Source organism: Cohnella kolymensis (genome assembly GCF_000829465.1).
GTDB classification, from domain to species: domain Bacteria; phylum Bacillota; class Bacilli; order Paenibacillales; family Paenibacillaceae; genus Cohnella; species Cohnella kolymensis.
Genome location: NZ_JXAL01000012.1, coordinates 1 through 57,671 on the forward strand (window position 1 = coordinate 1; position 57,671 = coordinate 57,671).

The 57,671-nt window shown below is 49.5% G+C and carries 50 protein-coding genes, 1 tRNA gene, 1 rRNA gene and 6 pseudogenes (1 of these 58 running past the window's edge); 46 read left to right on the top strand and 12 right to left on the bottom strand.

Annotation, left to right across the window (positions count from 1 at the left end):
* Both SD71_RS08310 and gyrA read right to left on the bottom strand, forming a co-directional pair.
* Positions 1 to 150: ribosomal RNA gene (locus SD71_RS08310) — 16S ribosomal RNA — on the bottom strand; the annotation flags it as partial.
* 393 nt (positions 151 to 543) lie between these two features.
* Positions 544 to 3,039 carry a DNA gyrase subunit A gene (gene gyrA, locus SD71_RS08320; RefSeq protein ID WP_041061988.1) on the bottom strand — a complete coding sequence of 832 codons (2,496 nt, stop codon included), beginning with the start codon at positions 3,037 to 3,039 and terminating at the stop codon, positions 544 to 546.
* Positions 3,040 to 3,191: 152 nt separating this feature from the next.
* On the opposite strand from gyrA, the gene SD71_RS08325 reads away from it, so the two are divergent.
* Positions 3,192 to 3,977 carry a YheC/YheD family protein gene (locus tag SD71_RS08325; RefSeq protein ID WP_082034129.1) on the top strand — a complete coding sequence of 262 codons (786 nt, stop codon included), beginning with the start codon at positions 3,192 to 3,194 and terminating at the stop codon, positions 3,975 to 3,977.
* Positions 3,978 to 4,047: 70 nt separating this feature from the next.
* Here SD71_RS08325 and gyrB read toward each other — a convergent pair whose 3' ends face one another.
* The 6 genes from gyrB to dnaA all read right to left on the bottom strand — a co-directional run bounded on the left by gyrB (position 4,048) and on the right by dnaA (position 10,303).
* Entirely contained in the window at positions 4,048 to 5,964 is a 1,917-nt protein-coding gene (gene gyrB, locus SD71_RS08330) for a DNA topoisomerase (ATP-hydrolyzing) subunit B (protein WP_041061989.1), read from the bottom strand.
* A gap of 34 nt (positions 5,965 to 5,998) precedes the next feature.
* Positions 5,999 to 6,244: an extracellular matrix regulator RemB gene (gene remB, locus SD71_RS08335; RefSeq protein WP_041061990.1), complete on the bottom strand. Its 246-nt coding sequence runs from the start codon at positions 6,242 to 6,244 to the stop codon at positions 5,999 to 6,001.
* A gap of 16 nt (positions 6,245 to 6,260) precedes the next feature.
* On the bottom strand, positions 6,261 to 7,379 hold the full coding sequence (gene recF, locus SD71_RS08340) for a DNA replication/repair protein RecF (protein ID WP_041061991.1): 1,119 nt from the start codon (positions 7,377 to 7,379) through the stop codon (positions 6,261 to 6,263).
* 48 nt (positions 7,380 to 7,427) lie between these two features.
* Complete coding sequence (gene yaaA, locus SD71_RS08345; protein ID WP_041061992.1) at positions 7,428 to 7,649, bottom strand: S4 domain-containing protein YaaA; 222 nt, start codon at positions 7,647 to 7,649, stop codon at positions 7,428 to 7,430.
* Between the two features lie 12 nt (positions 7,650 to 7,661).
* Positions 7,662 to 8,801, bottom strand: a complete 1,140-nt coding sequence (dnaN, locus tag SD71_RS08350) for a DNA polymerase III subunit beta (protein WP_041061993.1) — start codon at positions 8,799 to 8,801, stop codon at positions 7,662 to 7,664.
* A 149-nt stretch (positions 8,802 to 8,950) separates the two neighbouring features.
* Complete coding sequence (gene dnaA, locus SD71_RS08355; RefSeq protein WP_041061994.1) at positions 8,951 to 10,303, bottom strand: chromosomal replication initiator protein DnaA; 1,353 nt, start codon at positions 10,301 to 10,303, stop codon at positions 8,951 to 8,953.
* A gap of 471 nt (positions 10,304 to 10,774) precedes the next feature.
* On the opposite strand from dnaA, the gene rpmH reads away from it, so the two are divergent.
* The 12 genes and pseudogenes from rpmH to SD71_RS08415 all read left to right on the top strand — a co-directional run bounded on the left by rpmH (position 10,775) and on the right by SD71_RS08415 (position 21,638).
* Positions 10,775 to 10,909, top strand: a complete 135-nt coding sequence (gene rpmH, locus SD71_RS08360) for a 50S ribosomal protein L34 (RefSeq protein ID WP_041061995.1) — start codon at positions 10,775 to 10,777, stop codon at positions 10,907 to 10,909.
* Between the two features lie 69 nt (positions 10,910 to 10,978).
* On the top strand, positions 10,979 to 11,404 hold the full coding sequence (rnpA, locus tag SD71_RS08365) for a ribonuclease P protein component (protein WP_082034135.1): 426 nt from the start codon (positions 10,979 to 10,981) through the stop codon (positions 11,402 to 11,404).
* 131 nt (positions 11,405 to 11,535) lie between these two features.
* Positions 11,536 to 12,357 carry a YidC/Oxa1 family membrane protein insertase gene (locus SD71_RS08370; protein WP_041061996.1) on the top strand — a complete coding sequence of 274 codons (822 nt, stop codon included), beginning with the start codon at positions 11,536 to 11,538 and terminating at the stop codon, positions 12,355 to 12,357.
* Positions 12,308 to 12,925 carry an RNA-binding cell elongation regulator Jag/EloR gene (gene jag, locus SD71_RS08375; RefSeq protein ID WP_041061997.1) on the top strand — a complete coding sequence of 206 codons (618 nt, stop codon included), beginning with the start codon at positions 12,308 to 12,310 and terminating at the stop codon, positions 12,923 to 12,925. The genes SD71_RS08370 and jag overlap by 50 nt, the downstream gene beginning before the upstream one ends.
* 90 nt (positions 12,926 to 13,015) lie before the next feature.
* Entirely contained in the window at positions 13,016 to 14,392 is a 1,377-nt protein-coding gene (gene mnmE, locus SD71_RS08380; RefSeq protein ID WP_041061998.1) for a tRNA uridine-5-carboxymethylaminomethyl(34) synthesis GTPase MnmE, read from the top strand.
* Between the two features lie 32 nt (positions 14,393 to 14,424).
* Positions 14,425 to 16,321, top strand: a pseudogene (mnmG, locus tag SD71_RS08385) (tRNA uridine-5-carboxymethylaminomethyl(34) synthesis enzyme MnmG).
* 2 nt (positions 16,322 to 16,323) lie between these two features.
* On the top strand, positions 16,324 to 17,049 hold the full coding sequence (gene rsmG / locus SD71_RS08390) for a 16S rRNA (guanine(527)-N(7))-methyltransferase RsmG (RefSeq protein ID WP_041061999.1): 726 nt from the start codon (positions 16,324 to 16,326) through the stop codon (positions 17,047 to 17,049).
* 279 nt (positions 17,050 to 17,328) lie between these two features.
* A complete protein-coding gene (noc, locus tag SD71_RS08395) occupies positions 17,329 to 18,144 on the top strand; it encodes a nucleoid occlusion protein (protein ID WP_041062000.1) in 816 nt (271 codons plus the stop codon).
* Positions 18,145 to 18,251: 107 nt separating this feature from the next.
* Entirely contained in the window at positions 18,252 to 19,025 is a 774-nt protein-coding gene (locus SD71_RS08400) for a ParA family protein (protein ID WP_041062001.1), read from the top strand.
* Positions 19,006 to 19,853 (top strand): annotated as a pseudogene (locus tag SD71_RS08405) (ParB/RepB/Spo0J family partition protein). The gene SD71_RS08400 and the pseudogene SD71_RS08405 overlap by 20 nt, the downstream one beginning before the upstream one ends.
* Positions 19,854 to 19,949: 96 nt before the next feature.
* Complete coding sequence (locus SD71_RS08410) at positions 19,950 to 21,125, top strand: aminotransferase class V-fold PLP-dependent enzyme (RefSeq protein ID WP_041062002.1); 1,176 nt, start codon at positions 19,950 to 19,952, stop codon at positions 21,123 to 21,125.
* Between the two features lie 21 nt (positions 21,126 to 21,146).
* Complete coding sequence (locus SD71_RS08415) at positions 21,147 to 21,638, top strand: DUF4446 family protein (protein WP_052476083.1); 492 nt, start codon at positions 21,147 to 21,149, stop codon at positions 21,636 to 21,638.
* On the opposite strand, the gene yyaC is transcribed toward SD71_RS08415, so the two are convergent.
* The gene (gene yyaC / locus SD71_RS08420) at positions 21,613 to 22,233 is read right to left on the bottom strand and encodes a spore protease YyaC (RefSeq protein WP_041062003.1); all 621 of its coding nucleotides are present in this window, start codon (positions 22,231 to 22,233) and stop codon (positions 21,613 to 21,615) included. The two genes, SD71_RS08415 and yyaC, sit on opposite strands and share 26 nt — an antisense overlap.
* Before the next feature lie 75 nt (positions 22,234 to 22,308).
* On the opposite strand from yyaC, the gene SD71_RS08425 reads away from it, so the two are divergent.
* The 24 genes and pseudogenes from SD71_RS08425 (at position 22,309) to SD71_RS08540 (ending at position 47,412) form a co-directional block, all read left to right on the top strand.
* On the top strand, positions 22,309 to 22,590 hold the full coding sequence (locus tag SD71_RS08425; protein ID WP_052476084.1) for a DUF3343 domain-containing protein: 282 nt from the start codon (positions 22,309 to 22,311) through the stop codon (positions 22,588 to 22,590).
* Positions 22,591 to 22,604: 14 nt separating this feature from the next.
* The gene (locus SD71_RS08430; RefSeq protein WP_052476085.1) at positions 22,605 to 23,465 is read left to right on the top strand and encodes a mechanosensitive ion channel family protein; all 861 of its coding nucleotides are present in this window, start codon (positions 22,605 to 22,607) and stop codon (positions 23,463 to 23,465) included.
* A gap of 39 nt (positions 23,466 to 23,504) precedes the next feature.
* Complete coding sequence (locus SD71_RS08435) at positions 23,505 to 23,723, top strand: DUF951 domain-containing protein (RefSeq protein WP_041062005.1); 219 nt, start codon at positions 23,505 to 23,507, stop codon at positions 23,721 to 23,723.
* A 100-nt stretch (positions 23,724 to 23,823) separates the two neighbouring features.
* Positions 23,824 to 23,914, top strand: a tRNA-Ser gene (locus tag SD71_RS08440).
* 543 nt (positions 23,915 to 24,457) lie between these two features.
* Positions 24,458 to 24,745, top strand: coding sequence for a 30S ribosomal protein S6 (gene rpsF, locus SD71_RS08445; protein WP_041062006.1), 288 nt, complete (start codon positions 24,458 to 24,460; stop codon positions 24,743 to 24,745).
* 66 nt (positions 24,746 to 24,811) lie between these two features.
* Positions 24,812 to 25,284, top strand: a pseudogene (gene ssb / locus SD71_RS08450) (single-stranded DNA-binding protein).
* A 20-nt stretch (positions 25,285 to 25,304) separates the two neighbouring features.
* Entirely contained in the window at positions 25,305 to 25,643 is a 339-nt protein-coding gene (gene rpsR, locus SD71_RS08455) for a 30S ribosomal protein S18 (protein WP_041062007.1), read from the top strand.
* A 202-nt stretch (positions 25,644 to 25,845) separates the two neighbouring features.
* Complete coding sequence (locus tag SD71_RS08460) at positions 25,846 to 26,871, top strand: LCP family protein (protein ID WP_041062008.1); 1,026 nt, start codon at positions 25,846 to 25,848, stop codon at positions 26,869 to 26,871.
* A gap of 111 nt (positions 26,872 to 26,982) precedes the next feature.
* The gene (locus tag SD71_RS08465) at positions 26,983 to 27,423 is read left to right on the top strand and encodes a CBS domain-containing protein (protein ID WP_041062009.1); all 441 of its coding nucleotides are present in this window, start codon (positions 26,983 to 26,985) and stop codon (positions 27,421 to 27,423) included.
* Positions 27,424 to 27,485: 62 nt separating this feature from the next.
* On the top strand, positions 27,486 to 29,447 hold the full coding sequence (locus tag SD71_RS08470; RefSeq protein WP_041062010.1) for an amidohydrolase family protein: 1,962 nt from the start codon (positions 27,486 to 27,488) through the stop codon (positions 29,445 to 29,447).
* A 222-nt stretch (positions 29,448 to 29,669) separates the two neighbouring features.
* On the top strand, positions 29,670 to 29,972 hold the full coding sequence (locus SD71_RS08475; RefSeq protein ID WP_041062011.1) for a MazG-like family protein: 303 nt from the start codon (positions 29,670 to 29,672) through the stop codon (positions 29,970 to 29,972).
* A 5-nt stretch (positions 29,973 to 29,977) separates the two neighbouring features.
* Positions 29,978 to 30,874 carry a DUF2232 domain-containing protein gene (locus SD71_RS08480; protein WP_041062012.1) on the top strand — a complete coding sequence of 299 codons (897 nt, stop codon included), beginning with the start codon at positions 29,978 to 29,980 and terminating at the stop codon, positions 30,872 to 30,874.
* A 21-nt stretch (positions 30,875 to 30,895) separates the two neighbouring features.
* A complete protein-coding gene (locus tag SD71_RS08485; RefSeq protein ID WP_041062013.1) occupies positions 30,896 to 32,860 on the top strand; it encodes a DHH family phosphoesterase in 1,965 nt (654 codons plus the stop codon).
* Positions 32,857 to 33,300 (top strand): 50S ribosomal protein L9, encoded by a 444-nt coding sequence (gene rplI, locus SD71_RS08490; RefSeq protein WP_041062014.1) that lies wholly within the window; start codon positions 32,857 to 32,859, stop codon positions 33,298 to 33,300. The genes SD71_RS08485 and rplI overlap by 4 nt, the downstream gene beginning before the upstream one ends.
* Before the next feature lie 3 nt (positions 33,301 to 33,303).
* Positions 33,304 to 34,676: pseudogene (dnaB, locus tag SD71_RS08495) on the top strand (replicative DNA helicase).
* Between the two features lie 171 nt (positions 34,677 to 34,847).
* The gene (locus SD71_RS08500; protein WP_041062015.1) at positions 34,848 to 36,134 is read left to right on the top strand and encodes an adenylosuccinate synthase; all 1,287 of its coding nucleotides are present in this window, start codon (positions 34,848 to 34,850) and stop codon (positions 36,132 to 36,134) included.
* Between the two features lie 199 nt (positions 36,135 to 36,333).
* The gene (locus tag SD71_RS08505; RefSeq protein WP_041062016.1) at positions 36,334 to 39,369 is read left to right on the top strand and encodes an efflux RND transporter permease subunit; all 3,036 of its coding nucleotides are present in this window, start codon (positions 36,334 to 36,336) and stop codon (positions 39,367 to 39,369) included.
* Between the two features lie 146 nt (positions 39,370 to 39,515).
* Positions 39,516 to 40,172 carry a hypothetical protein gene (locus tag SD71_RS08510; protein WP_152619389.1) on the top strand — a complete coding sequence of 219 codons (657 nt, stop codon included), beginning with the start codon at positions 39,516 to 39,518 and terminating at the stop codon, positions 40,170 to 40,172.
* A 176-nt stretch (positions 40,173 to 40,348) separates the two neighbouring features.
* Entirely contained in the window at positions 40,349 to 41,773 is a 1,425-nt protein-coding gene (locus SD71_RS22110) for a M23 family metallopeptidase (protein ID WP_052476086.1), read from the top strand.
* Between the two features lie 123 nt (positions 41,774 to 41,896).
* Positions 41,897 to 42,637: a response regulator YycF gene (gene yycF, locus SD71_RS08520; RefSeq protein WP_041062049.1), complete on the top strand. Its 741-nt coding sequence runs from the start codon at positions 41,897 to 41,899 to the stop codon at positions 42,635 to 42,637.
* Positions 42,634 to 44,457 carry a cell wall metabolism sensor histidine kinase WalK gene (gene walK / locus SD71_RS08525; protein WP_041062018.1) on the top strand — a complete coding sequence of 608 codons (1,824 nt, stop codon included), beginning with the start codon at positions 42,634 to 42,636 and terminating at the stop codon, positions 44,455 to 44,457. Before yycF ends, walK begins: the two co-directional genes overlap by 4 nt.
* Positions 44,454 to 45,779 (top strand): YycH family regulatory protein, encoded by a 1,326-nt coding sequence (locus SD71_RS08530; RefSeq protein WP_041062019.1) that lies wholly within the window; start codon positions 44,454 to 44,456, stop codon positions 45,777 to 45,779. The genes walK and SD71_RS08530 overlap by 4 nt, the downstream gene beginning before the upstream one ends.
* 18 nt (positions 45,780 to 45,797) lie before the next feature.
* Complete coding sequence (yycI, locus tag SD71_RS08535) at positions 45,798 to 46,556, top strand: two-component system regulatory protein YycI (protein WP_041062020.1); 759 nt, start codon at positions 45,798 to 45,800, stop codon at positions 46,554 to 46,556.
* Positions 46,557 to 46,608: 52 nt separating this feature from the next.
* A complete protein-coding gene (locus tag SD71_RS08540; RefSeq protein ID WP_041062021.1) occupies positions 46,609 to 47,412 on the top strand; it encodes an MBL fold metallo-hydrolase in 804 nt (267 codons plus the stop codon).
* 15 nt (positions 47,413 to 47,427) lie between these two features.
* On the opposite strand, the gene SD71_RS24180 is transcribed toward SD71_RS08540, so the two are convergent.
* A complete protein-coding gene (locus SD71_RS24180; protein ID WP_041062022.1) occupies positions 47,428 to 47,628 on the bottom strand; it encodes a hypothetical protein in 201 nt (66 codons plus the stop codon).
* A 170-nt stretch (positions 47,629 to 47,798) separates the two neighbouring features.
* On the opposite strand from SD71_RS24180, the gene SD71_RS08550 reads away from it, so the two are divergent.
* The 8 genes and pseudogenes from SD71_RS08550 to SD71_RS08590 all read left to right on the top strand — a co-directional run.
* Positions 47,799 to 49,082 (top strand): S1C family serine protease, encoded by a 1,284-nt coding sequence (locus tag SD71_RS08550; RefSeq protein ID WP_041062050.1) that lies wholly within the window; start codon positions 47,799 to 47,801, stop codon positions 49,080 to 49,082.
* 14 nt (positions 49,083 to 49,096) lie between these two features.
* Complete coding sequence (locus tag SD71_RS22980) at positions 49,097 to 49,264, top strand: CxxH/CxxC protein (protein ID WP_082034132.1); 168 nt, start codon at positions 49,097 to 49,099, stop codon at positions 49,262 to 49,264.
* A gap of 155 nt (positions 49,265 to 49,419) precedes the next feature.
* The gene (locus tag SD71_RS08555; protein ID WP_041062023.1) at positions 49,420 to 49,695 is read left to right on the top strand and encodes a hypothetical protein; all 276 of its coding nucleotides are present in this window, start codon (positions 49,420 to 49,422) and stop codon (positions 49,693 to 49,695) included.
* Positions 49,696 to 50,649: 954 nt separating this feature from the next.
* Positions 50,650 to 51,434 (top strand): annotated as a pseudogene (locus SD71_RS08570) (arylamine N-acetyltransferase).
* Positions 51,418 to 51,972, top strand: coding sequence for a GNAT family N-acetyltransferase (locus SD71_RS08575; RefSeq protein WP_235427040.1), 555 nt, complete (start codon positions 51,418 to 51,420; stop codon positions 51,970 to 51,972). The pseudogene SD71_RS08570 and the gene SD71_RS08575 overlap by 17 nt, the downstream one beginning before the upstream one ends.
* An 82-nt stretch (positions 51,973 to 52,054) precedes the next feature.
* Positions 52,055 to 52,777, top strand: coding sequence for a multinuclear nonheme iron-dependent oxidase (locus SD71_RS08580; protein ID WP_161793361.1), 723 nt, complete (start codon positions 52,055 to 52,057; stop codon positions 52,775 to 52,777).
* Positions 52,778 to 52,837: 60 nt separating this feature from the next.
* The gene (locus SD71_RS08585; RefSeq protein ID WP_235427041.1) at positions 52,838 to 53,356 is read left to right on the top strand and encodes a DinB family protein; all 519 of its coding nucleotides are present in this window, start codon (positions 52,838 to 52,840) and stop codon (positions 53,354 to 53,356) included.
* A 24-nt stretch (positions 53,357 to 53,380) separates the two neighbouring features.
* Positions 53,381 to 53,730, top strand: a pseudogene (locus SD71_RS08590) (GNAT family N-acetyltransferase); the annotation flags it as partial.
* 26 nt (positions 53,731 to 53,756) lie between these two features.
* Here SD71_RS08590 and SD71_RS08595 read toward each other — a convergent pair.
* Together SD71_RS08595 and SD71_RS08600 are read right to left on the bottom strand one after the other, a co-directional pair.
* Entirely contained in the window at positions 53,757 to 55,196 is a 1,440-nt protein-coding gene (locus SD71_RS08595; RefSeq protein WP_041062027.1) for a magnesium transporter CorA family protein, read from the bottom strand.
* Position 55,197: 1 nt separating this feature from the next.
* Positions 55,198 to 55,917 carry a TrkA C-terminal domain-containing protein gene (locus SD71_RS08600; protein WP_041062028.1) on the bottom strand — a complete coding sequence of 240 codons (720 nt, stop codon included), beginning with the start codon at positions 55,915 to 55,917 and terminating at the stop codon, positions 55,198 to 55,200.
* Between the two features lie 498 nt (positions 55,918 to 56,415).
* On the opposite strand from SD71_RS08600, the gene SD71_RS08605 reads away from it, so the two are divergent.
* Positions 56,416 to 57,671, top strand: the 5' portion of a protein-coding gene (locus SD71_RS08605; RefSeq protein WP_041062029.1) for an ABC transporter ATP-binding protein. Its footprint extends 496 nt past the window's final position; only the first 1,256 of its 1,752 coding nucleotides appear in the window; it begins with the start codon at positions 56,416 to 56,418; its stop codon lies off the right edge, out of view.

Here is a 57,671-nt window from a genome sequence, read left to right on the forward strand (position 1 = left end):
TCCCGATCTTGTGGGCAGGTTGCCTACGTGTTACTCACCCGTCCGCCGCTAAGCATCAGAGAAGCAAGCTTCTCATCAACTCCGCTCGACTTGCATGTATTAGGCACGCCGCCAGCGTTCGTCCTGAGCCAGGATCAAACTCTCCATAATAGAGAGCCATGAAGGCTCAAAATGCTGACTTAAAAAAGTAAATCGTTGTCTATCGTCCCAAAGGACGACAGGAACCGTATTACGCTCGATGTTCAGTTTTCAAAGAACAATGTTACTGCTTTTTATTACCGTGCCGCTCAAGAGGCGACTTGAATAATATATCACAGCCGGCAAGTCAGATGCAACAACCAATTTCTTCCTAAAGCCTTATCAATTGTCGATTTCTGCTGCTCCGCATTCAACTTCATTGACCGCGCCGAACAATAATTTATCACAGAACGGAAATCCGCGTCAATGCCAAATAAATACATAATAAAACGGCCAGACGAAGGCGTCGTCGCCCTGCGTCTGCCGTACATAAGCAGCTTCACAACAGTGAACGATATATCATACTCAGGCTTCGGTTTCACCCGCTGAATCTTCGGATACAACACCTTCATCGTCCGTTTCCAGGTCGTCCTCATCTTCATTCTTAGGAGCTCTGGCTACGGTAGCTACGAAGTCGTCTTCTCTTATGTTGATCAGCTTAACACCTTGGGTAATCCGTCCCATCGTGTTAATACCCGACATGCTTGTACGAATCAGTGTGCCGGACGATGTCATGATCATCAGGTCCTCATCATTGTTAACGACCTTCAAGCTCACTATCTCACCGTTCTTGTCGGTGACATTGAGTGTTTTGATTCCTTTGCCGCCGCGTGTTTGAATTCTGTATTCCGACAGCGGGGTACGTTTGCCGTAACCTTTGGTGGTGACAATAAGCACCGTCTCCTCCGGCTGTACGACATCCATATCGATGACCTTGTCTTTGTCATCCAACTGGATACCTTTGACCCCTGTGGCAGAACGGCCCATCGAACGGACATCCTGCTCGGAGAAACGAATGGACATGCCTTCGCTGGTTCCCATAATGATTTCACGATCGCCGTCGGTCAGCTTGACACCGATCAAATCATCGTCTTCACGCAGCGAGATCGCGATCAAGCCGACTTTTCGAATGTTGGAGTAGTCATCCAGCGGTGTCTTCTTTACTATCCCTTTGCGGGTTGCAAAGAAGAGGAACTTATTCGGCTCGAATGATTCGACCGGAATCACCGCCTGGATCGTTTCACCTTGTTCGATCTGAATCAGGTTAATGATCGGCGTGCCTCGCGCAGTCCGGCTTAAATCCGGAATTTCGTAAGCTTTCAACCGGAACACCCGCCCTTTGTTCGTAAAGAACAGGAGGAAGTGGTGCGTATTCGAGACGAACAGATTTTCAACGAAGTCGTCTTCTTTCGTTCCCATTCCCATAATTCCTCGTCCGCCTCTGCGCTGATTGCGGTAGGTGGATACAGGAAGCCTTTTGATGTAACCGGAATGGCTCATCGTGATCACGACTTCGTCTCGCGGAATGAGATCTTCATCCATGATCTCCGAGTCGCTGGCCGTGATTTCCGTACGCCGCTCATCGCCGAACCGCTCCTTGATTTCCTGGAGCTCATCGTGAATGATGTCTCTCACAAGCCCCTCGTCTGCAAGAATGGCTTTATATTCGGCGATTTTTTGTACGAGCTCGTTGTATTCCTGCTCGATCCGGTCGCGCTCCAACCCGGTCAGGCGTTGGAGACGCATTTCCAGAATAGCCTGAGCTTGATCGTGGGACAGACCGAAGCGTGTGATCAGCCCTTCACGGGCCTCTTCTGCCGTTTGTGAAGAGCGGATCAACGCGATGACTTCATCCAGATGATCTAACGCTACCCGCAAGCCTTCCAGAATGTGCGCGCGCGCTTCCGCCTTCTTCAGTTCAAATTCAGTGCGGCGCCGAATCACTTCGACTTGGTGCTGGATATAATGATGCAGCACGTCACGCAAATTCAGAGTTCTAGGCTCTTTATTCACTATAGCCAGCATGTTGATGCCGAAAGTAGACTGCATCTGCGTATGCTTGTACAAGTTATTCAGTACGACGGTAGGCGTCACGTCACGGCGAAGCTCAATGACAACCCGCATACCGTTGCGGTCCGATTCGTCCCGCAGATCGGTAATACCGTCGATCTTCTTATCCCGTACAAGCTCCGCGATTTTCTCCACAAGACGTGCTTTAATAACCTGATACGGCAGCTCATGGACGATTATTCGCGCTTTGCCGTTTACTTCTTCAATTTCCGCGCGAGCCCTCATCGTTACGGAACCGCGTCCCGTGTTATAGGCCTGGCGAATGCCCTCCCGCCCGAGAATAAACCCGGATGTAGGAAAATCCGGTCCTTTGATGTATTCCATCAAATCGTTCGGGGTCAGATCCGGATCGCGGATTAATGCTTGGGTTCCGTCAATGACTTCAGTCAGATTGTGAGGCGGAATGTTGGTGGCCATCCCTACTGCAATACCGGTGTTCCCGTTCACCAGCAAATTGGGATATCGCGCCGGAAGCACGGCAGGCTCATGTTCCTCACCGTCATAGTTCGGATTGAAATCGATTGTCTCTTTGTTGATATCGCGCAGCATTTCCATTGCGATCTTCGACAACCGCGCCTCGGTATAACGCATAGCCGCCGCGGAATCCCCGTCGATCGAGCCGAAGTTCCCGTGCCCGTCCACCATCATATATCGCAGCGAAAAGTCTTGAGCCATACGTACCATGGATTCGTATACCGCCGAGTCTCCATGCGGATGATATTTACCGATGACTTCTCCGACGATCCTCGCCGATTTCTTATAAGGTTTATCAGGGGCCATACCGAGCTCGGACATCGCAAACAGAATACGGCGGTGAACCGGTTTCAGTCCGTCGCGAACGTCCGGCAATGCCCGGCTGACAATAATGCTCATTGCGTAATCCATGAACGATTCCCGCATCTCGACCCCGATATCACGGTCTCTATATTGGGAGCGTTGTTCTTCAGCCATGCAGATCCTCCTTATTAATGCGATGGACACAAAGTTGATTTATACATACTGAGAAAAACGCCCTTTGACAATGCTCACGCCAGGGCGTTTTCCGTCATAAATTAACAAATACAATAATTCCATTATAGCACAATGTTGAGGGGAAAGGTTGAATGACACCAATGCCGATCCAACGCGTCCGCAGCAAACTGGCGAAAACCAAGCCGCTTGTCGGCGATCCCGTTTTACACGAGTTCGTTCCCGACACCCGAGCCTTCAACCGCGGAAATGTACAACAAATGCTGGATAAATACGAGATGATTTATGTAAAACCGGTACGCGGCACTTTCGGAAAAGGCGTCATACGAGTCAAAAAGAAAGGCCGAGCATCACGGCCATACCGGTTTCAATCCGGACTCCGCAAATATCGGTTCGGGTCATTCGATTATATGTACCGTAAACTGCTGGCCCTTAAGCAACGGAAGGCATACCTTACGCAGCAAGGCATTCATCTGCTGAAGCATGGCGGGCGTCGTTTCGATCTGAGGATCATGGTTCAGAAAAACCCGCGCTCCTTCTGGGAAACCACAGGTATTATCGGACGCCTCGCCCATCCCGGCAAGGTTGTCACCAACTATCACAGCGGCGGAACGCCTCTTCCGATTGATAAACTGCTGAGTAACCATATGTCTAGCGAAGAGATTCTTGACTTCCAAAAACAGCTTCAAACGTTGGGCGTAAACGTAGCAAAAGTTTTGGAGAAACGATTCCCCCGGCTGAAAGAAATTGGAGTAGATGCCGCGATTGACCAGAATAAGAAGCTATGGATCCTCGAGGTCAATACACTGCCTGATCCGTTCTTATTCCGCAAGCTCAGGAATCCTGACATTTTCCGGCGTATGTATGCTTATGCCGTCTCTTATGGCCGCTTCCCGATCAAAAGAAGAAGAAAAATGTAATTGCAGGGGGTACCTCCTGGAAGAGATACCCCCTGTATTGTACTTGCCCTTAAACTCATGTCGCGAACAATTAGACATCCAAGTTCTTGACGAATTTCGCATATTGATTGATGAAATCCCGGCGCGGCTCCACGTTATCGCCCATCAGCGCGTCGAAGATCAAATCGGCTTTCATGGCGTCTTCGATCCGCACCTGCAGCATCGTCCGGCTGTCCGGGTCCATCGTAGTGTCCCATAGCTGCTCGGCGTTCATTTCTCCCAAACCTTTGTACCGTTGAACATTCACTTTGGCGCCTTCGCCGAATTCCGCGATGATCGCATCCCGTTCCTGCTCGCTCTGTGCATAACGCACGACTTTGTTCCTCTCCACTTTGAAAAGAGGCGGCTGCGCGATATAAACATAGCCTTCTTCAACGAGTTTTCGCATATAGCGGTAGAAGAAGGTAAGAAGCAGCGTGCGGATATGCGCACCGTCGACGTCGGCATCCGTCATGATAACAATCTTGTGATAGCGGGCTTTCGTAATATCGAAATCATCCGCTATTCCTGTTCCGAGAGCAGTGATAATCGCACGAATTTCCGTATTGGACAGAATCCGATCCAAACGCGCTTTCTCAACGTTCAGGATTTTACCTCTCAGCGGCAGAATGGCCTGGAAATGACGATCTCGACCTTGTTTGGCGGACCCGCCTGCAGAGTCACCCTCAACGATGTAGATCTCGCAAATGGATGCATCCTTCGACGAACAGTCCGCGAGTTTCCCCGGCAGTGCGCTGACTTCAAGCGCGCTTTTACGCCGGGTAAGCTCGCGCGCCTTGCGAGCCGCTTCTCTAGCCCGTGCCGCTTGCAATGATTTCTCCATTACTTTGCGTGCAACTGTCGGATTTTCATCCATGAACTGCAGCAATTTTTCACTGAACAAGGATTCCACGATTCCGCGTACTTCGCTGTTTCCGAGTTTCGTTTTGGTTTGCCCTTCGAACTGAGGCTCGGGTATCTTAACAGAAATGATCGCCGTTAAGCCTTCCCTGACATCATCACCGGTCAGATTCGATTCGCTTTCTTTAACAAAGCCCATTTTGCGGGCGTAATCGTTAATAATTCTTGTCAAGGCACTCTTAAAACCTGATTCATGAGTGCCTCCTTCGTGTGTATTAATATTATTGGCAAAAGAATATAGATTTTCCGAATAGCCGTCGTTGTACTGCATAGCGATTTCACAATGAATGTGATCTCTTGATCCCTCGACGTAAATCGGCTGTTCATGCATGACCTCGCGTGTGCGGTTCAAATACCGAACGAACTCAATGATTCCGCCCTCATATTTGAACGTTTCACTCATGCCCGATCTCTCGTCAGAGAGATTGATTTGAATCCCTTTGTTCAGAAAGGCAAGCTCACGAATGCGGCCAACGAGCGTATCGTAATCAAAAACGGTCGTTTCCGTAAAAATTTCCGGATCCGGCTTAAACCGCACCTGCGTACCGGTCTCTTCCGTCTCTCCTACAATTCTCAAATCTTGTTGTGGTACTCCGCGGTGATACTCCTGCTCATGAATCTTGCCTTCGCGTTTAACGCGGACAATCACCTGTTCAGACAGCGCGTTAACGACGGATACACCGACACCGTGCAGACCGCCCGAAACTTTATAACCTTCGCCGCCGAATTTACCACCCGCGTGGAGCACGGTCATGACAACTTCAAGCGTCGATTTTTTCATTTTCACGTTCTCACCGACCGGAATTCCCCGGCCGTTATCTATAACTGTCACACTGTTGTCTTCATGAATGATCACATCAATCCGGTCGCAATACCCTGCCAGCGCCTCGTCGATACTATTATCGACAACTTCCCATACAAGATGGTGCAAGCCTTTTCCGCTGGTGGAACCGATATACATACCCGGACGTTTGCGTACCGCTTCCAAACCTTCCAACACCTGAATCTGACTTTCATCATACGTATGCTGCTGTGAATTTACGGACAAACTTTCCACCGCCTTCTATACATTGCCGCTGCTTTTAACCGTCCAGATAATGCGCTCTTTTCTTGAGCGTGGAGGAAGAAATAGGAGAATAGTAAACCTTCTGTTCGGTGACGACAATCGACTTCGGTTCCTCTTCGCCGATCGTCTCGACTTCCTTGTTCTTCTGTGCCTGCGCGACGAACTGTCGCGACAATTTGGAGGATTGCTCTATGGAAATATCAAAGATGGCTACGAGCTGCGATGTGCGGATGATCTTCTCCCCGCCGAGATGAATATACATGGAATTCCTCCCTGCGTTAACGCAGCAATTGCCCGTTTCTCACATGAAAAACGGATGCATCCTTTAACCGGCTCATATTTACGCTTTCCAACCCTGTTGTCGTAATAAAAGTCTGCACGCGGCTCTGGAACGTTTCGATCAATTGAGTTTGCCGAGTCTGGTCCAATTCCGAAAGCACATCGTCGAGAAGCAGCAGCGGATACTCTCCAATCTCCTCGTGCATCAATTCCAATTCAGCCAGTTTCAAAGAGAGGGCAGCTGTGCGTTGTTGGCCTTGAGATCCGAAAGATTGAACGTCCTTGCCGTTAATGGCAAAAGCCAAATCGTCCCGATGAGGTCCGGTCAAAGTTATGCCCCTGCGGAATTCCTGTTCTTTACCCTGTGATAACTTTAACATAAATTGCTCTAATAAAGAAGGATGATGTTGGCTGTCGCTTCCAGGCGCAATTCCGAACGATGGGCGATACTCCACCGTTAAATGCTCGTTTCCGGCGGTAATGCCGGCATGGATTTTTTCAGCCCATTTTTGCAGCTGTAATATAAAGTTTTGCCTTCTTTGCATCATTTTAACACCGTAAGATGCCAGTTGTTCGTTCCAAACTTCCAACATCTCCGGGGATGCTTTCTTTACATCCGTGGATTTCAAATAATTGTTCCGCTGCTGCAATATTTTCTGATACTGCTGCATGTCATACAAATAGCCCGGGTGCACCTGGCCGATCTCCATGTCCATGAACCGGCGGCGGATGCCGGGAGCCCCTTTGACGATATCCAGATCTTCCGGAGCAAACAGCACGACATTAAGCGTACCGACAAAGCCGCTTAGTTTCCGTTGTTCCAATCCGTTAATCTTTGCTTTTTTACCCTGCGGCGAAATTTGCAGATCGAGCGACACATTGCCGTATTTTCTCTCCATATGCGCGCGGATGACGGCAGCCTGGTGATTCCATCCGATCAGTTCCCGGTCCTTGGAGGTTCGGTGCGACTTCGTCAAGGAGAGCACGTGAATCGCTTCAAGCAGGTTCGTTTTGCCTTGGGCATTAGGTCCGATAAAGATATTAACGCCGGCTTCGGTGGTCATCTTTAAAGAATCGTAATTCCGGTATCCTTGAAGCTCCAACGTCGTTAACTGCATCTAAAATCCCTTTCCAGGCAAGCGGTCTTCCTCACCCTTGACCATTGATCAAGGTTTGCGCGCAGCCACAATGAATTCTCCGCAGCCTTCCACTTCAATGCGATCGCCGATCACCAGCTTCCGGCCTCTGCGGTTCTCGGATTGACCGTTCACTTGAACGCTTTTTTCCTGCAGATAAAATTTCACTTCTCCCCCGGTGCTGATACAATCCGCCAATTTAAGCAGCTGGCCGAGGGTGATGTATTCCGTCGAAATGTCGATGTTCTTCATCCTTTTTACGCCTCAATTCGTTGTTCGATAAGGGAGTATCAGATGCAGACTGTTCTCGTTATCTCGCGGTTTAATAATGATCGGACTCATTGCGCCGGTAAAACCGATGAACAATTCTTCGCTGTCGAGAACTTTCAGTACATCAAGCATATATTTCGAGTTAAATGCAATTTTGAGCGGTTCTCCCCGCAGCTCCGTTACGGCTAACTGTTCCGTTACTTTGCCCAATTCCGAAGAGCTGGATGAAATTTCGATGCCTCCGTCCTCCGTGGTCATCAGACGGACAATGTTCGTCTTCTCTTCACGGGAAAGCAAATAAGCGCGATCGATCGCATCGCTAAGCTGTTTGGTATTAAGAATGAGTTCTGTTTTGAAGGTTTGCGGAATAATCTTTGAAGTGTCGGGGTACGTCCCATCCAACATGCGGGAATAGAAAAGCACATTTCCGAGTTTGAACAATACTTGATTGTCGGCAACGACAATATCAACCATCACATTTTGATCCGGTACGATTTTGGCTAATTCGTTTAGTGTTTTGCCGGAAATGACGATGTTTGAGAAACGCACATCGTACATTTCGATAGCAGCCGTGCGGCTTGCCAAACGGTGGCGGTCCGTGGCGACGAACTTATATACACCTTCTTGCAGATTCCATAAAACACCTGTCAATATCGGGGTTGATTCGTTCGTCGTTACCGCGAATACGGTTTGTCTGATCATATCTTTAAGCAAATCTCCAGGTATCGATACAACTTGATCTTCCTGTACGGTCGGAAGAACGGGAAATTCCTCAGGATCGAGCCCGACGAGCTGAATCTCGGTTGCGCCGGAAGTGATCATCGTTTGAAAACGATCCCCAACCTCGAGATGCACTTCTTCGTGCGGCAATTTTTTCACGATCTCAACGAAAAATTTAGCCGGCAATACAACGCTTCCCGTTTTTTCGACAGTACCGATTGTTTTATCCGGAGTTTCCATGGGTATAAAGCTTTGGATGGAAATATCTGTATCGCTTGCCGTTAAAGTTAATCCCGTATTGGTCGCTTCCAGCTTAATACCGCTGAGAATCGGGATAGTCGTTCGGGATGCAACGGCTTTGGACACATGCTGGATGGCCTCGTTCAATTCGTTGCGCAAGATCGTCAATTTCACTCGGTTCACCTCATCAATTTTTGTATATTGTATCATGTTTTAATTATTAAAGTCGTAGTAGGGGCGGTGAATATGTGGATAAGGCGAAAAAAGTCGAAAAGAACGCCTATCCACATTGTGTATGCTTTGTGCATAGGCGCCTTTGTTTTTTAAGATAGATTTTTGATTTTCTCCGTCAGACTGTTGATAATTTTGTAGAGTTCTTGATCGATCTTCAATTGCTGCGTAATCTTGTCATGCGCATGGATGACGGTCGTATGATCTCGTCCCCCGAATGCATCTCCGATCTTAGGAAGCGAATAATCCGTTAATTCACGAGATAAATACATGGCGATTTGCCTTGGGAAAGCGATGGCTTTCGTCCGTTTGCGCGCTTTGAAATCCTCGAGCTTCAACCCGTAATACTCCCCGACCCGCTGTTGAATGTCCTGCATTGTAAGTACGCGATTGCGACCGCTTGGCAGAATATCCTTCAATGCCTCTGCCGCCAAATGCGAGGATATATCTTGGTTCGTAAGCGAAGAATAGGCGACGATGCGAATGAGCGCACCTTCTAACTCACGGATATTCGAATCAATCATATTGGCAATATACATCATCGCTTCATTCGGAATATCGAGATTCTCGGCCCTCGCCTTTTTGCGGAGGATTGCAATTCTGGTTTCCAAGTCGGGCGGTTGTATATCCGTAATGAGACCCCATTCGAACCGGGAACGGAGCCTCTCCTCTAATGTAGGAATCTCTTTAGGCGGACGGTCACTGGAAATGACGATTTGCTTATGTTCTTCATGCAAAGCATTAAATGTATGGAAAAATTCCTCTTGCGTTCCTTCTTTACCGGCTAGGAATTGAATATCGTCAATGAGCAGGACATCGATGTTGCGGTATTTGTTGCGAAAGCTTTCGCCCCTGTTATCGCGGATCGCGTTAATGAACTCATTGGTGAATTTCTCGGATGATAAATACAGAACCTTCATATGAGGATTATGTTCCAGAATATAATGGCCGATCGCGTGCATGAGATGGGTTTTGCCTAATCCGACGCCTCCATATAGAAAGAAAGGATTATAGGCTTTGGCCGGCGCCTCCGCGACGGCAAGCGACGCAGCGTGCGCAAACCGGTTGCCTGCGCCGATGACGAACGTATCGAATGTATATTTCGGGTTCAGCATATGCATAATGGTATCTTCTGACGCCGGCTCACGAACGGCAGGCTTCTGCGGGAACGGCGCCGGAGGTTCTGCCGAACGAACCTCTTCGATGGCGAATCTCACATCCACAGGACGGCCCACATATTCTGAAAGCGTAGAAGTAACCAGCTTCGTATAACGTGTCTCCAGCCATTCTGCGGCGAAAGTCGTGGGTGCCGTTACGACTACCACGTTGTCGCTTAAGAAAGAAGCTTTGGTCGATTTGAACCAGGTGTCAAAGCTTGGCTTGCTGAGTTTTGTTTGGATTACCGACAACACCTGCTGCCAGATGTCGCTATTTCGGTTGTCCACGAGAACTTCACTCCTTTTAACCCATTCCGAGGACGGCAATGAAGCGGACAAGTCGAAAATAAAAGAAATGACGAGTTATCCACATAATTCCCTGAATTCTTTAACAGAATGTCCAGATAAAACGGGGTTTGTTCACAAAGTTATACACAGGATGTTAATAAGTCGAGGAGAAAAGGAAGAAATCCACTGGGAAAGTCACGACTAATCATAGCAAACAAACCCCTGAAATTCAACGACTTTAGCTGTGTTATCCACAATTACAATAACTTGTGGATGAAAGCTGTGCACAGCACTATATATTGTTGATAAGATGTGCGGATGTTCGACAACGTTCTACCATCTATTAATAATCGACAAAAACTTATTCACATGTGTATAATCGATATCGGAGTGAGCGCGTTGAGATTGACTTTATTCCTCTGTCGTGGTTTAATAGATGAACGTGAGTTTGCAAGTGAGGGGGTTGAAATCATGGGTCCGACATTTAAGCCGAATGTGAGCAAGCGCAAGAAGGTACACGGTTTCCGCAGCCGGATGAGCTCGAAGAACGGTCGTAAAGTTCTTCAAGCTCGCCGCCAAAAGGGACGTAAAGTACTGACGGCATAATTGCGAAAGACCACTTTAAAGGTGGTCTTTTTTCTTTAATAATTTCCGGACAAAATGGAGCGGTTAATCGTGCATAGAAAGCTTCGCCTTCGGAAAAGAGAAGATTTTAACGTCGTTTACCGGCATGGCCGTTCCTTCGCCAACTCGCAGTTTGTGGTGTACTGGCGAAGACGATCGGGGCAGCAGGGATCTTTTCGTTTGGGTATATCCGCCAGCAGCAAGCTGGGGGGAGCCGTTGTACGCAACCGGCTTCGCCGAATGATTAAAGAGATCGTCCGGTTGAACGCCGGTAAATTGATGGAAGATACGGATTTAATCTTGATTGTGAGAAAACCTGCGCTGTCTCTTCCATATAAGCAGATGGAAAGCAGTATCCTGCATGTGCTCAGGAAAGCAGGTTTACTTAAAGTCGCGGCTCCCTCAGCACAGGGACAAAAGAAGCCGGCAGGCCATGGTATGCGGACAAGCGGCAACAAACAAAAACAAGGCAAATGAGGCGCTGACGGATGGACAATCCCGCGCTTTTCTTTGCCTTTCTTCTTATGGTATAGTGTACCTGTGGTATTCTGTTAAAAACAGGGTTTCTCTGCACATCTGATGAGGGTTTTAGAGAGGAGTTTTTTGGTTTGCTGCGTAATCGCAAATGGTGGGTCGTATTGGGAGCGCTAGCCGTCCTGTCGATACTGGCAGGCTGTACGCCTCAAGGCCAAGCGACATCTACAGAAGAATTGGCGGCATCCGGCAACTGGTGGTATCGCAATGTGGTCTACTGGTTTGCACTGATGCTTGATAAGTTTGCCGATTTTTTCGGCGGAGAGTACGGATTATCGATATTATTGCTGACGGTCATCGTTCGGACTCTCATTTTACCGCTGATGATCAAACAGTATAAGAACACGAAAGCAATGCAAGCATTGCAGCCCGAGATGAAGAAGATCCGGGACAAGCATAAAGATGATCCTCGCAAACAACAAGAAGAAATGATGAAGCTCTACCAGGCGAACCAGGTTAATCCTTTGGCAGGCTGTTTACCTCTGCTGATCCAGATGCCGATATTCATAGCGCTGTATAACGCTATTGTTATGAATAAAGAGATCGGTCAGCATACATTTCTCTGGTTACAGCTCGGTGAGAGAGATCCGTACTATATTTTACCTATAGTAGCAGCTATAACGACTTACATTCAGTCCAAGATGATGGCCAAGCAGCAGCCTCAAATGGGTCCAATGAAAGCTTTGATGCTTATTTTCCCTGTGATGATCTTTGTCATGGCGATCAACTTCCCGGCTGCGCTGCCGCTTTATTGGATATACAGCAACATCTACACCATTGTGCAGAACTATTTCATGTATGCTCGTTCTCCCAAGCCTGTCGGCGATGTTAAGGAGGCCCTGCCAAATGAAAAAGCTGGTGGTCAGAGGAAAAAGAATAGAAGAAGCGGTTCATAATGGCCTTGCCCAACTAGGCGTCTCTGAAGACCGGGTGAAAGTGACGGTTTTGGAGCAACCTAGTAAAGGATTGTTCGGACTCATCGGAGTGAAAGAAGCCAAAGTGGAGCTGGAACTGCTCTCGGATGGAATCGATGAGGCGATCCGGTTTCTGCAAGAAGTTTCGACGGCGATGGAGCTCACCGTTTCTGTCGAACGGTTGGATGAGAACGATGCGGTACGGCTTAACATAACCGGCTCTGACTTAGGCATTCTGATCGGCCGGCGCGGACAGACTTTAGATTCTCTTCAATACCTGGTTAACATCGTGGCGAATCGTCACTCGAACCGGCATCTTCGGATCGTGCTGGACGCAGAGCAGTTCCGGGAACGGCGCCGGCAGACACTCGAGGCTCTCTCGGAGCGCATCGCAACGCGGGTCATGCGGTCACGGAAGGAAATTATGCTGGAGCCGATGACGTCACAAGAAAGAAAGATCATTCACGCTCGGCTGCAAGCTCATCCGAATGTGAAGACTTACAGTCAGGGCGACGAACCGAATCGCAGAATCGTAATTGCACTAAGGTAACAATAGAGGAATACGCAATGGCTTCCGCTTTTTTGGCGGGTCATTGCGTTTTTTGCTTCATGATTCAGTGAGTACAAATGAGGGATAGGCATGGTTGAAGATACGATAGCGGCGATCGCCACAGCTTTGGGTGAAAGCAGCATAGCGGTCGTTCGGGTAAGTGGGGAACAAGCTGTTGATACTGTCGCCAAAGTGTTCAAGTCTAAACAAGATCTCAGACAAGCTTCGACGCATACTGTCCATTACGGCTGGATCATAGATCCGGAGTCAGGGGCAGTGCTGGATGAAGTATTGGTTACCGTGATGAAAGCCCCGCGTTCGTTCACAGCTGAAGATGTTGTCGAGATTAGTACACACGGAGGCATTGTCGCTGTGAAGTCGGTGTTGGAAGTAGTTCTGAGGCACGGGGCTCGTATGGCGGAGCCTGGTGAGTTTACTAAACGCGCCTTCCTGAATGGAAGAATTGATTTAGCCCAGGCTGAAGCGGTCATCGACCTGATCCGGTCCAAATCCGATCGAGCCTTTCAGGTTGCGCGAAGACAGTCGGAAGGCGCATTATCAAAGCAGATTATTCCGATGCGGCAGCAGCTCATTGAGCTGTTAGCTCACGTTGAAGTAAATATAGACTATCCTGAACATGATGTTGCGGATGTGACTGCAGGCGTTATCCGTGAAAATTGCGGCGCGGTGTTGAATCAGGTGAAGGAGCTTCTAAAAAGAGCCGATGAAGGTAAAATACTGAGGGAAGGTATTGTCACGGTCATTGTCGGCCGGCCCAATGCAGGCAAGTCTTCGCTGCTCAACGCATTGGCCCGTGAAAATAAGGCGATCGTAACGGACATACCGGGCACGACACGTGATATTGTAGAAGAATCGATATCTTTGTCCGGCATTCCTCTTCGGTTATTGGATACCGCAGGTATTAGGGAAACGAGCGATACGGTTGAACGAATCGGAGTAGAGAGATCGCATGGGGCATTGAACGAAGCGGATTTGATTTTACTGGTGTTGAATAACAACGAGCCGCTTCATGAAGATGAACGTAAGCTGCTTAATCAGCTCAAAGACCGGTCAACGATTGTTGTCGTCAATAAAATCGATTTGCCAAGGCAATTGGATATAACAGAGGTGCAAAAGGATTATCCGCCGGATCGGATCGTCTATTTGTCAGCCAAGGAAGGGAAAGGCATCGAGGAGCTGGAAAATGCCGTTTCGAGTATGTTTTTGAGCGGCGATGTAGAATCCGGCGATTTGACGTATGTCAGCAACGCGCGGCATATTGCCCTTCTTCACCAGGCTAAAGCTTCACTGGAGGATGCGATAACTGCATCTTCAGCACAGATTCCGATTGATCTGATTCAAATCGACATTGCCGCCACTTGGGATACATTAGGCGGAATTTTAGGAGATGCCGCCGGTGACTCTCTGCTAGATCAAATTTTTTCTCAGTTCTGTTTGGGCAAATAACATAAAAAAGTAAAGCGAGGAGGGGACAAACCATGAGCTATCGTGCAGGAGATTATGATGTTATCGTCATCGGAGCCGGCCACGCGGGCGTTGAAGCGGCCCTTGCAGCTGCCCGAATGGGCTGTGAAACGCTTCTTCTGACAATTAATTTGGATATGGTAGCCTTTATGCCTTGTAACCCGTCGGTAGGCGGGCCGCTAAAGGCCATGTGGTGCGCGAGATTGATGCATTAGGCGGTGAAATGGGCCGCAATATCGATAAAACGTTCATCCAAATGCGTATGCTGAATACGGGTAAAGGCCCTGCCGTTCATGCGCTGAGAGCGCAAGCGGATAAATTCCTGTATCAGCAAACGATGAAAGAAACGATTGAAAAACAAGAAAGACTGACCCTGCGTCAAGGTTTGGTGGAAGACCTCATTGTGGTGGACGGAGTTTGCCAAGGGGTGATTACCAAAACAGGCGCCGAATACGGTGCAAAAACAGTAGTCATGACAACAGGTACCTATTTGCGCGGAAAAGTCATTATGGGTGAATTGATGTACGAAAGCGGACCGAACAATCAGCAGCCTTCCGTGAAATTGTCGGAAGCCCTAACACGCCTTGGCTTCCAATTGGCCCGCTTTAAGACGGGAACGCCTCCGAGAGTGCATGAAGATACGATCGATTTCAGCAAAACGGAGATTCAGCCGGGTGACGATAAGCCTAAATACTTTTCCTATGAAACCGAATATATGGCCCATTCGGAGCAGCAGCTGCCTTGCTGGCTGACCTACACATCCGAAGAGACGCATCAGATTATTAATGATAATTTGCACCGTGCTCCGATGTTTTCCGGATTGATCGAGGGAACAGGACCACGCTATTGCCCATCGATCGAGGATAAAATCGTACGTTTCGCCGACAAGCCGAAGCACCAGATTTTCCTGGAGCCCGAAGGACGCAATACGAAAGAGTATTATGTGCAAGGTCTTTCGACCAGTATGCCGGAAGACGTTCAACTGAGCATCTTGCGGTCGATTCCCGGCTTGGAGAAAGTCGAAATGATGAGAACCGGCTATGCCATCGAGTATGATGCAGTCGTTCCCACCCAGCTGTGGCCTTCACTCGAGACCAAAGTCGTACCGAATTTATTCACGGCCGGTCAAATCAACGGCACCTCGGGTTATGAAGAAGCGGCAGGACAAGGCATTATGGCCGGCATTAACGCGGCAAGAAAGGCGCAGGGCAGGGAACCCGTCCTTATCGATCGCTCGAAAGGGTATATTGGCGTCATGATCGATGATCTGGTGACTAAAGGAACGAACGAACCGTATCGTCTGCTCACATCCCGAGCCGAGTATCGTCTGCTGCTGCGGCACGACAATGCGGATTTGCGTCTTACTCCTACAGGTTATGAAATTGGCTTGATCAGTGAAGCGCGGTACCACAAGTTTATTGAAAAGAAAGAGCGTGTGGAAGCGGAAATCGCCCGCCTCAAGGAAACAAAATTCCGTCCTGACGAAGCCGTTCAAACTATGCTGCTGCCGCCGGATCCGCTCCGCTGCAAAACACAGTCGACGGGATTACGCTTCTGCGGCGTCCGGAGCTGAGTTACAGCCATCTTGAGAGCTTGTTCCCTTCTCCTGTCGAGCTGACGGAAGATATGAAGGAACAGGTTGAAATTCAAACTAAATATACGGGTTATATCGAAAAGCAGCTGTTACAAGTGCAACGTTTGGAAAAGATGGAGAAGAAGAAGATCCCCGAAAATATCGACTACGATATCGTTCATGGACTTGCTATGGAAGCGAAACAAAAGCTGGCGAAAATCCGTCCTCTGTCGATCGGTCAAGCCTCCCGCATCTCGGGCGTGACACCGGCGGACCTGTCGATCTTGTTGGTGCATCTTGAGCACTATAATCGGGTGACAGCAGCGGCCCGGGGGTAAGAATGGACATCGTTCAACAGCATTTCATCGAACATTTGCAAGATCTGGGCGTTTCATTGTCGAAGCAGCAGCTCGAGCAATTCGAGACCTATTATGCGCTTCTTGTCGAATGGAACGAGAAGATGAATTTAACCGGTATTACGGAAAGAGAAGCGGTGTACGAAAAACACTTCTATGATTCTCTGACCCTTGTCAAAGCTGTCAGCTTTAATGAGCATTCTTCGCTGGCAGACATCGGTTCAGGTGCGGGATTTCCCTCCGTTCCGTTGGCCATCGTATTTCCACATTTGCAAGTGACCATCATTGATGCGTTGGCCAAACGGATCGGTTTTCTTAAAGAGGTCTCTTCACAGCTCGGTTTAAGTCAAGTTAACTGTTTACACAGCCGGGCGGAGGACGCGGCCAGGATGAAAGAGCATCGCGATCATTATGATGTGGTCACGGCGCGAGCTGTTGCCCGGCTGGCTGTGCTGAACGAGTTTTGTCTCCCGTTTGTGCGTACCGGCGGTTTGTTCATTGCGATGAAGGGCTCCGACATTGAGGTTGAATTGGAGGAAAGCCGCTACAGCGCGAAGAAACTGAACGGTAAAATAGACGATGTTCGGCGATTAACGCTGCCCGCTGAAGGGGCGGAACGGCATTTGATTATTGTATCAAAGGTTAGTTCGACGCCACCCTTATATCCGCGCAAGCCGGGGATCCCATTAAAATCGCCGCTGTTAAAATAATCGGTCACTCAATCTAATGTTCCACGTGAAACATTTACCTTGAGCAGGTTGTGTTTCACGTGGAACATTTTCTTGTCTATAGGCATTAACATGTGGAATTTGGATATATGAAAGTTTTTAAAATAGCAGGAAAACAGTAAGTTTACGGCGAATATATTAATCTATTAGAATGTGTGCCGCATATACGCTTTCGGGCGTGAACTGGCGGCGCTTTTTCGTCGCTTGAGAGGGGTAAGAAAGCTTTGACCCTATCCTACTTAATGTGGTGATTATTAAGAAATGAAAGAACCGTTTTCACGACTGCTTGGACTTTCGGACCGGAGCAATCAAGAAGAAGTTAAACAAATTCCGGTCAAGGATATTGTGCCCAGCCCTTATCAGCCACGTTCTGTTTTTGATGATGATCGTATTGATGAACTCTGCCAAACGATCAAAACACACGGGATCATACAACCGATTGTCGTTAGAATGCGGAGCGGCAAATACGAGATTATCGCAGGGGAACGCCGTTGGCGCGCCGTTACTAAGCTCGGACTGGAAACGATACCTGGAATCATAAGAGACATCAACGATTCCCAAGCCGCTTCCGTCGCGCTTATTGAGAATCTTCAGAGGGAGGGACTTACCGCTCTTGAAGAAGCGATTGCTTATCAGAAGCTGATTGATCTGCATCAGTTGACGCAGGAAAGCTTGGCGCAGCGACTCGGTAAAAGCCAATCCACAATCGCCAATAAAATCCGCCTGATTCAGCTTGGCGAGCAGGTGAAGATGGCTTTACTGGAACGTAAAATTACGGAGCGCCATGGAAGAGCATTGCTTTCGTTGCCTAATGAAGAGATGCAGAACAAACTGCTCGAAGAGATCATCGAGAAAGAATTAAACGTGAAACAGACGGAAGTGAGAGTCGCATTTTACTTGGAGGCCGTAAAGCCCCGCAAGCAGAAAAGAATCTCTTTTACAAAAGATGTTCGTCTCGCATTGAATACGATACGTCAATCCGTTGATATGGTAACGGGTTCCGGCATCCCGATCAAAGCAAGTGAAAAGGATTGCGAAGATCATTACGAAATCATTATTCAAATACCTAAACGTTAACGAATGGTTCGCGGTCCAGATGTTTGCCGGAGAGATGTAACGGTAAACGGAACGAGTTGGTCCGCATTTTCTTTCCCCTAAAGGCGATAAATATTGAGGTGAATAGGTTGTCTAAAATCATTGCGGTTGCCAATCAAAAAGGTGGTGTCGGAAAGACGACGACAGCGGTCAATTTGGGCGCTTGTCTCGCTTCTCTGGGCAAAAAAGTGTTGATTGTCGATATCGATCCGCAAGGAAACACAACAAGCGGCATCGGCATTAACAAAGGCGACGTTAATTACTGTATTTACGATGTATTGATTAATGAGGTGCATCCCAAGCAGGCTATTACTGAGACGGGCATTGCCAATCTTAAAATTCTTCCGGCTACCATTCAACTGGCAGGTGCTGAAATAGAATTGGTTCCGACGATGTCACGCGAAATTCGCTTGAAGAAAGCGCTGGGACTCGTACGCAAAGAGTATGACTACGTTCTGATCGACTGCCCGCCATCTTTGGGCATCCTGACGATTAACTCTTTGACGGCGGCCGATTCGGTTTTGATCCCGATTCAATGCGAGTTTTATGCGCTTGAGGGATTAAGTCAGCTCCTTAATTCCATCAGACTCGTGCAGAAGCATTTGAACACCTCGCTGCAGATTGAAGGCGTTCTGCTGACCATGTTCGACGCTCGGACGAATCTTGGAATCCAAGTGATCGAAGAGGTTAAGAAATATTTTCAACAAAAGGTTTATCAGACGATTATTCCGCGTAACGTCCGGTTGAGCGAAGCGCCTTCTCACGGGCAGTCCATTATTACTTACGATCCGAAGTCAAAAGGTGCAGAGGTGTATCTCGAACTGGCGAAGGAAGTGATTAGCTATGAGCAAGCGGCTAGGTAAAGGGTTAGATGCACTCATAACTTCTTTATCTATTAAGGAAGACGATAAAATTGTTGAAATACCGTTGTCGCAGCTGCGGCCGAATCCCTATCAGCCTCGCAAATCATTTGACGAGGATGCAATCAAGGATTTGGCGGAATCGATCCGTGAGCACGGCGTAATCCAACCGATTATCGTCCGTCAGGCGTTAAAGGGATATGAAATCATTGCCGGTGAACGACGGTTCCGCGCTTCACAGCTGCTGGGCACAGCGACAATCCCTGCAGTAGTGAGAATGTATAACGATCAACAAGTGATGGAAATCGCGCTGATCGAGAATGTGCAAAGGGAAGATCTGAACGCGATTGAAGTCGCGGTGGCGTACAACGCGATTATGAACCAATTTACACTCACTCAGGAAGAATTATCTCTAAAGGTGGGTAAGTCCAGATCGCACATTGCGAATTTCCTGCGGTTGCTGTCGCTTCCGGAAGAAATTAAAACTATGTTCTACGTGGAACATTATCAATGGGACATGCGCGTGCTCTCGCCGGAATTAAAGAAGATTCAAAGAGAAGAGAGCTGGCTCAGCTGACGGTCGCTAACGAGTGGAGCGTTCGCGAACTGGAAGAGGCGGTGCAGAAAACCGAGGTCAACGGAAAGCCGAAAACGAAGTCGAAATCTAAAAAGCGCGATCCCTTCCTGGAACAGCTGGAAGAATCTCTGCAGGAGAAATTTCAGACAACCGTAAGGATCAAGCCGAATAAAGATAAGGGCAGAATCGAAATTTCCTACTTTGGAAAGAGCGATTTGGAAAGGCTGCTGGAAATGCTGAAGGCGATGGCGTAAAACAGCGATGAGGATAGCATACCCAAGTTGTAATCTTCCCACGGAAAGATTAAACTAGGTATGCTATCGTTGTTTCGGGGCGGTGAACAAGTATAAATGAATCATAATCGGTCTTTCATCTATATGGATAATGCAGCAACGACCTGGCCGAAACCTCCATCCGTGATCGAGGCGATGGAGCGCTGTATGCTTGAGAGTGCAGCGAATCCGGGAAGAGGCAGCCATACGATGGCGGTGAAAGCGAGCCGCGTTCTGTTCGAGACACGCAAGCGGTTGTCCAAGCTTTTTCATATTGCAAATCCTAACGATATCGCATTTACATTGAATACAACACACGCATTAAACTTGGCCATACAAGGACTGCTGAAGCCGGGGGATCATGTGATCGCAACATCCCTCGAGCATAATTCAACCAGAAGGCCGCTCGAGGCATTGAAACGAACAATCGGCATCGAAGTTACGTATATCACAACCGATGCAAAGGGCGTTCTCGATTTAAAGCAGGTAGAGGATGCGATTAATGAGAGGACTAAGCTGGTTACGGCTGTGCACAGTTCTAACTTGCTAGGTACGATTCTTCCTGTGGCGGAACTCGGTGAGATTGCGAGACGGAGACGAATCAGGCTTTTGATAGATGCGGCGCAGACTGCCGGCGTATTGCCGATTGATGTAACCGCTATGGGCATCGATCTTCTCGCATTCCCTGGTCATAAGGGGCTTCTCGGACCGCAGGGAACCGGGGGCTTATACATAAATCCGGAGATCGAGCTTGAGCCTCTGCTCTTCGGAGGAACGGGAAGCAAATCCGAAGAGATCGGGCAGCCGAAGATCCGGCCAGACCGTTATGAAGCCGGAACGCAGAATACCGTCGGCCTGGCCGGACTGGCAGAAGGTGTTCGCTTTGTCTTAAACGAGACGGTGGAGACCATTCATGCCAAGGAGAAGGCACTGACATATGAACTGATGGAGGGTCTTCAGCAAATTCCCGGCCTGTCCATACTGGGTCCCGATGTTGGGCAAGAACGGACGGCCATCGTTTCTTTTTTACTGGAGGGAGTGGACCCTTCGGAAATTGCGTTTTTGCTGGACCAACAGTTCGGAATCGCAGTCCGATCAGGTTTTCATTGCACTCCGCTTGGCCATCAGACTGCAGGATCGTATGAAACGGGCGCGGTACGCCTAAGCCCCGGGTATTTTACGGAGAAGTCGGAAATTGAATCGGTAATCGAAGCGGTAAAAGAAATCAATGTAACGCTCACAGCAAGAGCATAACACTGGGGGAGACACAATCACATGGACGGATGGAACGCTCAAATTGCGATGGCAATCGTTGCAGGGGAAGGCCTGCTGCTTTTGTTAATGTTTATTTGGCTGGCTGCGCTCAGCGGCAAATTGAGTAAATTGAAAAAGGCTCACCGCAAACTGGTAGGGGATACCGGGGTGAGTGGAATAGAAGATGTCATGCATGTCATACATGAACAGCTGTCCGATCTTAATCGTACGCATGAGCAGCAAGAACAGCGGCTGCAACAAATAGAGAGACGCCTGACCGCGCTTAAGGGGCGCGTTGGCGTCCATCGTTTCAATGCTTTCTCGGATACGGGAAGCGATTTGAGTTTTTCGGTCGCATTTGTAAATGAAGAGGAAGACGGGGTCGTGATCACGGGCATTCACGGAAGGGAACAAACGTTCCTGTACGCAAAGCCGATCGACAAGGGTCAATCCGCATATATCTTAACGCCGGAAGAGAAGACGGCCATCAGTCTGGCAATGCAAAAGGCATAACGCTTCGGGTATTCTGAATGGCTCGTAAAAGACTTTGAGCAATGATTTCTGACATTTTCACTACTAAATTAAGACGTGTATTCTGCAGAACGAAATATTCCATGAATCCGCCGACATTTACGATCCCGGTCATATGTATATCTCCAACCGGCGGCAGCTCTTTGTTGACGCCGGCGCCGGGGCGCACAGGGCCGGAGCCCAGCTGAATACACCCGACACTTGATACTTGTCCGAGGCAAGCGTCTACGGCGATTACGAAAGGCTGGCGTGACGATCTAAGAATCTTGAGTAAAGTATCTCCCAAGTTCATCGCATGCACGGGTTCATCCAATGTACCGTACAAGTCGAATAAAGTGCTGCAGTTGCCTTCACGCGATAAAGCGGTCCCCACAAGCGGACCGAGCGAGTCTCCCGTGGAACGATCGGTGCCGACGCAGACGACGACAATACGGCGCTCTAGCGGCAAATCCCTCAAATAATGTTCAAGATTCTGGGACAATCGATTCATAACAGTAGGTTCATTAAAAGGAATTTTTAATGAGAGCGCCGCCGAATCCGCTGCGGTGCCCGGCCGTTTCTCCCACGCGCCGTTCATTCGTCCGCTTCGCCTCCTCCCATAGTATGTTACTAGTATATGGATGAGAGGGCTCTTTTATACTTGCATGTCTCTATGTTACACAGTCAGCGCCGGGAGGAACGGTGTATCGTGTCACTATTGATTGCATTCGATTCCACCCAGCAGGCTCTGCGTGCCGAAATGCTGTTGGAATACGCGGATATTGAGATCGATATCTGTCCGACGCCGAAGGAGATTACAGCCGGATGTGCCCTATCGATTGCATTCCCAGCGGAGGCGCTCTCTGAAGTGAGGCGGATCATTTCATCTGAGCAGGTAATGATTCGGGGCTTATTCCGAAAAAATTGTACAGGCTATGAAGAGATTATGGTTTGAAAGGAGGCTTTCCGATGCGTGCGATGATGAAGATCGCGGAAGACCCGTCCACGGATCATCTGTGGCAAGAATTCGTAAATAAGATTATGGCTATGGTCACAAATACGACAATGTGGACTGCAGCCGCGCTCGTTCTGGGACGAATTCTACTCATTCTTCTTGTCAGCCGGCTGGCTTTAATGGTAATTAACCGGATCATTGACCATCTCACAAGCGATCGAGAGTCTCTGCGGCTCAAACTTCGCACCCGAAGGGTACAGACGGTAGGCAAGCTCCTCAAGAATACCGCCGCTTATACCATTAATTTTATTGTTGTTCTCTTAATTCTCGGCGAGTTTGATATTCAGCTCGCCCCCCTGTTAGCGGGAGCCGGAGTGCTCGGGCTTGCGATCGGCTTTGGCGCTCAAAGCCTTGTTAAGGACGTAATTACGGGGTTCTTCATAATTCTGGAAGACCAATTCGCAGTGGGAGACGTCATTGAGACCGGTACATTTAAAGGTACGGTTGAAATGATCGGCTTGCGCGCTACCCGAATCAGAAGCTGGACCGGGGAAGTGCATATTGTTCCGAACGGATCCATCAATGCCGTCACCAATTTCTCCGTCAACCAATCGTTGGCAGTCATTGATCTCATCATTCCATACGATGAGCAGGCAGATGAAACCATGGAAGCGATCCGGACCGTATTGTCGAAACTGACGGATCCGAATATGACCGGAACCCCTGAACTGCTCGGGATACAGAAGCTCGCTCTGAACGAGATGACCTTAAGAATAACGGCAGAATGCAAAGGTAATACTCAGTCGGATGTAACGCGTGTGATCAACACTGCTGTGAAAAAAGCGCTGGAGATGAGACAGAACGAGGCTTCCTAATGGAAATTGCCGGCGAACGAAATAAATGGAGGCATTAAAATGGAAAGAAAACTTTTCGAACTTGGCGACATTGTGCAAATGAAAAAGCAGCATCCTTGCGGAGCGAACGAAATGGAAGTCATCCGCATGGGGATGGATATCCGTATTAAATGCGTGAAGTGCAAACACAGTATTCTGCTGCCTCGCGCCAAGTTCGAGAAGAGTCTCAAAAAAGTACTGAGGTCAGCGGCGGATGCGCAGACCACAGACCAGGAATGACGTGCGTAACAACCAGGTATAGAACGGAGTACAGCAAGGAATGTGGGGAATAACTCCAGTTGCGCGGTCACTGTAAATATGTTATTATTTTTCTTGCTGTGGAGAGGTACCCAAGAGGCCCAAGGGGGTTGACTCGAAATCAACTAGGCGTCGCGAGGCGTGCGTGGGTTCGAATCCCACTCTCTCCGCCATTACATACATAGCTCTATCAAACGGCTCTATTAGAGCCGTTTTTGTTTGCATAAAAACGAAGAACCCTTCTTTAAGGGGTTCTCCGGGCGACGTGTAATGAGATCAAGAATCGTTGCCAAGCGTTGCTGATTTCAAATCAGCTCTTCGGTGGCCGGAATCATATCGCTGTGTTACAGACCAGGTCTTTGGCACAAAATGTCCGCTGCCCTACTCCGAATGGAAACGTGATGTCTTGCGGCTGCTCCACCCAACAATCCAAGGGAACCACACCTCTCGATATCGTCGCCGAATCTTAGAATACCCATTTGCGAAATATATATTCCACAGCACGCAGTGAATGATCATAACTCCTAGCAGGCGAAATTCCTTCTGTGAGTAAGGGATTCCGGTTTCGCAGCAGAGAGAAAGCCTTGACCTGTACCGATGTTTGTGATAAATTATTCAGGTATGCAATTGAATGCATACTCCTTGCTCCTCGACCGTATGACCATTTATACGGTGTTTAAAGCGGGGGGCCAAAGACCAAAAGGAGGTTACGGAAGATGCGCAACTACGAGTTGATGTACATTATCCGTCCGGACGTGGAACAAGAAACCGTTCAAGCCGTCGTGGAGAAATTCCAGGGCATCATCGTGAACGGCGGAGAAATCGTTAAGCACGACATCATGGGTAAACGTCGTCTGGCTTACGAGATCAACAAGCACCGCGAAGGGACGTATGTGTTGGTTCACTTCACAGCACCGCCGACAGTTGTCGCGGAGTTGGAACGCGTACTCAAGATTTCGGATGAAATCATCCGACACATCGTTGTAAGAGACTTGACCGCGTAAACCGCACAAGAACCTGGCGGAATTCCGCCGCAAGCCTTAATGTCATGACAGGGGAGGGAACCCGCGATGTTGAATCGAGTTATTTTAATAGGACGCTTGACCAAGGATCCCGAACTTCGTTACACGCCTGCAGGTGTCGCTGTAGCCCAATTTACATTGGCGGTAGACCGTGCTTTCTCCAGCAACAAGGAAGAAAGAGAAGCGGATTTTATCCCGGTCGTTACTTGGCGCCAACTGGCTGAAACCTGCGCTAACTACCTTCGTAAAGGCCGTCTGGCCGCCGTAGAAGGGCGCATTCAGGTGCGCAACTACGAGAACAACGAAGGACGCCGCGTCTATGTGACGGAAGTCATCGCCGATAACGTTCGTTTCCTCGAATCTGCCAACCGCGACAGCGGGGGACAGGGTAGAGACGAGTCTTCAGGCGGAAGCGGCGAAGGTAACCGGAGTCCGGTACTCGCAAAAGCGGCAACAATAACGATCCCTTCGCCGATGACGGGCGACCGATTGATATTTCGGACGATGATTTGCCATTTTAACTGGAAAGGACGGAGAACAAATGAGCGAACAACAAGCAGCAGCACCAGCACAATCCCAACCTCAAGCACGTGAAGAGCGCGGACCACGCGGACCTCGTGAAGGTGGAGGCGAGCAGCGTGAGCCTCGCAAATTCCGCCGCGGCGGACGTAACAAGCGCAAAAAGGTTTGCTACTTCACAGTTAATAAAATTACCCATGTCGACTACAAAGACTTGGACTTGCTTCGCAAATTCATCAGCGAGCGCGGCAAAATCTTGCCACGCCGTGTGACCGGTACGAAAGCTAAGTATCAGCGCATGCTGACGGTTGCGATCAAACGCTCCCGCCAAATGGCTTTGCTGCCATACACAACGGAGTAATTGAGCCTGTAACACCATCCACGCTGCCGGGTAATCCGGCAGCGTGTTTCTATTTTCTGAGAAAAAATTGGGTTGTGTAGACTAGCTGTCAGCGTGTTTAATTAGGTAAGTAGCTGTAAATTACTCTGTAACAAAACAAGCACGAAAATCGTATATTAGGGGTCGGTACAGCAGGAACGCATTATTAAGGGAGAGAGAATGGATGCGGGATTATCGTCGTTTAAAAATCATTTTGATTGCCAGCTTCATGGTACTGGTCGTAGGTTCGGGCATCATTTACGCCAACCGTGGAGCATTGGCGGCGCTGGGCTATGATTTATTCCTTTCCAATAAAGTAGAAGAGAGTTTAGCAAACTCCTATGAACCGCTCAAGGATCGGCCGAAGCCGGTAAAACCGCCGGAAGTGCAAAAGCCTTTCAGTATGCTGTTGATGGGTGTTGACGCACGCCCCGGAGAAACAAGGGGACGCTCCGATACGCTCATATATACAGTGGTTCGGCCGCAGGACGGCAATGTGCTGATGTTGTCTATTCCGCGCGATACCTACACCGAGATGGTCGGCCGGGACGAGCCGGATAAAATTACACACGCTTATGCTTTCGGCGGCGCGGAAATGGCCGTCAACAGCGTGGCGAACCTGCTCGAAGCGCAAGTGGACCATTATGCGTCCATCAACTTTCAAGGTTTCGTAGAAGTGGTGGATACGTTAGGCGGCGTTTCTCTGCCTATTACCGAGGATATTGTAAATAAAGGCGCTGATCACGAGAAATTTACGGTAACGGCAAACAAAGAGAGCTATACCGGGCAAGAGGCGCTCAACTTCGTACGTTATCGTGAAGACGCCGGCGGTGATATGAGCCGCACCGAGCGAAATCGGCAGTTTCTGGAGGCGCTAATGCGCAAAGCGGCGTCCATGAAGCAGTGGGATAACATTCCCGTGATTCTGGACATCGTCGGAGAGAACTTCCGTACCGATCTTCCACCCGAGTCCATGACCGTGCTCGCCAAGCAATTTTTGCAAACCGGACATCGTATTCAAAGCTATACGCTTAAAGGGGAAGGCCAAAGAATGGGTCCGCACAGCCTCTGGTATTTCGTTGCGGAGGATGAAGATTTACAGGCGGTGCGTGCAACGATCGCAGACTGGCTAAACCCTGCCACCCCGGAAGCCGCATTAACGACACCGCAAAAAACAGCTATCACCGAACAAGACAAAAGTCCCTCTTAAAATGACAAGATGTGCTTTTTTGCAGATGGTGAGCAGCGGCTTTCACATGATATAATAAAAAAGGCCGCAGCCATTTGGCTTCGGTTCTTCGTTTTCACGAAGGAGGAACCCATGAACATTGCATTTTTTCTCCTGCCTAAACAGGATGTGATCTGCGTAGATGAGAATGCGACACTTCGGCAAACAATGGAACGTATGGAGCATCACCGGTATACCGCGGTTCCTGTCATCAGCGAACAAGGTGAATACAAAGCGACCGTCACCGAAGGTGATCTGTTGTGGTATTTGAAGAACAGGCCGGAGCTGACCTTCGACCAGCACCATCGGGTCGCGTTAAGCGAAGTGCCGATGCGTACCAACAATCGTTCCGTACGAATCGACGCGAATATGGAAGATCTCATCTCGCTCGCCAAGACCCAGAACTTTGTCCCTGTCGTCGACGATATGAACCGGTTCATCGGCATCGTCAGACGAAGCGATATCATTGACTATTGCGAACAGCTGCTTCTACCCTTTGAAGCGAATGAAAGAGAATTAAAGAGGGAAGCGTAGGAAAATATTGGGACGGTTCATCACTAGGCATTTAGACTAACCGGGTATACATGGAGGAACGGATGAGCAACCATCGCAACACTCTAACAGATCGCAAAATTTTTCCGTTTCTATTGCTGCTTGGTGTGTTGATTATTGCCGGCGGTGTGTGGGCGGGCACATCGCTGTTCCGCGACAGCGGCAAAGCTTCGCCGCCTGCCGCCGTCCCGAGGTCGGCGGCAACCGGCGAGCCGAATGCGCCGGAAGCGGCCGCCTTCACTCCCGGTAGCGCGGGATCCGGCATCGATCTACCGACTGCAGCCGAATTGGACAAGACCTATGACATTGTTATTGCAGGCGGACGAGTGATCAATCCGGAAACCAAGCTGGATAAGGAAGGCCTTAACGTGGCCGTACAAGGCGGGCAAATTGCGCTCGTTACGGATCAACAGCTGAAGGGAAAACGAGTGATTGATGCGAAAGGTCTCGTCGTGGCTCCAGGGTTTATCGACAACTTGTCGTACGATCCCAATCCGCTGGGCGTTTGGAATAAAATCGCAGACGGCGTAACGAGTAACATCGCCATGCACGGCGGCACCCATGTACCCGAGAAATGGTATCCCTACTACATACGAAACAAAACACCGGTTCATTTCGGTGCTTCATTCTTTTACACGCATGCGCGCAATCAGTTCAAGCTAGGCCGTTACGACACGGCAAAGCCGCAGCAGATCCAGAAGCTTGTGGCTGACGCCGAAAAGGCTTTGAACAACGGTGTGTTAGGCATATCTTTCAGTCTGGAATATGTGCCGGGTGTTAATGACAAGGAAATTCTGCCGCTGATGAAGCTCGCGCATAAATACAATGTGCCGGTCTACTTCCATGCGAGGTACTCCGACATGGAGGAACCGGGCACCAACATTGACGCCATTAACGAGCTGCTTGGTTATGCCAGGGCTTCGGGCGCTGCCGTTCACATCGATCACATTAACAGCACCGGCGGCACTTTTTCCATGACACAGTCGCTTAAGATGGTCGCCGACGCAATTGCGGAAGGGCTCGATATTACTTCGTGTATCTATCCTTACGATTACTGGGGAACTTATTTGAACTCCGCCCGGTTCGATGAAGGCTGGCAGGAGAGGTTCCGGATCAGCTACAACGATCTGCAGATTGCCGGGACCAAGGAGAGGCTGACGGCGGAAACTTTCAGAAAATATCAAAAACAAGGCAAGCTGGCGGTTGCTTACGCCATACCGAAACAGGACGTCATCGATTCCCTGAAAGCGCCCTATGTGATGATAGGAAGCGACGCGATACTGGAACCGGGCATGAACAATCATCCGCGAGCTTCGGGCACATTCGCCCGTACGGTCGGATTGTATGTGCGCGAACAGCAAGTGATTTCGCTATCGGATGCGATCGCGAAGATGTCGCTGATGCCTGCGCAGCGTCTCGAGAAGCAAGCTCCTGCGTTGAGGAAGAAAGGCCGTATCGCGAAAGGTATGGACGCGGACATCGTTGTGTTCGACTATAACACGATCAGCGACCGGTCCACCGTGGAGAAACCGGATATCTATTCTAGCGGCATCGAATATGTACTGATTTATGGCCAAGTTGCCATGGATAAGCAGGGACTTCATAAAGATGTTCGTGTCGGCCAGCCGATCAAAAGCGAGTTTTTGCGCGTGAAAGAAAGCAAGTCGTCACTTACGTGGGGTGATTCGGCCAAACCGTTGCTGAATTATGGCGGCTCGAATTATTTCGATTTAGAAACTTTAAAGTCGCAAGGCTATTCTTACAAATGGGACAAGGTGAAGCGCACATTCAAGCTGAGCAGCGGAGCTGAGAAAACGCAGATTAACGTTCCCCCACCCAAGGCAGGCGAGCTCATGCTGGAGCGGGGTTACAAGCTGCAGTGGGAGGACGGAACCAGCGCGGAGCTGCTCTCGGTAGGAGATCGCAGCTATGTTCCGGTAGCTGCACTGAAATCCCACGGACTGCAGGTCGCCAAAGACGGCAGCAACTGGGTTGTCCAAAACTAACATAGCCCATTTCACGCCCGGAGACTCGGCTTCTGAGATCTCCGGGCCTTTCTATACGTTACGGGGCGCACAGTTTCGGGCTTCACGGATACGGATTGAATTGCGGAATGGCCGCCGTTTTATGATATAATGGAAGTTGCAGCTTTGCGGGCTTTACGAATCAATCAAGGCTTCTTGTTCTCGCGAAACTCACGAGTTTACGTAGGAGAGGAAGGTTCGCAAATGGAACGCGATGTCGATGTAGCCACACGCGCTCGAACGATCGAATGGTTGAAAACCGAGGTTGTCGATCAGCTTTCACGCTTATTCAAAGCGATGTGGGAGGGAAGCGCAGCCCGGTTGACGGACAGCTTGGCCGGACTGATCGCCAGCTCTTACATCTTGGGCCGGCGGCTCGGCATTTCCTATCGGGATCTGGACAACGCCATTGCGGACAAATTATCTGCACTGAGACAAGAAGGACACCAATTGGAGGATCATTACCAGGATCTATCCGCATTGTCCGAACATATCCGCAAGAGGTGAACCATTTGAAAATCGGCTGGAAGCCGCTGATTTGGAGCGCGGCGGCATTGTTGTTGCTTCTCTCGATTCCGACACCCTTTATTGTAATCACAATGTTCATGATCATGACGCCCTTCGTTGTCCTGTTCACGACACTTAGTCCCGCCCGATTCGCCGCTCACGTCATTGCGATTGCAGCGGCTGCTTTTTTCCTGTTGGGAGGATACGGGCCTATTGCGCTGACAATAGGCTTGTTCTTCCTCGTTCCGTCACTGGCGATGGGGCTCTTCTATAAAAAGGGTTCGCCGGCACGAACGGCAATACTGGCCGGATTTGTCGTCATTCTGGCTCAATTCTTGTTGGAGCTGGTGCTGTTCTCCGTTCAGTTCGATATCGATTTGTCGGCTGAATTGTCCGGATTGTTAACGACTAGTCTTCAGCAGCTAGGCTCAGACGCCCTTCTGCCGCAGGGATGGACTGTCGATATGCTGAGCGAGAGCTTTATTACATGGCTGCCGACGGTTATCCTGTTTTTTGCTTTTCTGTTTGCGGTCATCACACACGGGTTGTCCCGATTGGCGCTGCGCACCGCCGGATTCGAGGCGCCTGCCTTGCCGCCGGCTAAGACCTGGAGACTTCCGCGAAGCTTGGTATTCTATTATCTCGTCGCGATCATAGCCAGTTTTGTCGTTCCGGAGAACGGCGGTTATTGGGAAGTTGTAATCGCGAACCTTCTTCCGATTTTGCAATTTGCTTTTATCATTCAAGCGATCGGCTTTTTCTTCTTTTTGGCGGATGCGAAACGATGGCCGTCTATTGCTGCGGTGCTTCTATCCGTCCCGCTGTTTCTGTTTCCCCCGTTGCATCTCATCGGCTTGATCGACGCGGCCTACCCGCTGCGTCGATATTTTGTGAAATCATAAACGACGGGAGCGATTGCGGATATGCCTAAGTTTCTCGTGCAGCGTTGGCACGGCATGCATATCGTGTGGGCGCTGCTGCTCATTTTTGCGCTGACAGTCGCATTGGCATGGTATCAATGGCTTCTTGGCCTGTTAGGCTTGGTGCTCGGAGGCATTGTCGGTGTCTATGGCGTACTGGCCGAGCGTGCTTTTCGAAAAGATTTGAACGATTATGTTCTGACACTTTCCTACCGCATCAAAAGCGTCGGCAACGATGTCATCGGACAGCTTCCGTTCGGAATTATCGTCTTTAACGAAGACAAAGAAGTACAATGGCATAACGGGTTTGTGTCAACGGTAGTAGGTAAACCTTCAATTGTCGGCGAGCCGGTGGAGGATCATTTTCCCGCTGTGCTCCAACCTCCCAAAGACAAAGAAACGGGAATTGAAACGACAATTAACGGGCGTGTCTATGAGTTGATTCCACGCATGCAAGAGCGGTTTATCTATGTACGGGATATTACCGACCGCTGGACGCTAAGGAAGCGGTACGACGAGGAGAAGCTCGCTCTCGGCATCGTCATGATGGATAATCTCGAAGAGGTCGCGCAAGGGATGGATGAACAGCAACGGGCGCTTATGCTTTCCAAGGTGACCGGAGAAATCAACGAATGGGCGCAGAAGTACGGCTTATTCCTTAGACGCCTCACATCCGACCGTTATATGGTCATCACCAACCAGATTAACTTAAAGCACTTGGAACAATCACGTTTTGAATTGTTGGACGATGTGCGGGAAATTACGATCGATCAGAAACTGCCGATGACGCTCAGTATCGGCTTCGCATCCGGCGCTGAGAACGTGATCGAGCTGGGACAGCTCGTGCAGGGTAGCCTGGATATCGCGCTGGGCCGCGGGGGCGATCAGGCAGTCGTGAAGGTCGGGCAGCGTCAAAGCTTCTACGGGGGCAAAAGCAATGCGGTCGAGAAGCGTACGCGCGTTCGGGCCCGAGTGATCTCGCATGCTTTGCGCGACTTGATCAAAGAAAGCGATCATATCGTCATCATGGGACACAAAAACCCCGATATGGATTCGATGGGAGCGGCCATCGGCGTAGCGAAGGCCGCCCAGCTCTATGGCAAGGAAGCTTATATCGTGTTGGAGGGAGTCAACCCTTCCATTCAAAGAATGATGGATATGCTGAAAGAAGATGAACGCTTGACGCGAAGATTCATTCCGCCGGAAGCGGCGTTCGGGCTTGTCGGCAAGCGTACGCTGGCGGTCGTCGTCGATACCCACCGGGCGACGATGGTGGCCGAGCCGCGGCTGCTTCAGGGGACCGACAGGATCGTCATCGTGGATCATCACCGCCGCAGCGAAGAATTCATTGAAGATGCGGTGCTTGTCTATATGGAGCCGTATGCCTCATCGACATGCGAGTTGGTTACCGAACTGCTGCAGTATATTCATGAGCGTATCTCCCTGGATGTCCGTGAAGCTACCTCATTGCTGGCAGGGATCACCGTCGATACGAAAAGCTTTACTTTGCGTACAGGTTCCCGGACCTTTGAGGCGGCTTCCTTCCTGCGCCGCAACGGCGCCGACTCCGCGCTCATCCAGCGAATGTTGAAAGAGGACCTGGACGAGTATATCCGCAAAGCTGAAATCATCCGCCATGCCGAAACCTTTATGGATTCCATCGCCATTGCAGTTTCCGAATCAGGCAAGGAGATGCCTCAGCTTCTTATCGCGCAAGCGGCAGACACGCTGTTGAACATGACCGGCATTAAAGCATCGTTCGTCGTAGGTTTAAGGCCGGACGGACTGGTAGGAATCAGCGCCCGTTCGCTCGGACAAATCAATGTGCAAATCGTAATGGAACGGCTTGGAGGCGGAGGACACCTGACGAACGCTGCGGCGCAGCTGACGGGCACGGTCACCGAGGCCGCCGAGAAATTGAAGAAAGTATTGAAGGATCTCGAAGGGGAAGAGGGGTTGTCCGAATGAAAGTGATCTTTTTGCAAGATGTAAAGGGTCAGGGGAAAAAGGGAGAAGTAAAAGAAGTATCCGAAGGTTATGCGCGTAATTTCTTGCTGCCCAAAGGGGTCGTACAGATCGCGACCGAGGGGAACAAGAAGGCGCTCGATCAAATGCAAGCATCCGCCGAGAAAAAGAAAGAGCAGGAGAAGGAAGCCGCCAAGGCGCTGGCGGCCAGTCTTTCCGAAAAGACGGTTGTGATCAAAGCGAAATCCGGCGAAGGCGGCCGGCTGTTCGGCGCGATCACAAGCAAGCAGATCGCGGATGCATTGGAAGAGCAAAAAATTAAAATCGACAAGCGAAAAATCGAACTGAATGAGCCGATTCGTACGCTTGGAGTAACCAAAGTGACCGTTAAGCTGCATACCGATGTGAAGGGCACGTTAAACGTGCAAGTGGTGGAGGCGTAACACATGAACGGAAACGGAGATCAACTGCTGTTTGACCGTGTGCCGCCGCAAAACCTGGAAGCGGAGCAGGCTGTCTTGGGGGCCATTCTGCTTGAAGCGGAGGCCCTTATCACTTCTATGGAACGGCTGCGGGCGGAAGATTTCTACAGCGTTTCGCATCAGCGGATTTATGAAGCGATGGTCGCATTAGGCGACGACAATGAGCCGATCGACCTCGTCACCTTAACGGCGCGGCTGCAGGATCTGGGCCAGCTCGATGAAATCGGCGGTGTGAGCTATCTGGCCAAATTGGCCGGCTCCGTTCCTACCGCGGCGAATGTCGAATACTACGCGCAGATCGTGGAAGAGAAGTCCATGCTGAGGCGGCTTATTCGCACCGCGACTCAGATCGTTTCAAGCGGCTATGCGACGGATGAGGATGTCGGGTCTTTGCTTGGCGAAGCCGAGCAGCGGATTCTCGAAATCTCCAATCGCCGCGCTGCGCATGGCTTCATCAGCATCCGGGACGTTCTGATGGAAGTTTTCGAACGCGTAGAGCATCTATATAACCACAAAGGCGGGACGACCGGAATCCCTTCCGGTTTCGTCGACCTGGATAAAATGACGTCCGGCTTTCAGCGCAACGACCTCATTATCGTCGCCGCCCGGCCTTCGGTAGGTAAAACCGCATTCGCGCTCAATATCGCGCAGAATGTGGCCGTCCGCTCGTCGGAGACGGTTGCCATCTTCAGCTTGGAGATGTCTGCAGGACAGCTTGTACAGCGGATGATTGTGCGGAATCCAACGTGGATGCCGGGCGCATGAGAACCGGTTACCTGGAAGGCGACGACTGGGAGAAGCTGTCCATGGCGATCGGGTCCTTGTCCGAAGCGCAAATATTCATCGATGATACGCCGGGTATTACCGTAGCCGATATACGTGCCAAGTGCCGCCGTCTGAAGAAGGAAAAAGGGCTGGGCATGATCCTGATCGATTATCTTCAGCTCATTCAAGGGCGGGGCAAAGCCGGCGAAAACCGTCAACAAGAAGTTTCGGAAATTTCCCGAACATTAAAGCAGATTGCCCGTGAGCTCGAAGTCCCTGTCATTGCCTTGTCTCAATTATCCCGTGGCGTCGAACAGCGGCAGGACAAGCGTCCGATGATGTCCGACCTCAGGGAATCCGGCTCGATCGAGCAGGACGCCGACATCGTTGCTTTCCTGTATCGCGACGACTATTACGATAAAGAAACCGAGAAAAAGAACATTATCGAGATTATTATCGCCAAGCAGCGTAACGGTCCGGTCGGCACCGTGGAATTGGTTTTCTTAAAAAATTTCAATAAATTTGTCAACTTAAGCCAAACTAGTCCAGAGGCCTTCTTAGGCAGTGCCTGATCCGACTATTGAAAATCCGAACATTAATAATTACTTAGTCCCTATTGTTCGTTATTCACGTTGACTTCCGAAAGCACACTTGCTAAACTTGTAATGCTGCCTGAACGCAATGCTGCGGTCATCAGGCGGCATTATCATGCCGGTAAAGAAGTTCCGGGTGGAGGGATTGCATTGTCAACAGTCGTCGTAGTAGGGACGCAGTGGGGTGACGAAGGCAAAGGGAAAATCACCGATTTTCTCGCGGAAAAGGCCGACGTGGTCGCCCGTTACCAAGGCGGTAATAACGCCGGACATACCATCCTCATTCAAAACAAAAAGTACAAATTGACGATGATTCCTTCGGGAATTTTTAATGAGAACAAATTGTGTGTGATCGGCAACGGAATGGTCATCAATCCGAAGGCTTTGGTTGAAGAAATCGGGTATATCCGGGATAACGGCTTTTCCACGGATAACCTCAGAATCAGCGATCGCGCCCATGTGATCATGCCTTACCATATCCTGCTGGACGTTCTGGAGGAAGACCGTAAAGCCGACAATAAAATCGGCACCACACGCAAGGGCATCGGCCCCTGCTACATGGACAAAGCCGCCCGCAACGGGATTCGGATCGCCGATCTGATGGTCGCCGACGCTTTTGCCGACAAAGCGCGCAGCATAATCGCGGAGAAGAATCAGACCATTACACAAATGTACAACGGTGAGCCGCTCGATGCCGACAGTATTATCAAGGAATATCTAGAACTTGCGGAAGTGCTTCGCCCATTCGTCACCGACACATCGGTTGTGCTTAACGACGCAATTGACGGTGGGAAAAAAGTTTTGTTCGAAGGCGCGCAAGGCGTCATGCTGGACATCGACCAGGGCACATACCCTTATGTGACAAGCTCCAATCCTTCGGCGGGAGGCGTCTGTATCGGTTCAGGCGTAGGCCCTACCAAGATCAGAGAAGTCATCGGGGTAGCGAAAGCTTATACGACCCGCGTCGGGGACGGTCCTTTTCCGACCGAATTGTTGGATGATTTGGGAGGCTGGATCCGCGATAAAGGGCATGAATATGGAACGGTCACGGGGCGCCCGCGCCGCGTCGGCTGGTTCGACAGCGTCGTTGTGCGGCACGCACGCCGCGTCAGCGGAATCACGGGATTATCGCTCAACTCGCTCGACGTGCTTACCGGTTTGGAGACCGTCAAGATTTGTACGGCATACCGGTTCCGCGGAGAGCTAATGGAGCACTACCCGGCGAACCTCAAGCTTCTCGAAGAATGCGAAGCGGTGTACGAGGAGCTTCCGGGCTGGAGTGAGGATATTTCGGGTGCGAAGACATTGGCCGACTTACCGGCAAACACCCGTAAATTCGTTGAACGCGTTTCGGAGCTGACCGGCATTCCGATCGCCATCTTCTCCGTCGGCCGCAATCGTGAGCAGACAAATCAAGTGGTGCCGATTTATCAATAAAAGCAGCAAGAAGAGCCGATCAGGGCGGAGCTTAGCTCCCTCTGACCCGGCTCTTTTTTTGTTTTTTCATCCACGGGTCTTAATCTTCCTCGGTCTCTGGTCCAGGTACAAAAACATCCTTGCGACCATGTTAGATCTTTCCAAAAGCACTTACAATGTGGAACGTAGAGGAATTAAGAGGAAAGAGTGGAGAGAGAATATGAAGTTTTTTACGAATTTTTCGCTGCGCAATCCCGTGGCCATTGTGCTGCTGGTGATTCTAGTAGCGGCCGGCGGCCTGTACGCTGCGACGCAGCTCAAACAAGAGCAGCAACCGGAAGTGGCTTTCCCGGGCGTTATGGTCTCGAGCGTGTATCCGGGAGCGGCTCCGAATGAAGTGTTGAACCAAGTGACACTGCCTCTCGAGAAAGTGCTTCGAAATGTGGAAGGTGTTAAAAACGTTACCTCCCAATCGGCGAACAGCGTGTCTATGCTTCAGCTGGAGTTCGCATTTAACGACGATATGAAGAAGAAGCAGGAAGAAGTCAAACAGGCGATTGCAGATGTGCAGCTGCCGCAAGAAGTGGAGAAGCCGAAGGTTCAGTATTTCTCCACTACGAATCAACCGATTATGTATACGACAGTGACCGCGCAAAAAGATCTTTCCGTCGAGCAGCTCACGACAATCGTGAAAAATTCGGTCGTTCCTGATCTGCAGACGATCGAAGGGGTTACTGACGTGCAAGTGGCGGGCATGAAAGATGATGGCGTCTATATTCGCCTGGATGCTGCCAAAATGGCCGAAAAAGGTATCTCCTACGATCAGGTGATGGGTGCTCTTCAAGCCAACAATTTAAGTGTTCCGCTGGGCGAAGCCACTGTTGACCACAATAATTTGCCGGTGTTCGTACAGGGGGATTTACGCTCCTTGGAGCAATTGAAGCAATGGAATTTGACGCCTGCCGGTGATGTTAAGCTTACTGATATCGCACAAATCGAGCAAGGCAAAGACCTGAGCGTCATCAACCTTACCAACGGTAAACCGAGCATCACCTTGAACATCGTAAAGTCAGGCACCGCCAACACCGTTGAAGTGTCCGATAAAGTGCTGCAGGTATATGAAGATGCCGAGAAGAGCGGCGAAATCAAGACGATGATCATGTATAACCGGGCAACGGACGTAAAAGACTCGGTCAGCACATTGGCACGTGAAGGCGGATTAGGCGCATTGTTCGCATCTATCCTGATCCTGTTCTTCCTGCGCAATTTCCGGGCGACGCTGATCGCCATCGTCTCTATTCCGTTGTCTATGCTTATTGCGATGATTTGTCTGAACTACTTTACCGACGTAACTTTAAACATTATGACGCTCGGGGGTCTGGCCGTTGCCACCGGTCGGGTGGTGGACGACAGCATCGTGGTCATTGAAAATCTCGTCCGCCGGATGCGCGGTGAGAAGATGAGCAAAGATCTCATTCTCTCTGCAACAGCCGAAGTAGGAAGAGCGATTACCTCCTCTACGATCACAACGGTTGCCGTGTTCGCGCCGCTTGGGTTGCTCTCCGGAATGATCGGCGGTTATTTCCGCCCATTCGCCTGGACCGTTGCCTTCGCCTTGTTATCTTCCCTGCTCGTAGCGTTGACGGTCGTACCGCTAATGGCATGGGCGCTAATGAAAAACGCGAAGCCGAAGGAAGAGAAAGAGTCGGCGATGAGCCGCGGCTACAAGCGCGTACTTCGCTGGTCGCTCGGTCACAAAGCAGTCGTGCTCGTTCTTGCGATGCTGCTGTTCGTCGGCAGCCTCGTGCCGATGTTTGCGGGCGCGGTGGGGGTCACCTTGCTTCCGGAAACGGATTATAAATACATGTTTGCAACATTGAAAATGCCGAAGGGCACAAGCCTTGACGTCCTCCAATCAGAAGCCGATAAGATGGATGTCGTCATTCGTGAGCATCACAATGTTCACAACACGAGCCTCACTCTTGGAGGCAGCATTACCGGAGGCGGAGATTCCAGCACCGCTGAATGGTTTATCGGGCTCACTTCCGACACCGACCTGGATCAATTTACCGACGAGGTCGGAAAGAAAGTTAAGGTACCTCAAGACGCTGAGTTCAGTCTAATCAAAGACGATATGGCCGGAGGCGGGGCGATCTCCGTTACGGTGACCGGTTCGTCAGCCGCAGACATTCGAATTGCGACGGAACAAATCACGGATACGATCAGCAAAGTTAAGGGAACTTCGAACGTCAGCAATAACTTGCAACATGGAACAAAAGGCATCGCAATCGAAGTCCGTCAGAGTGACGCTTTGAAAAACGGGCTGTCAGCCGCTCAGGCATCGTTCATGCTGAGGCCTTTCCTGACCGAAACGAAAGCGGGCCGGATCGGGGACGGCTCGAAAGCCAGCGACCTATACTTGGCTCTGAACGGTGTGTCGATCGCTTCGGTGGACGACATTGCGAACTTGAAGCTCCAAACACCTTTGGGTAAAAACATTCAAGTACGAGACATTGCTGACGTCAAGGAAGTGCAGCTCCCTAGCACGGTACAATTCAAGAATGGTTCCGAGTTTGCTACTGTGTCCGGTAAAATCACAGAGAAAAATGCCGGCAAAGTAAACACGGATATCGAGAACGCATTAAAGGAACTCAAACTGCCTGCTGGAGTCGAGTATTCGTTCGGCGGCAGCAACGCGGACATTCAACAGATGATAACGGATATGATGATGGCCATGATGATCGCGGTCGGTATGGTATACATTGTGATGGTCATCGCCTTCCGTGAAGGCCGCGCGCCTCTCGCTGTATTGTTCTCCCTCCCATTCGCCCTGATCGGCGGTTTGGTAGGAACGATGGCGGCAGGCGAACCGATTTCCGTATCGAGCATGATCGGCTTCTTGATGCTCATCGGGATCGTGGTCACGAACGCCATCGTTCTGGTCGAGCGTGTACAGCAGCAGATTGAACATGGTGTAAGTATTCGTGAAGCATTGATTGAAGCGGGCGGAACGCGCTTGCGGCCGATTCTGATGACGGCCATCGCCACGATCTGCGCCTTGATCCCGCTGGCAATCGGCCTTGGCGGCGGAAGCATCATTTCAAGCGGCCTAGCGGTTGTCGTGATCGGCGGGCTCGCAAGCTCTACGCTTCTCACACTGGTCGTAGTGCCGGTAATGTATGAGCTGCTCTATTTCAAACGCTCTCGGAAGCAGCGTATGGCCAGCAAGCCTGTGACAGCGGAAGCTGCGGCTTAAAAGCCGAAATGCCAGGAACCCCCTTATCGCATCCGCGCAAGGGGGTTCCTCTTTTTCTAGCGAAAATTCGCCAAACGTTATAGGAATGATTAAAGGGAGGTTTGCCCATACTAAAAACTATGAAAGATTTGCCGGGAGGTAAAAAAATGTTTAAATGGATGAGCTGGGTAGTCCGGATGGGAGCGACAGCATTGCTGCTCAGCTTCTTGTGCATATGGACAACAGGTTATATCGTCAACAGCTATATGGAATCATTGATCAAGCAGTTGGAACTGCCTATTGAAACAAAACCCTTCGCGCTGTCCGGGATCTGGGGAACGCTATGGGGCGCCGGCAGCTTCCCGGACAAGGAAGCCGCGCCAAGCGAAACGCCGAACCAAGAAAATCCGTCGCAGGAGGCAACATCAACCCCAGATACGTCGACGGGAAACTCAGCCGCAGCCCCAACAGATGACAGCCCAAATGATCAACCGCCGATTGCTTCTCCTGAGCCTGATCAGGAAGCCGTCCCGGAACCGCCAACGAGCACCGATGATACAGAACCTGTTTTCAACGAGGACTCGGCAGCCGGACAGCTTAGCGCCGCCCAGCGTCAGGAATTGTATGCGATGGTTGTCTCCAAATTAAATGCCGAGCAGCTGAAGCTGCTTTCAGATTCATTGGAAGGCGGTCTAACGCAAGATGAGCTCACAGCGGTGGACGCGATGCTTAAAAATTCCTTATCTGAAGAAGAGTATAAACAAATGATGGGCTTGCTGAAAGGCACGATGAAAGCCGATTTATCCCCGTCAACAGAGGGTTAAGCCTATTAATAGACCAAAGCCGCCTCCGGTATGCGAAGGTGTCTGTTTTCTTTTATTTCCAATAATCCCCATATTTAAGGTTGATAGTCTCATCGCAACTATGCTAAAGTAATAAACAACCTTTTTCCAGATTAGAGGGAAAGGAATATGAATATGTAAAAGTAAAGGAGAAGATCATGGCCGTTTTCAGGGGAACGGATCGGATCCGGAACATCACAGCCGCCTTACGGCAAAGCTTCCGGCGCGTTCGGTCCAAGCGCTTGAAAGGAATGACAGTTGTCGAGAAAACTACTCAAACCCACTTAACCTACTATCAGAAGAATGATCGCCGGCCGCTCATTGCAGCCGTGCTCGTGCTTTTTGTGTCGATTGCCGCTGCCGTTGGTGGACAGCAATATATTCAAGCTCACAGCATGGACTATTACAAGGTTCTCGTAGACGGTAAACCGGTCGGCGAGATCAGCGATCGTCAGAAAGTCGAGCAGCTGTTGCAGAGCATATCCTCCCAGCTGAACCGTGCGGACACTCCCGTGCAATACGCGATCGACGAAGGACAGGTCACTTATGAAGCGCTCAGTGCTTATCGAAAGCAGACGGACGACGAGTCTACCCTGAAGCTTATTGCAGGAGCGCTGCAGACACATCCGGTCGGCGTGCAGCTGGTCGTCGACGGAATGGCCGTCGGCATTGTCCGAGATCAGAAGACCGCGGATGCCTTGCTTGAGAGAGTCAAGCACAAATATTTACCCGCAAACAGCAAGGCCGAACCTGCCATCAAGTCGTTGTCGTTCCGGGCTGAGTCGATGAATGCAGCTGATTCGAAGCCGGATCACAGAGTCACATCCGTAAATTTCGAAGAACAGGTGAAGACGCGGACGGTGAGCTTACACAACCGGCAGTTGTCGGATCCGGAAGATCTGTACCGCAAGCTGACGACAAGAGAACCCGTATCGCAGACCGAATCGGATCCTCCTGTTCTCAATGTGAAATCGGTAGAACAAGTAACTGAGATTGAAGTGATTGAACCGAAAATTATTTACAAGACCAGCGATGAACTGAAGCTGGGCAAATCGAAAGTCATCCAAGAAGGAACGGACGGACAGCAGCAAGTGACCTACCGGCTGCTCAAGAGAAACGGATATTTGATCGAAGAGACAATCGTAACCCACAAAGTTCTCAAAGCCGCCTCACCCACGATTATTCTGAAAGGAACAAAAGTGGTGCAGGGCGAGGGTACAGGGACATTCTCCTGGCCGGTTGTCGGGGCTCGAATTACAAGCTACATGGGCGAACGATGGGGCCGGATGCATAAGGGAATCGACCTGGTCGGAGACAGCAGCATATTGGCCGCGGACAACGGCGTCATTGAATTCGCCGGTTACAAAGGAGCCATGGGCAAAGCCATAATAATCGACCACAACAACGGCTTCAAAACCGTATATGGACATATGAAAAGCATCAATGTGAAAGAAGGCCAAGTCGTCGAGAAGGGCGAGGTCATCGGAGTTATGGGCAGCACCGGGCGTTCTACAGGAACTCATCTGCATTTTGAAGTTCATTTTAACGATAAAGTGAAGAATCCTACCAGTTACTTGTCATAACCTACGAAGCTTTCCCGCCGGTCGGCAGACCGAGGAAAGCTTTTTTCTATGCATTGGGCTCTTGTCGGCATTATGGTAAAATAGCAATAGATTAGCTTCCGAGAAGCGGAAGGCGGTGACATGATGCCGGGAAAAATATTGGTCGTGGACGATGAGCGGCCGATTGCGGATATTCTGAAGTTTAATTTGGAAAAAGAGGGCTACGAGGTCATCTGCGCTTTTGACGGGGAGGCTGCGGTTCGGCTTGCTTTTGAAGAGGATCCGGATCTCATTCTGCTCGATGTGATGCTGCCGATTAAAGATGGCATGGATGTATGCCGCGAGGTGCGGGCGCGTCTGTCGACGCCTATCATTATGCTGACCGCCAAAGATTCTGAAATCGATAAAGTGCTCGGACTCGAGCTCGGAGCGGACGATTACGTGACGAAGCCGTTCGGCACGCGTGAGCTCTTGGCCCGGGTCAAAGCCCATTTGCGCCGCCAGCGCAAGCTTGACACGTCACGAAGCGATGAGGACTCGTCTCCTGAGGCGGAACGGCAAGGCCTGAAATTATTTAATCTGTTTATCGATACGGATATGTACGTTGTCTATAAGAATGGCCAGCCCTTGGACCTGACTCACCGGGAATTCGAATTGGTGCATTATCTGGCGCGCAACAGCGGCAAAGTGATGACCCGGGAGCACCTATTGCAAGCGGTATGGGGATTTGAGTATTTCGGGGATGTACGGACGGTAGATGTCACGATCCGCCGGCTGCGGGAGAAGCTTGAGGACGATCCCAGCCGCCCTGAAATCATTATGACCAGGCGGGGTCTCGGTTATTTGGTGCGCAATCCGAGAATGTCGGGCGGTCAGTACGGATGAGATTGTTCCAACTGTTCCGCAGCATCCAGATCAAGCTCATCTTGATGGTGCTGCTGCTCATTTTGATCGCGGTACAGTTAATCGGCGTCTATTTCATCAGTACGATGAAAAACTCGCTGACCACCTCTTTCACGAATAACTTGAATGCGCAGGCTAAGCTGCTTACCACTTTCTTGTCGTCTTCCGACATTAAGGACGGGAATGCGCAAGCAGCCAGTGAAGTAAAGCTGAATGAGGTTGTCGGCAATTTCTTCACGATCAGCGGGGCGGAAATTCAAGTGCTCGATGCGGGGGGCAAGCTGCTGGCTACATCCAACCTATCACAGCAGCCATTCATTGGGCGGAAGAATACATCTTTATTGGTCAGCCGCGCTCTGCAAGGGGTGCGGGACAATGAAGAAGAAATTATAGATGACGATAATACACGCAGCAAGATCATCGCCAAGCCGGTAATCAGTAACGGCAAAATCGTTGGAGCGATCTATATCGTCGCTTCTATGAAAGACTTGTACGATACGATAGAACGGGTAAACCAGATCTTCGTGTCTGCGACGTTGATTGCGCTGGGTCTTACCGCCGTTCTTGGCGTTCTGCTCGCAGGCACCATTACTTCGCCGATCAAAGCCTTGACGCGTCAGGCCACAGCCGTAGCGGAAGGCCGGTTCGATGAGCGTGTGCCTGTGTTCGGCAAAGATGAGATCGGCCAGCTGAGCGTGGCCTTTAACGATATGACCGACCGGCTGAGCGAGGCGTTGTCGATCAATGAAGAGGAGAAGGAAAAGCTGTCTTCCATCCTCTCCAACATGAGCGACGGCGTATTGGCTACCGACGAGCTCGGGCGGGTCATAGTCACGAATCATCGCGCCAGGGAGATGCTTGACATCGAGGCGGCGGCCGAAGGCAGCACGCTGTCTGAGTGTCTGGGGATTGAGAAGGCGCCGATTGCGGAAGCGCTGCAAGGTAAGGAAACGACGCAGTATCTGCACAGAGAAGTGGAAGATAACGAGGAAGCATTGTTGTTCCGCGTCACTTTAACTCCGATCCGGCGCAGGGACAAAGGAGTGGCGGGCGTTATTGCGGTTCTGCATGACGTAACCGAAATGGAGAAACTTGAGCAATCGCGCCGGGAGTTCGTCGCCAATGTTTCCCACGAACTCAGAACACCGCTGACCACAATTAAAAGCTATGCTGAAGCGCTGGATGACGGCGCTTTGGAAGAGCCGCCGCTCGCCGGCCGTTTCGTCGACGTCATTCGCAACGAGACGGAGAGGATGATCCGGCTGGTCACGGACCTGCTGCATTTGTCCCGGTTTGACTCCCGGCGCAATCAACTGCGCAGGCAGCAGACGGATCTATCGGAGATGCTGGAGGAAGTTGTCGACCGGTTTTCATTTCAGCTGCGCCAGAAGGCGATCACGGTAACCGTCAAGGTCGAATCAAAGCTGGAATCGGTATGGCTCGACCGGGACGGAATCGATCAGGTTCTGGATAACCTCGTGTCGAATGCGATCAAATACACGCTGGATGGCGGATCGATCGATATCTCCGCCGGACGCAATGAAGCGGGTATGCTGGCCATTGCCATCAAAGATACGGGAATCGGGATCCCCAAGAAAGATCTGAACCGTATATTCGAGCGTTTCTACCGGGTGGATAAGGCGCGTTCGCGCAATATGGGCGGCACGGGATTAGGTCTGTCGATTGCCCGGGAAATCGTCCGGGCGCACGGAGGTTCTTTAGCACTGGATTCCGACACCAATAAGGGAACTGTTGCGACAGTGCTGCTGCCGATTGTCTTGGAAGGAAGTGAGCAGTCATGATCGAGAAAGGCAAATCCCTGCTGCTCTTCCTGCTGGTACTTCTTAGTCTCCTGCAAAGCTATTTTTTGGCTTACAGCATGCCCAACATGGATCCCAAAGTGAAGACGGAGCTCGACTACGTCAAGGCTGAGCCTCTTGGAGCGGAGACCACGCTGGATAAGCTTATTTTTCCGGAACAGATGGTGCTCCATATGGGCAACGACAAGCACACCGTGTTCTATCCGAGTACACAGCCCTATTACAAGCTCATTCTTGACAAGCTGAGAGTCCGTGAGTTCCAAGGATTTCAACAGGATCCGATCGATGTTGTGAATTGGGATCAAGTTCGGCGCAGAGACGAAGGGGTTGAACTGCGGTTCGGGCGTGCGGTTCCGTTTCAGCTCCTGCAGCAAGTATTCAAAATAGATGGAGATTTCTTGTTCTCCCGGGATTCGATTAACCGGATTTGGATATTTTCCAGCAAGGATCGCGATGAAGTGCGCACTTTCTTCTTCAGCAGCGACGGCCGCAACGTCTATGAATCCCAGCGTGCGGATATCACCGGCGGGGATGTCAAAGGTTATGTCGGATTCGGCCAATATTGGGATCCGTACTCTTCGATTGACGGTAAGGTCTATACCCCGGATAAACCAGTGACCCGGTTCAAGCAGATGCAGGTGAATTTCAGCCGCTACACTACGGAACAGATGCAGGATAATCTGTTTTTTGACCCGGGAACGACTCGAACGATCCAAGATCGCAAGAATGGCCCTCAATTTTACACGGACGGCAAGAGAGGCCTGAAAGTCGAGCAAAATGGCGGCTGGATGTCTTATACGGATGCCGTGGCCTCCACTACCGGCGATAACGATTTGATGGATAATGTATCCGCTGCGGTGGACTTCGTCAACCAGCATGGCGGATGGAACGGAAGGCATCAGCTTGTGCGGGAAATCGTACCGGAGAATGGCAGCGGCATCCGATTCCAACAGTATTACAAGGATGCCCCTGTCGTTTCGGGCAATTCGATAACGTTCGGCTACATGCAGCTGACGCTGCAGCAGGGGGATGTCGCCTCCTATGAGCGATCCTTAATCGTGCTCGGGAACGAAGAAACGAACAAAAAAAGCCGAATGCTGCCGGGCGGTGAGCAGCTTCGTATGCTGCTTCGGCAAGTTGAAACTTCAACCGCGAAGGTAGAAGCGCTTTTTCCGGCTTACAAGCCGAGTCTTAATAAGGATGTACTGACTTTCCACCCTGTATGGGCGGCAAGAATGACCACCGGTGAGACGGTTGTAATCTCGGATTCGGCGCCGCCGCCTGTGGTGCGACAGGCACCATAGCTGAAGGGAGGGATAGGCATGGATTGGAGACGGGCCAAAAGTGTGTTGATTCTCTCATTTCTGATGTTGAATTTGCTGCTCGGTTACCAGTTGTGGTTGGATTGGCGCGAAAGGCTGAATACGGCAGTCGACTGGACATCCCTTTCCCCGGAAACCCAGCAGGCGATGCGCGACAAGAACATTCAGTTCGATGCCGATGCCAAGATCCCGACGGAAACCCCCGCCATGAGCGAATTGACATACACCTTTAAACAGCGGATGCGGGACAATGAGCAAAAACCCATTTTATCGCCGCCTGAAACTCGCATCGTCTATTTTGAACAGGAGCTTAAGGACGCATTGGGAACGGTCATACCGGAGCTGGATTCATATGCGCTGGACCAGAAGCGCATCATGGACAACACATTCGTCTTCAACAGGATGGAAGCCGGATACCCGATGTTCGACATCAATCTGGAACTGCTATACGGGGAGCAAAGGATACGGGGTTATAGACAGGATATCGTTGAGGCGAAGCCTTCCGACGGGGTGAAACAGCAGCAGGTTCTTCCCGCATCCAAAGCGGTAGCCAATCTGATCGAGAGAAATTTGCCGCCGGGGTCTACGATCAAGGAGATTCGTCTGGGCTATAACGGTGAAATTTTCGCAGATGCGGAGAGGCAAGTGTCCGCCCCCGCCTGGAGGGTTCTATTGGAAAATGCCGAAGAAGTGTACTATGTAAATGCGTTCAGCGCTGAAGTTGCAGTAGAGAAAGCGGATGTGCCGGTTAAACCTTAATGGGTTACACCCACAGGATGCGGGTACATCTAATAGGAGAGGACAATACCAGATGGGGCTTCGTTTCACCGTACTTGCAAGCGGCTCGACCGGCAATGCTACCGTCGTATCTTCTGATGAAGCGACGGTACTGATAGACGCCGGCTTGAGCATGAGAAAAATAGAAGAGTTAATGAAAGAAAGGGAAGTAGCCGGCGATCAGCTGGATGCCATCCTTGTCACCCATGAACATTCCGACCATATTAAAGGGCTGGGTGCGATAGCGCGGAAATACGAATTGCCCGTGTATGCGAATGAGAAAACTTGGGGCGCCATGCTCCGCACGGTAGGTGAGATTCCTGAAGCGCAGCGCCGTATTCTGCCGACGGACGGTGTGATGGAGATCGCGGATTTACGTGTCGAATCCTATGCGATTTCGCACGATGCAGCGGAGCCGGTCGGTTATTGCTTCTATGCGGACGGCGTAAAGCTGAGCTTAGCCACCGACCTCGGTTACGTAAGCGACAAAGTGATGAGGCAGCTTCAGAATTCGGACGTGCTGGTGCTGGAGTCGAACCATGACATCAACATGCTGAGAATGGGGCGCTACCCATGGAACATCAAACGCCGGATTCTAGGCGACACTGGGCATTTGTCCAATGAAGCGGCAGGCGACGCCCTTTGCGCTTTGCTCTCGGGAAGCACCCGCAGAGTCTATCTGGCCCATTTGAGCCAAGAGCATAACTTGATGGATTTAGCCAAGCTGACGGTGAATACAATAATGCAAGACAACGGCGTTTTCTACCAAAAGCATGAATTTGAGCTGCGTGACACCTATCACGACCGGCCGACTCTATGGGATGTATTGAAAGTCTAGTTATTTGGCAATCATTTATAAGAGCAGCTGGCGATTCAGTTCATTTTCCATCTGTATCGCTTTATCCTTGATTTCGTCCGGTGTAAGAACGCCTTTCTCCACCAGCAGCTCCAACAAGGTACTCAAGGCGAGAAGCTGCTTGTAATGATCGTCTTTCATCTCGGCCATTTGAGAGGCGAGTTCTAGATATTGCCATCCGTAAGCTGAAGTTTTCACTTGGCATCCTTCCCTTCTTTTACACGCGTATTGGGAGCAAAAAGAGCTTGCTTGTCCCTTATTGCTCTGTCATTCTATTACTATTCTAGTCAAAAACTTTGAAAACATTCCTGCTATTTGATAGGAACGGAATGGGAGCAGGAGCCCTAATAGAAGGATGGTGCTTGGCCATGAGCTTTTTCGACGATGATTTCTTCTCTACACGGGTAACCAGACGCTCCCTTAAAGGCGCGAGAACCGGATCGAGGCGCTCCAGGGGTATTTTTAAAGGGCCGATGTTCCGAGTAGCTTTCATTTCCTCCCTCGTCAGCTCCTTGCTTGTGGTCGCTCTGTTCCTGGCTCTGAACCGTACAGGAGCATCCGGGTCCGGCAGCAAAGCCGCGTTCGCCGGAGGAGAGACGCTGGTGGAGACTTCAGAAAGGATGATCTCCGCCTCCGCGAAAGTGCGCCCGGCCGTCGTCAGTATTATCAATTTGACTGAACAAGTTAAGATGCCTAAGGAAGAGGACATGTTGCCGAACAGCGGTGAAATCCCCGAAAATGCCAGCTTGGGGTCGGGTGTCATTTTTCAAAAGAAAGATGGCGAAGCTTTCATTATCACGAATGCCCATGTGATCCAGGATGCTGTAAAAGTTCAAGCCGTTCTGATGAATGGCGATAAAAAAGAAGCTAAGATCGTCGGCAAAGACACGATCACCGATCTTGCTGTGCTCTCGGTCGACGATGAGGGAATAGACACCGTGGTTGACATAGGTAACTCCGAGAAGCTGCGCGTGGGCGAGATGGTCATTGCGATCGGTAACCCGCTCGGTTTCTTCGACTCGTCAACGCAGGGCATCATATCCTCTACACATCGGATTATTCCGATATCTCTTAACCAAGATGGGAATTATGATTGGGAGCAGGAAGTCATCCAGACGGACGCTGCGATCAATCAGGGTAACAGCGGCGGGGCATTGGTGGATTTGAACGGCAGGCTGGTCGGAATCAACAGCATGAAATTGGCGGAGATGGGCGTGGAAGGCATTGGGTTTGCCATTCCGGTTGATGACGCGATGCCGGTCATTGATGCCTTAATGGAACATGGCAAGGTGACAAGGCCATATCTCGGGGTTTATTCGATGGACTTGGCTTCCTACTTGGATGGTGCGTCTGCACCGGGTACAGAAGAGGGTGGAGACCAGGCGGAGCCGGATGATCTGAACCTGCCGGAAGATGTTAAGGAAGGCGTTCTCGTACTGGAGGCTGTCGGTCCTGCGCTGGAAGCCGGGTTGAAATTGAATGATGTGATCGTGGAATTGGACGGCAAACCGATCGGGACGACAATGGATTTACGCAAGTATTTGTATAATCACAAAAAGATTGGGGAATCGTTGGAAGTAACATACTATCGTGACGGTAAAAAAGAGACGGTTGAGCTGGAGCTCACGGAAAAGAAGGATGAAGAGCAATAGAAGAGAACAAGGGCTTGTACTGTGTATGCCGTGAGCATGTAGAGCTCGCGATCGACAAATTCGTGGATGAATACGAGGATGCGCCGGATCTCGTTGATTTACATACAACGACCTTCTCGGCGTGGGAGCCGCCCGCGCACTGCGATTTGTGCGGTAAGCCGGCAGAAGTGCTTGTGGTCTAGAGGTAATGGAAGCATCGGAGACAACTGTTCTGCAGTTGTCTCTTTTTGTTTGCATTGGACAGGAAAAAGCAGGTAATTCTAGTGAATCGAGCGAACTTAAAAGCGAAGAGAGCTTTTATAGATAAACAATAGCGGGTTTTAGGAGGATTAATTTGATGCAGAGAAGAACAGTGGGGATGTTGTTTATTTGTATCGCTGCTTTTTTGTATGGAGTTCGATATATTACTGCAGCTATTTTCGGATCTAACGTTTCCTCATGGGACAGTTCATTATTTAAAGCGATGTTAAATTACATTGGAAATGGACCGCTGATCCTCAGTGTGCTGTCATTAATTGCGGGAATCCTCTATTTAATTGTTGCGGAATTTGGTGAATCATTAAAAGGCAGCTTTGAGCAAATAAAAAGGAATTGGAATGAATTTGATGAATGACAATGGAAGATTGAAATAAATAAAAAAATCTAGGGAGATGGACGTCATACAATCCATAATAATTTGGCTCATTCTCACATTCATTTTTTTCTTTATTTTGCATGCTATTATTCAGTCAGCAATCGATGGTTCAGCATTGACCAAGAGACTTACACAAATTAGTCAACAGTTAAAGTATTTTCAAAATCAGGCAGAAAGTCAACGAAGAGAAAGTGAACAAACCGGTATGCAGGAAACAAACTCTGAAGTTGTTGTTAATGAGACCTGCCCAGGGTGTGGATTCACAGTGAGGAGTAATGCAATAGTTTGTCCTTCCTGTGATCTGAGATTGAATGTTGATTAACAAATCAAATTGAATGGAGGGTAATAGTGAAGAACGAAAGCAGTCATAACAGCTCCATGAGAGCTATAGTAGCGGTAATACTTAGTATATTCAGTTTACACATCCTTTTTATCAGTTATATTATTCAGTCACTACCATTACTTTTTTTATCTATGGTTGATTCAATCATTGCAATTGTACTAGGCATCAGCTCGGACACTAAATTAGGACATGCAAGCGTAATAGCAGGAATCCTAATGGTATTGATATGTATATTTTTATTGAACATGTAATTTGCTAATCATTTCATGCACGCTGAGGGTCATGGCTGGTCCGGCAGGTTTTTGGACAAGAGGCATTTCGCGGTTATGGGGATGGCAGCGATGTATGGATCTACGATAAAACGAAGGATGGTTTTGAGTGTAAGCCTGATATACAAAGCGTAGCGCATGATGAAATCAAAAATGGCAGCATACAATATCAACTGTATATCAATGTGGTGAAGAGTAAAGTCATTATGTTCTCGTACTTTTATAAAGGAGATAATAACGAGGTATGGATGCTTGATATTACTCCGGACGGCATACGGAAAGAAATACAAGTGACTCATAGTGAATAAGGGGCTAATTCATATGAACGCCAATGCCATCGTTGATGCATTTCTAGATTATTTACAGGTGTCAAAAAGAGACAATGATATTATCTTCTTGAACGATCTTATTAAAAGTCATCAACTGAAAGTTAGATGGGAAAACCTCACCAAAATATTGGACTATGAGCGCGGGTATTTAACTAACGATTTCATACCGCCCATCGAAGAGTACTTTAACCGAATCATTAAACACGGATATGGCGGTACTTGCTGGACGATAGCTATCGGATTTATTGGCTGCTAAAGCAGCTCGGGTATGATGTTCATTATCTGTATATGGACTCCGGCCATTTATGTTTAGGCGTGAATATAGATCAACCATATTACGTAGATCTTGGTTTCTGCGCCCCGTTGTTCAAGGCTTATCCTATGTATGAATCGTTTGTGGCCAAAGACAACCGGGAGACTTTTGAATACATCGTTTCAAATGATGAAATAAAAATCATTAGAACTCCAGGTCCTACTAAAACCTTAAATCCTGACCCAGTATTACTTGACGACATGTTGCCGAAAATCAAGAACTCAAACAATTGGAGTACGTCCCCTGTGCTCAAAGATATTATGGTTTATGGATATGTTGACGGTATACCTACCTCCATAACTAACAGCACATTGAAACAACATTTTACGGATGAGAAAATTGAACAAAATCTGAATGCAGAAGAGTTGCAGGATTGGATAACAAATCGTTTTAACATGGACTATGAGCTTTACAAGAACGCTGTTCAAATTATGCAGAGAAGAAGGGGTGACAATCATTTTTAAACATATTATCAATGAGAAACTCGAGCTCCGATTGCTCGAAGCCCGCCATGCAGAAGCTGTTTATGAAGTAATTGAAATGAATCGAGGCTATCTTTCCGAATGGTTTCCTTGGGTGCCTAATACAAAGAATGCTGAGCATACAAAAACATTCATTGAGAATGAACTTCGCCGATTTGCTCATAACAATGGTGTTTCGACAGGAATTTTCTACGAAAATAAATACATCGGAAATATCAGTATTCATGAAATCAACTGGAATAGTAAATTATCCTCTATCGGATACTGGATCAGCTCGGAGTACCAAGGTTTAGGGATTGTCACAACTTGTTGTAGAGAATTATTGAACTACGCATTTGAAACCTTGGGTTTAAATAAAATAGAGATCAGAGCAAGGACCGACAATGTAAGAAGCAGCGCGATCCCGATCCGATTAGGCTTCAAACAAGAAGGCATTTTAAGACAAGTGGACTATAACAACGATCGTTATTATGATCATGTCGTCTATGGATTGCTGAAGGATGAGTGGAGAGGCAAATAAAGAAAGGATGAATTGCCATGTCCAGTTGGGTTGTAATTACTCTCCCGAGTTAATTCGCTTATTGGAGACGGGCAGGTCCAGAGTGGATTGGATCAAACTCTCCTTGAGGGACACGGTTTGGACGGAGCATGCCATTTCGAGCCCATTTTGTCCGCAGCTTCTGCATACATTGCCTCATGCTAGCAAACGTGATTTTGAGGATATTGATTTTGACGAAATAAATAAACAGATCAAGGCATGCAAATCGCCTCATATCGCTTTACACTTGTTGGCTAAGAAAGAAGATTGGGATGCGGATGAAGTTACAGATGAAGAGATTATCGATAGAATGCTCCATGTGGTCCTGAGGTGGAAGAAAGAATTAGAAGCAGATTTATTAATCGAAAATGTTCCTTATTATGGTTTCCGTGGCACGTTCCGCTGTGCTACAGATCCCGAAGTGATAACAAGAATCTGCAATGAGGCGGATATCGGTTTAATGCTAGACTTGGCGCATTTAAGGGTAGCTGCCTGTCATAGAGGAGAAGAAGTTGATCAGTATTTAGAAGCTATGCCCCTGAATCGTGTTCGAGAAATCCATGTTTGCGGCCCGGGAATGGATCCGGAACGCGGGTATTTTCGAGACAGACATCTAGAGATGCAGGAAACGGATTATAACCTGTTAGAGAAGAGTTTAGCACTCACAACTCCTGTAGTTGTGACTTTGGAATACGGGGGCACAGGGCCTATCTTTGAATGGCGCAGTGAAATAGACGTGCTGGAAAGACAGCTAAATAGACTAAACAATATAGTGGCAAACAATTGAATGCTACATGATTCTAGAAAGAGGCTGTGAAGTAATTCGAAACGTAAGGAGGAACTTCCGTTGAAGCTATTTGATTTAGAACCTGATGCTGAGATGAGTCCTACCGTAGGGTTATTACATTCCATGGTTACTTATAATTATCAACGACTGAATCGCCTGGTTATCGGATTAACCCAAGATCAGATTGATTATAAAGGTCCGAACAACGAACTGAATAGTATTGCCCAGTTGCTCAGACATCTAGCTGTGGTTGACCTTCATTGGGTTTATCGATTGCAATCCTCCGAAGTCCCGTCAGAACTAACAGGCAAATTTGGACCCATGTACGACGAGGAAGGTAAACTACCTTCTGTTAGGAACGTTCCTCTACATGTACTCCTTGAAGAATATGAACAGATACAAGATATGTTCAGAGAAGTCTGTAAAAAACTATCAGACGCTGACTTGGATAAGGTTGTCCCTTTTGAGAACGGAAACTCTTCCACCATTCGATGGGGAATATGGCATATTGCTGATCACAGCCGGCATCATTATTCGAGTATTGTTCAGCTAAAAAAGAGTTTCGAGGGTGAACTTTAAGTAAGTTAGGGAGCTCAGACAACAGGTCAATGCTACATAGCTTCTAACACCGATGGAATCATCGGCGTATTTGTATTACTAAGAACTCGTCCAGAGACTATTGAAATTGTTAACATTGCAGTGTGGAAGATTGCCAAGGCAGAGGAATCGGAAAGAAACTTGTCATGCATGCAATTCAAGAAGCCAAAGCACACAATATTAAAACCATTGAAATCGGCACAGGCAATTCAAGCGTGAATCAGCTTCTTTTGTATCAGAAATGCGGCTTTCGTATCATTGGTATCGACCGAGACTTTTTTTACAAGGCACCAGATGAGATCTATGAAAACGGAATTCAGTGCAAGGATATGATAAGGTTAAGTCTAGATCTATAGAATTTGATTCCGGAGACCTGCTCGCGTTAACTCTGTTGTCGGCGTATAAAGTCACGGGTCCATTTCCACATGACGTTCAGAACAAGCAGAAATGCGACTGTTAGACCGGAAAATGTGACAACAAGCGCGATCCACTGAAAGAGGGAATATTCCCGTACCACAGTCCACGAAAAATCTCCCTTAAAATCTTCAATGACCTGGTTCATTCCGTAAATCCCGCTGATGACCGTATAGATGGTAAGAATGGTTAGCAAGTAGCTGGACTGCTTTGCCGCACGGTTCTCCTGATACTGGTACAAGTCATTGAGCGTCTGCTTAACGTCCTCAAACAGCTTGTCATTGCCATAGACGGAGCGGATCTGGGTGAATAGTTCACGGCCTTGGGTCTGAGAGACGATCTCGACAAAATAATATTTCGCGGAGAAAGAAGTAATGTCGCGGATCAGGTCATCCGTCTGTTCCTGCTTGCGTTCGAGCTGCACACGGGAGTAGGAAAGCGACAATTTCAGCAGAACGATACGGTGGAATAGATTGAGAAGTAATCCATAGTAATACTCGCCGTACATTTGATTGGCCAGAAGTCTGGCCGTTTCCGGCGTTTCCCGGGTGAGGCAGCTGAAGCAGCCTTCATCGGTCAGGTAATACGTATTCGGTGCCCATCGGTCATACCCGAAGCGTCGGCAATAGTCCTCCATATAAGGCGGATGGCTTGCCCCGACTCGCGCATTGCCCTGAAGATCCAGACCGTCCATCCGGGCTGCGCGGTAACGGTGGGTCAGCGTAATTTCCTCGTCTTCGGAAAAGGCAAAGAAAGCCATGACAAACATTCGCTCGTCCATGAAGAAAGGAAGTTTCTCAAAGTGAGTGCCTTCCATGGGCGTCCGGTCCAAAAAGGCCGGCAGATGAGGCGCGAGCACCTGGAAAACGAAATCCTCCACTTCCTCGAACTTGGTCTCGTCTTGGAGCACATACGTATTGCGATCGAGCTTATTGATATCCTGAAGATGCCGCATTCGATCCGCAAACTCCAATGCTTGTCCGTATGTCGAATCCCCGCCGCAGTCCATCTCTACTCGCACCGTGAGAAAGCCTGTGTCGAAAGGGCATAGAAAGACGTCAATGGAGTGAACGGTAAATTTGACCTGAATCTGCTTACTTTTTAACTCTGCCCTGATATTCATAGATTTCGACAACCTGCGAAAAGCTTCAGGATCATTGCTGTCGGGAAATAAGATAGGATTCGTAAAAGGCAGATAATAACGCTCTAAATCTCTATGTGAAGCTCGGTTATGCGGGCCGTAGAACGAATCTTCCAGCGCTAAATCTCCCAATTGAAACGGGATGAAGTCATCCTGCAATAACACTTCGCGCAGCTCATTCAAGCAATGCTGTTCCAAGGAGAACGGAAAAATAAACTGAAATTTCGCTTCGCGTACGGTTGGATCTTGTCCGGCCGGCACGAACATATCAACCGCCTCCCATCATGGAAAGACCTTTTTTCTCATCTTTCAGCAATAGAGTTTCTTTTTCTTTGATTTCCCTAGCGAAAAGCCGCTGAATTTCTAGCTGATCGCCATAGACGTACAGCAGATCGCCCGGCTCCAGCTTGGTCTGAAGCCGTTCTCTGCGCACGGTTTCCGTACCGCGCTTAATGAAGAGAAGATTGATATCTCCATCCTTGTCGCAGCTTTTCTCGAGTGTTTGTCCGATTAGCCCGGATTCCTTGCCGATCGGTATGTCGATGAATGTATCCGTATCCGACAGCAGCATAACCTCCGCGATCGGTAATTCATGAACGTCGAACTTCTGCTCCAGATTTTGTTTGAATTTCGCGACAAGGAACGATTCTACGCTCGGGATCCGCAGACAATAGAGCAGCACAGCAAGGACGATCGGAATAATCGACAGATAGGAAATGCGGAAATCGGGAACGAGAATGCTGCTGATCGAGGAGATGATGACGGCAAACGAAAAGATGCCGAACAGAATGAGAAATATGCCCAGCCGGCGCCGGAGAGGATGACCAAGAATCAGTTCCGATTCCTTGGTCGTAAATCCGGTGCTGGTGAGCATGGACACGACCTGAAAACGGGAGATATCGTAATCCAGACCGGTCGCACGCATGAGCACGGTCGCGATCTCGATGACTAATATGACGATGACGAAATAAGTGACGATGAACCACATTCTCCGCCATCTCCTTTCATAACCTGAAAATAGGTTTACTCATCTTTTACCCGCTTTTCCGACAACTAAAAGCTTCGTACGTTCTTGGCGAGGTAAATACTTTTGTAAAATGTACATAAAAATAACAAAAACCCCGTTGACAGTTTTTGGGGGACGATGGTAAAGTGACTGATATAACTTTGATGAACGGAAAGGGGGGTTACGAAAATGCGATACGGACCACATGATACTGCATTGCGGTTTATTGACGGAATGGACACTCGCTATGGACGTAACCCTCTCGCGCACTGATCATTACGAAGAACTTTTCGTAATGAGGCGCATGGTTACGGTTGCGTAATCGTGCGCCTTTTATTATCGCATACGGAAGCAGGCTGTGTAGTTAATCGGGCTGACTCCTTATGCGAACAGCGGATTGCTGGGGCAATCCGGTGAGGCGTATCGCTTACGGCGGTATGCCTTTTTTGTTCCTCATGGGAAGGATGTGCAGAGAGAGATATGTTTATCGTGTTGAAGAAATTAAGCTGGTTTTTTGCGATGCATTGGAAAAGGTACACGGTTGCGATCGTGCTGCTAACGATCGTCGGAATCCTGGATGTGATCCCGCCCAAGCTCATCGGCGTTGCCATTGACGGGATCCACCAAGGGACGCTGACCGGCGGCAAGCTGACAGAGCTGCTGGTCTACTGGGGCGCGCTGACTGTCGTTGGATACGGCCTGACTTACATCTGGCTGTACCAATTGTTCGGGGGTGCGTTCGTGCTGGAGAGGCTGCTTCGATCCCGATTGATGCGCCATCTTCTGAAAATGACGCCGACATTCTATGAACGCAACCGCACAGGAGATTTGATGGCCAGGGCGACTAACGATTTGCGGGCTGTTTCGATGACGGCAGGATTTGGAATTTTGACACTCATCGATTCCACCCTGTTCATGCTCACCATCGTCACAGTAATGGCGGTCTTCATCAACTGGAAGCTCACACTTGCTGCGATGCTGCCTCTGCCGATCATGGCTCTGCTTATGAAGCATTACGGTAAAAAGATTCATGCACGGTTTATGAAATCCCAGGATTCTTTCGGTAACTTGAATGATCAAGTGCTGGAGTCAGTATCGGGGGTTCGCGTAATACGGGCCTTCGTGCAGGAAGAAGCGGACCGCGATCGCTTCAGTAAGATGACGGACGAAGTATTTGACAAAAACGTGGCGGTCGCAAAAATTGACGCCATGTTCGAGCCTACGATCAAAATTTTGGTCGGAATCAGTTATTTGGTCGGGTTATGTTACGGTGCGGCGCTTGTGTTCACGAATGAGCTTACACTCGGGGATTTGGTCGCCTTTAACATGTACCTCGGGATGCTCATCTGGCCGATGTTCGCAATCGGAGAATTGATCAACATTATGCAGCGGGGCAACGCTTCGCTCGACCGCATCAATGAGACGCTTGGCGTCAAGCCCGATGTGAAGGATGCACAGACACCAGTGCTGGTCGAAGTGCCGGAATCCATTGAGTTCGACTCGGTAACATTCCGTTATCCGTCCTCCACGATCGATAACTTGGTTGAGGTATCGGTTACATTAAAGCGGGGGCAGACGCTCGGCATCGTCGGTCGTACCGGAAGCGGGAAAACAACGCTGCTCAAGCAGCTGCTGCGGGAATATCCGATGGGCGAAGGAAGCATTAAAGCCGGTGGTGTGCCGTTGACAGATCTGGAGCTGGATCGTTTACGCAGCTGGATCGGATATGTGCCGCA

Excerpts from the sequence above, each read along its gene's own strand:
- gyrA (WP_041061988.1), bottom strand. The coding sequence starts at position 3,039 with ATGGCTGAAGAACAACGCTCCCAATATAGAGACCGTGATATCGGGGTC.
- SD71_RS08325 (WP_082034129.1), top strand. The coding sequence starts at position 3,192 with ATGACACCAATGCCGATCCAACGCGTCCGCAGCAAACTGGCGAAAACC.
- remB (WP_041061990.1), bottom strand. The coding sequence starts at position 6,244 with ATGTATATTCATCTCGGCGGGGAGAAGATCATCCGCACATCGCAGCTC.
- recF (WP_041061991.1), bottom strand. The coding sequence starts at position 7,379 with ATGCAGTTAACGACGTTGGAGCTTCAAGGATACCGGAATTACGATTCT.
- yaaA (WP_041061992.1), bottom strand. The coding sequence starts at position 7,649 with ATGAAGAACATCGACATTTCGACGGAATACATCACCCTCGGCCAGCTG.
- rpmH (WP_041061995.1), top strand. The coding sequence starts at position 10,775 with ATGGGTCCGACATTTAAGCCGAATGTGAGCAAGCGCAAGAAGGTACAC.
- jag (WP_041061997.1), top strand. The coding sequence starts at position 12,308 with ATGAAAAAGCTGGTGGTCAGAGGAAAAAGAATAGAAGAAGCGGTTCAT.
- mnmE (WP_041061998.1), top strand. The coding sequence starts at position 13,016 with ATGGTTGAAGATACGATAGCGGCGATCGCCACAGCTTTGGGTGAAAGC.
- rsmG (WP_041061999.1), top strand. The coding sequence starts at position 16,324 with ATGGACATCGTTCAACAGCATTTCATCGAACATTTGCAAGATCTGGGC.
- noc (WP_041062000.1), top strand. The coding sequence starts at position 17,329 with ATGAAAGAACCGTTTTCACGACTGCTTGGACTTTCGGACCGGAGCAAT.
- SD71_RS08410 (WP_041062002.1), top strand. The coding sequence starts at position 19,950 with ATGAATCATAATCGGTCTTTCATCTATATGGATAATGCAGCAACGACC.
- SD71_RS08415 (WP_052476083.1), top strand. The coding sequence starts at position 21,147 with ATGGACGGATGGAACGCTCAAATTGCGATGGCAATCGTTGCAGGGGAA.
- yyaC (WP_041062003.1), bottom strand. The coding sequence starts at position 22,233 with ATGAACGGCGCGTGGGAGAAACGGCCGGGCACCGCAGCGGATTCGGCG.
- SD71_RS08425 (WP_052476084.1), top strand. The coding sequence starts at position 22,309 with ATGTTACACAGTCAGCGCCGGGAGGAACGGTGTATCGTGTCACTATTG.
- SD71_RS08430 (WP_052476085.1), top strand. The coding sequence starts at position 22,605 with ATGCGTGCGATGATGAAGATCGCGGAAGACCCGTCCACGGATCATCTG.
- SD71_RS08435 (WP_041062005.1), top strand. The coding sequence starts at position 23,505 with ATGGAAAGAAAACTTTTCGAACTTGGCGACATTGTGCAAATGAAAAAG.
- rpsF (WP_041062006.1), top strand. The coding sequence starts at position 24,458 with ATGCGCAACTACGAGTTGATGTACATTATCCGTCCGGACGTGGAACAA.
- rpsR (WP_041062007.1), top strand. The coding sequence starts at position 25,305 with ATGAGCGAACAACAAGCAGCAGCACCAGCACAATCCCAACCTCAAGCA.
- SD71_RS08460 (WP_041062008.1), top strand. The coding sequence starts at position 25,846 with ATGCGGGATTATCGTCGTTTAAAAATCATTTTGATTGCCAGCTTCATG.
- SD71_RS08465 (WP_041062009.1), top strand. The coding sequence starts at position 26,983 with ATGAACATTGCATTTTTTCTCCTGCCTAAACAGGATGTGATCTGCGTA.
- SD71_RS08470 (WP_041062010.1), top strand. The coding sequence starts at position 27,486 with ATGAGCAACCATCGCAACACTCTAACAGATCGCAAAATTTTTCCGTTT.
- SD71_RS08475 (WP_041062011.1), top strand. The coding sequence starts at position 29,670 with ATGGAACGCGATGTCGATGTAGCCACACGCGCTCGAACGATCGAATGG.
- SD71_RS08485 (WP_041062013.1), top strand. The coding sequence starts at position 30,896 with ATGCCTAAGTTTCTCGTGCAGCGTTGGCACGGCATGCATATCGTGTGG.
- rplI (WP_041062014.1), top strand. The coding sequence starts at position 32,857 with ATGAAAGTGATCTTTTTGCAAGATGTAAAGGGTCAGGGGAAAAAGGGA.
- SD71_RS08505 (WP_041062016.1), top strand. The coding sequence starts at position 36,334 with ATGAAGTTTTTTACGAATTTTTCGCTGCGCAATCCCGTGGCCATTGTG.
- SD71_RS08510 (WP_152619389.1), top strand. The coding sequence starts at position 39,516 with ATGTTTAAATGGATGAGCTGGGTAGTCCGGATGGGAGCGACAGCATTG.
- SD71_RS22110 (WP_052476086.1), top strand. The coding sequence starts at position 40,349 with ATGGCCGTTTTCAGGGGAACGGATCGGATCCGGAACATCACAGCCGCC.
- yycF (WP_041062049.1), top strand. The coding sequence starts at position 41,897 with ATGCCGGGAAAAATATTGGTCGTGGACGATGAGCGGCCGATTGCGGAT.
- walK (WP_041062018.1), top strand. The coding sequence starts at position 42,634 with ATGAGATTGTTCCAACTGTTCCGCAGCATCCAGATCAAGCTCATCTTG.
- SD71_RS08530 (WP_041062019.1), top strand. The coding sequence starts at position 44,454 with ATGATCGAGAAAGGCAAATCCCTGCTGCTCTTCCTGCTGGTACTTCTT.
- yycI (WP_041062020.1), top strand. The coding sequence starts at position 45,798 with ATGGATTGGAGACGGGCCAAAAGTGTGTTGATTCTCTCATTTCTGATG.
- SD71_RS08540 (WP_041062021.1), top strand. The coding sequence starts at position 46,609 with ATGGGGCTTCGTTTCACCGTACTTGCAAGCGGCTCGACCGGCAATGCT.
- SD71_RS08550 (WP_041062050.1), top strand. The coding sequence starts at position 47,799 with ATGAGCTTTTTCGACGATGATTTCTTCTCTACACGGGTAACCAGACGC.
- SD71_RS08555 (WP_041062023.1), top strand. The coding sequence starts at position 49,420 with ATGCAGAGAAGAACAGTGGGGATGTTGTTTATTTGTATCGCTGCTTTT.
- SD71_RS08595 (WP_041062027.1), bottom strand. The coding sequence starts at position 55,196 with ATGTTCGTGCCGGCCGGACAAGATCCAACCGTACGCGAAGCGAAATTT.
- SD71_RS08600 (WP_041062028.1), bottom strand. The coding sequence starts at position 55,917 with ATGTGGTTCATCGTCACTTATTTCGTCATCGTCATATTAGTCATCGAG.